The following is a 57,671-nucleotide window of genomic DNA, read 5'->3' on the forward strand; positions in this document are numbered from 1 at the left end:
AGTTGCTGTTGTTTTTTCAACGCCTGCTGCATCAAGACCGGATAAAGTAGCCGTGTACGTACCTTCGCTTACTTTCACATCAGTCAAAGTCAGTACAGCGGATTTTTTATCATCAGCAAATTTCATAGTAGTTGCGATGTTAGCCGTTCCTTTTGTCAAAGCTACTGTTGCTTTAGCTGTATCTACTGGTTTATTGAAGCTTACAGTTACTTGTTGCACGCCAGTTGCTTTCGCGCCAGTTACAGATACTTTACCAGCTGGTACGTATTGTTGTTTCGCTTCGTATGCACCCGTCAACAGCAGGTCGCGAGTTGCGTTAGCCATACCGCCGAATGTGTTGTCTGTTCCGTTGGAAAGAAGTTTAAGTTCAAGTGCAAGAGCTACATAACCTTGTGCCCAACCAGAAACTGTTGTGTCTGTACCTGTTTTACCTTTTGCTGCTTCATCTTGACCAAGAACACGAACCAAGAAAGTAGCCAGTTGTTCTTTTGTTACTTTACCAGCTGGGTTATACTGACCTTCAGCATAGCCGTCAGTTACGCCTGCAGTTTTCAAAGCTTCGATGTAAGGAAGTGCATAACCATTTGCTGCGTCGGTTACACTAACGTCAGTGAATGTGGATGTGTTCAAATCTTTGTTAACTTCAAGACCCATGATCAATGCCGCTACTTTCGCAAATTGTGCACGGTTCATTTCGTCTTTCAGACCGAAAGTTGTTTCTGTCACGCCGTCAAAAATACCAGCAGTGATCATCGCATCGAATTTCACTTTTGTTGCTGCATCCAGGTCTTTCAAGTCTGTAAAGTCAGCAGATGTTTTACCAAATGCGACGGATGAGAACATGGAAAGAGCCATAGCGGATGTAAGAACTACGGATAGTGTTTTCTTCATAAAGGTTTGTTTCCTCCTAATATTATGAAAGTTTTTTGTTATAAAAACTTATAACCAACGGGGCGACTAATGAATCATGACATGACTCTATGTAGCTTCGCGTCTATCACCTTGGCTACATTAGTTAGTATACGTGACTGTATGCATAATTTCATTGATAAGTATTTTCCAATTAATTCGATCTGCTAGTAAAGAACCTATCACCTTTTGCACACATTTTGCCTACTTGATAAACTTACATTTTAGTTGTGAAGTAAATAAGTAGAGAAGCTGAGCGCCAGCTAAAAATTAGCTTAAAAAAACCTGAATAGTTTTTTACTTAATTCCCATCGCCATAGCAAAAAAAGACTGCATCCGATAAATCGGACACAGTCTTTTTTTATTATTTACTTAGGTAACTTACCACTTTGTTGCATTACACGGTATACAATTGCTGCCGCTTGAGCTCTGGTCATATTTCCTCTTGGATCAAAGCTGAACGTATCTTTCTTTTGACCTGCAACAGGAACGTTTTTTATCCCATCCATGTAGCCTGATTTCACAACTGCTTCAATAGAAGGCATAGCGTAAGTACTCATAATGGTATCATCTGCATCAGTGAACTGCTTTTTCAAGTTTACCATTGATTTGTTTACATCAGCAGCTAATTTCATATTTGCAGCACGAGCAATCATAACAGCAGCATCTTCTCGAGTAATTGTGTTATTAGGCAAAAATAGGCCGTTAGAGTTTCCTCTGACAATACCGGTTCTAGCCCCAGCTTCAATATGCATGAAATCGAACAAACTACTGCTGTTTGGTAGACCAAGACCTCTGCGAACATCCGCAAATGTCCCTTGGAAATTAGGGTTTGTAGGATCGTTAGTATGGTAACTCGAATCTTCATTTATTAACGGTACATCAAAACCTTTGACAAGTAACGTTACAAACTCACCACGAGTAATTGCATCATTAGGTAGGTATTGTCCAGTTGTCTTATTGTTCATTACACCTTTAGAATATAGCACATCCAAGTAATCACGAGCCCAATCATGTGAGGTAACATCATTAAAGCTGTTATCCATATACATGACTTGGAAATAGCCAAAGCTTTCTACAGGGACTTTAATAGAATGAGCTTTCGCGTCTACTACCCCGCCAATGTTCTTCCAACCTACATATTGATTACCACTACCGCTTGGGTCTAAGAAAGTACCGTATTGATATACTGTGATATATTTCCATGAGTCAGTTCTAATCTCTGGATCATATTCCATAGTTAATGTACCAGACTGCGTAGGTATCACTAGATTTTTAATGTATCTGGAATAGAAACTGGTTTCTCCCGGTCCCGGTAAGGATGGAGATGGGAGATTTCCACTGCCTTGTAGCGCAGCTTTCAATGAATCATTTGTATCCGCAGCTGAAAGATCAATAGTTCCTCCATCTACCCAGAAAAGTTTGCTTGCTGGTCTAAAACGTCCTGTAGGCTCCTGTAAGAATCGCATTCCAGCTTGTGTTTCAGAAGCTTTGTCTACGCGGCCATCGTCTTGATTGGCGATACCAAATACCAGCTTACGATCTGATGTAATGAATTGCTCTTTAGCAGTTCTGTCGTTACGCATCAATTTTGTGTCTTTAGGGAACGCCAACTGAAGATCGCCGTTAAATACGCTCATCTTGGAGGCAATGTTTGTTCTGTATTGTGCTCCTTCAATAGGCGTGTTTTGATTCATTAGGATGAAACTACCCTTGACTTTATTGGGGCCGCGTGTAATTTCAAAGGTGACCGCGTTTTTACCTGCTTTTAAATTTGCTACATCGTATCTAAAAATTCCAGGAGAAGTTTGTGTAGCTGCAACTTTGCCAAACATGACAGTGTCAGCACCATCAGCTTGAATGATTACGGTCTGGAAGTTAGTATTAACGTTTGCTTGATCTATTTTGTCTACATTCTTTACGAAGTTGCTTGGTTGAACAAGAATGTAACTAACTGGCTGTTTAGTAATTGTAATCATTTTGCTTGTTGTGCGTCCTGAAGCATTCTTGGCTACAATTTCAAATACATAATCTCCATACTTGTCCATCGTGTAAGAGGTCGTAGTAAAATCATATTTATACGATTTCCCATCAACTGAAACTTCTTGCTTGGCCCCATTTGCGACCAATGTCGGCGGTGTCGCACTTGCACCTGATGGAGTTTTTCTTAGATACAATATGGCTTCTGTGTTTAATTCAGCATTTCTAAGCGTTCCTGCTAGCTGAAGTGTGCTTGAAGACGTCAGATATGCACCTGTAGTATCTCCATCGGAGTAAGGAGTTAAGTTGATATTAGGAATCAATTTCTCGATGATCGGCGCGTAGTCACTAAGAACAAAAATGTCATAGTTTGTTTGCGTGACAAGAACTTTTGTGCCACCTGGCTTTAGGTAAAGTGAGAACTTAATCGTTTTTTTGCCATCTTCATTGAATAATGCGCTGAATTTAGCTCCCTCTGCCGCGCCAAACAATGTATTTATAGCAGTCTCAGTTACCGTAAAGTTCCCATTAGCATCAATTAGCGAACCAGTAGCAGGTGCTGGTTGAGTCAAAGGGATATTTACATCATTTACGGATAATTCCACTAGCGGATAGTTTGCTGCAGGAAGATTAACAATCTTACCTGTGATACAAGGTCCACCTACTCCACCGCAAACTAATTCACCTTTACTCTTAACCACTTTCCCATTGTATAAATTGTTAACAATCACATAGGGTGCCCCAGAAATATTCAAACTGTATACCTTTGTGCCTGATGAATTAATACCAGTTCCATCTGTAGGTACGATTTTCATTGTTGTGAGCCCATCGGTAAGATCATGTAAATCAATCGTTGCTCTATATATCCCACTAGTCGCTGAAGTTTGAGAAACAGTATAGTCCCCATTCCCCACGAAACCTGGGATATTAACATTTACAGACGCAGTGTTGGCATTCGTATAAATATTAAGCTTGGCCGGGAATTCATTAATTTGACTTGTACCTAGCTCACTTAATTTAACCTCAAATGCCTCCGGGCTACCTACGTTAAACTCCTGTTTTACTTCTTTCAAATAACCCTTATTTGGGTTCGTGTAATTAAAATTATATACCGTAGGAATATTCGGGTTTCCAGATGCGGTAACAAGTCTAACTTCAATCTGCTGAGCAGTTGCACTTTGAGATAATGGTAAATCTACAGTTAATTTGTACGTGTTGTAAGCTGTTGTGTCAGCTGTTTTTGTAACAACTGGATTAATAGCAGACCCATCTGATAAAGTGCCATTAACGTTACTCACTGGAGTAGTACTACCAAATGTATAACGGAAACTCGCTCCGCCCGCGATACTAATGTCCGCGTACACATAATCTGTAACACCTGCAGTAATATTACCTTTACTATTTTTAATTTCAGTTGTAAATGTAATGTCTTTTTTCGTACTACTCGCTAAGCTTGGTTCAGTGATGAGCTTTTGGTCGGTTGAAGCAAGATCGCCCCAAAACCTTATGTTCCCGTTATAAGCAAAGCCTAAGCCATTATCATACTTAAACATTCTACTTGTAGTGTAGTAGTTCGTAGGGTTTTTGGAAATAAATTGAATCTGATTATCCCCTGGCTTCAAAGCTATATCTGTTACTCTTCCCGTATTCGTTAAGAAGGTAAATATACCGTTGGAAAAATTGGAAGCCTCAAAAGTCGAGCCGTTCACGATCGCATTTACTTGAAAAGCATTGTTAGCATTACCTGTAATATTAACATTGGTATAAGGTCCAGAGGTCGGAAACATGCCACCTTCGGCAAACACATCATCGTTAATCTTCAAATTTGTAATGTTCGAAACCGGCGTAAAATAGGCCCATCCAGGTAATGATGGGATGCTGGAAGAACTCTCAAATTTTACGACAATTCTATTTAAGCCTTCTGTGAGTTCTACATTTTGAAAAGTAATTTGGTTATTATTATTTGCATTTAAAATTGGGCGATTAGTTCGATTGGGAGTCGTGATCCCCGTAGTAACATTCGAAATTTCATAGTATATCTGTGAAATTTGATCTTGCGGGATTCCATTAATATCTACGCTCAATGTAACAGGGTTCGTTGTAAATCGTTGAACTGAGGAATCCTTAAACGCAGTAGCCGGTGGATCAGCTGGGTTAGGATCCGTATGTACATATAAATTAGTAATATTCAAAACCGGCGCAGCCGAAGCTGTCATTGGGGGCAGCAGAGCGAGTAGCATAGTGATCAACAAGCTTATGCTAATCCACTTATTTCTTAATAGCTTGGTTTTCAAAACTAGTTCCTCCTTATGTAATCTAAATGTTGTTAGTTTCGCCATAGTATAAGTATTAACTTTCAATTTACTTGCTAGGTTTCGACAATCCCTCCCATATTCTTCTATCATTCCTCATGATTAGACGCGGCAAATAGCCAAAAGTTCTTGTACTTTACTTATCGGTCGAAACAAAGGAAATGTTTAGAGAAAGAAGAAAATTCATAAAATGCAAAAAAAATCCAACCCGAAGGTTGGATTCCGATTTTATAGCTTATTTGCCCATTCGATCGCTCTGAACTTGCTTGCCTACAAGCCTTTGAAGGAAGTTCAGCACCGGCTTACGGCTCTTACTGATGATACCAATAGCTTCTGCTCCGACTAGCATAACTAGGAAGAGAGCCACGATGATCATGATTAGACCCCAAGTGGAATCTTGGGAGATAAAGACTGAACAAATGACCGCGCTGCCGCCAAAGATGGAGGCAATTCCGTAGATGATCAGTACGCTTGTACGATGACTGAATCCGAGCTGCAGCAAACAGTGATGCAGATGGCTTTTGTCCGGTGCAGAGATTGGCAATTTATTAACGTAGCGACGCATGATCGCAAAGAAGGTATCGGATAATGGCACGCCTAGAATCATAATAGGAATTAAAAGTGAAACAACGGCTGCTTGCTTAAAGCCGAGAATGGATAGAGTTGCTAGGGCGAAGCCTAGGAACAAGGCGCCGGAGTCGCCCATGAAGATTTTGGCCGGATGGAAGTTATAGAACATGAAGCCTATGATACTACCTAGTAAAATGACGCAAAGTAAAATAACGGTAACATTGCCCATCATAAGAGCAAGAATTAGAATAGTAGTTGTAGCAATACCCGACACACCCGCTGACAAGCCGTCTAGGCCGTCAATCAAGTTAATCGCATTGGAAACACCGACGATCCACAATATTGTAATCGGAATACTTAACCAGCCAATTGGCAGGTTGGTCGTTCCGAAAGGAATGTTAACGAGGTCGATCTTAAGTCCAAAGGAAACAACGATGCAAGCGGCAATAAGTTGCCCGAGCAGCTTCCATTTGGGAGATAGTTGAAAACGATCATCCAAGGCACCCGTGACGACAATCACAAAGCCTCCGATTAGCAACCCAAATGCGGCATTGGAGTTAACGGCATCAAGTGCTGGAGAGACGACAAAATAAGCTCCGACGAATGCAAGGAATATCGCTAATCCTCCGAGACGCGGCATTATTCGGGTATGTACCTTACGATGGTTAGGGGCATCAACGGCACCAACCCAGAAGGCAAATTTTTTGACTAGGGGTGTCAGCAGCAGCGCCATTAAGCACGCAGCGATAAACCCAATCGCATATAATCCATACATGTCTTCTTCACAGCTCCTCTTGTCTTGGGTGGCAAGTAATCCGCCGAAATGAATTATACTCCCATTTGCCCACAAATACCACTGCTAAATTCATCTGAAATGACCGTTTTCAGCCAATTTTCATAAATATTCTCATGGTTTGGTGACTTTCTCTTTATCACGCATCACTTTCAATGCAAATTTCGGGAGTAGAAGCATTCGTTTGTAACGCCAAGGCTCCTGCATCAGGCGATAGAACCACTCAAGACGTAGTTTTTGAAATAAAACCGGTGCTCGTTTTAGCTTGCCCGAAAGAACATCAAAACTTCCCCCAACACCCATCATGACGGGGACACCAATTTGTTGTTTGTATTTCCCAATCCATGGCTCTTGATTCGCAGCAGATCTTCCTACGAGAAGAATATCCGGAGCTGCATCCACGATATCTTGAATCACTTCAGCATCCTGCTCGTCTTTAAAATATCCATCACGTACGCCTACAAGCTTTATACTCGGATAGGCAGTACGAAGCTTCTCAGCTGCCGCATGGATAACCTCATTGGAAGCTCCAAGTAAGTATACTTTCCAGCTTTTCGACTCTCCGACTTTCATCAGCTCATGGATCAAATCATAGCCGGGAACCCGTTCTACAACAGGCTCGCCTACATATTTAGCCGCCCAGACGACACCCGTTCCATCAGGAACGATGAGTTCAGCGCGCTGCATCATGCTCAGATAAGCAGGATCATCTTGCGCGGCCATAACCATAATGGGATTTGCGGTAATGACTTGATGGGGCTGTCTTTGTTCAATAACGTTCGTAAGGTAAGCTACGGTTTGGTCCATACTCATTTTGGAGATGGGCACTCCGTAGATGCGAACTTTTGGTATTGCATTCGCAGATGCGACCTTAGACTGGATCGTTGTTGATGTTGAACTCATAGATATCTCTTCCTTTAATTGACGTTGGAAATCGGATTTTGGTTGCTTTTTTATTCTTTCCTATTTGTTAGTTCTTTGTTTATAAAAAGAAATGATGCGCTGCGCAGGAAGCTGAGCCTGCGCTTTGAGCTCTTCGATGGCGGCGCGGCTGGACGCCGCCCAAGCCTCTCGGCCGCCGAGAAGGCGCTGCGCCTCGGCCGCAAAGGCATCCGCATCGAAGCGAGCTGTCGATGCGGCGGCTTTCATGCCAAGCCTATGGAGGAACTGGTCGATCTTCGGATCGTACGAGATGCCTACCATAGGCACGAACTGCGAGGCTGCATAAATCAAAGAATGCAGCCTCATCCCGATCAGCAGGTCGCATTCCGCGACCTGTGCGAGCATATCCTGCGGATGGGCGATGCCTCGCACCATCTCCACCCGGGTCCCGTGATCGCCGAGTCGATCGATCACGAATTGCGACGCCACCTCGTCCGAGGGGAGGTGGAAGGGCAAGAACCGCAGCCGCACGTTCGCATCGGCTGCGAGCAGCACTTGCAGGGACTGCGAGAGAGCCTCTAGCTCTGAGCGGTCCTCATTCCAGAAGCGGACGGACATGCCGATCGTCCGCACTAAACCATCCGGCGCGAGGTCCGGCGCGCCGCCACTAGACCCGGTCCCGCGCAGCGGCAGCCCCATGACCGGGTCAGGCACTACCGTGATGCGCTCCCGCGGGAGCCGCATCTTCCCCAGCAGCTCCGCGGACTCCGTATCGCGGACCGACACATACGCGCAGCGCTGGAACACGCTGCGGATCCAGCCATAAAACATAGGGCGGCTAACCGGCCCGATGCCTTGCGAGTAAATAAACGTAGGCTTGCCCAGCCACTGCGCTATTTTCAAGACTGCCAAGTAATACGGGATCGTCTTCGAGCTTGTAGCATCCTGCAATAAACTGCCACCGCCACTAATCAAACCATCACTTTCACGCAATGCTCGGAACAGTGAACCAGGTTTCATTCGATGATAAGCCTTCACACCGTACATCGCTGACGTTTTCTCGGGATTAGCAGAAAGAACGATAGGCTCAATTTGTAATCCTTGCTCTCGACCTTGCTCCTGCAAAGCAAACAAAATCGACTGCAGCACAGCTTCATCTCCGCTATTATCGAAGCCATAGTAGCCGGATAGCGCTATTTTGACAACTGTGGCACCCATCGTTTCCAACTCCTAATGATTATTTCCCAAGCTGCAATCAGAACGAGGCCAATCAAAGCGCCAAACACAAGGCCGTAGCTTATACGAATCAGAGATATATGAAGCGGCGTATGCAAGTGAGCGAATGTATCTACAATAGAAAGCTGCCCAATTACTCCGATGAATATCAAATAGACAGCATGTCTATATCGAACTGACAAATAGGCGCCTAACAGGAATAAAGGATGTGCGACCAAAAACTCTTTGGTACGCGGACGTACGCCAAGTGTATTTTCCAAGAAGGAACGGAATAATTTCTCCACGGTAGAAGCTTGTCCTTCATTTCCAGTACGTGATAAGTAGTAGAACACAGCCGCTAAAGCTACCCCCGCAATTACAATCCATAGCACGCTAATAAAGGAAGAAAGAATACGGCGAATGTTCGCAATCTTATCCCTGTACGTGTTATTTTCGCTAAAGAATAGTAAATACACACCTGCGATAGCAATAGGAAGCAAATGCAGCACGCCAACGCCGCGGAACTGCTGCAGCACGAGTAAATACGTAACGTGATTGAGAAGTGCCACTTCGTAAACGACACCAATCAGCGAAATTGCAGATGTTTTGATTAGTGTCCATAAGGCGTAAGCAAGACCTGACTTCCATTTCGCTGCGGCTCCTGAACGAACGGAACGAATGGCCAGCATGATTGCTATGCTCGGAGCACTAATGGCTGTACTTAAGGCAAGACCTTGCGCGTATAGATTAGCCGAAAGTGTATGCAAAGCAGCAAGTCCAAGTATACCTAAGACAAAGAGGAGCAGCGTGGCTTCCGGTACGAAGAAGGACACCATCAGCACGATTAAACTAACACCGCCAAGCAGCATGAAGATACGGGCGATTTTCTGCCATCCTGTCGTTTTTACATCAAATGGCTCTGCTGGTCCAAGCTTAAACCCGACTTCTTGGATGCGTGGAATAGCACCGTCTTTTCCTTGCAAACTTTCATAGTAAGCTGCTAGCGGATCGACTAATTTTCCTTTATCCAAGCTTTTCACTGGCCTTGCATTCAAGAAAACCATGCGGATATTGCGGTCTTTCACTGCAAGGACTAAACGATCCGCAACGCCTTGAATACGATCCTGCAGTTCCGATTTTTTGAGTGGCTCTGTTAACTTTTCCCCGTCTTTCTCTGTGAACGAATGCAATCGAACAACGTTATAATTCGTTTGCTTTGCTAACGTACTGAACCCTTTTTGCGGCTCTTTTAATAACTCAATAGCAGCTAGGCCAATGCCGTTCTTATTAAGAAGATCTGCCATTTTATTTAGGTTAATTTCCGTATTTTCTTCTGTGTAACCAGGAACTTCATTGCCATCGACAATGATGCGCTTCACGCCGATATCATGGAGCTGTTTCAGCAAGCGATCCATTTCATTGGTTACAAAGGGTCTACGATTCGATAGACGAACCACGATTTGGAACCCTTGATCTTTGAGCATTTGTAATGTCATCGGGTCTGGGTCCATACCCTTGATCGATGCATCGTCCATACTCATTTGGATGATGAGTCCGTTTCTATTTTTGAAACTCCACGGCTTCGTGCCAACCTTCAGATCCGCGAACGTTTTCTGAATTAAAGGCTCCAGCTTCTGCTGTGTAGCACTATCTGCGAACAGCACGTAGGTAAAATTCTCATTAGGACTACCCAAGGTTTGGGTAAGTGCGGCAGCGTCTCGAGAGTTATATACCTCGATGCGACGGCTCTCTTTAAGCTCCGCTAGTGTACTCTCATACACGGCCATTGAGCTGATGCCCGCTGCTTTCATATTCTTCAGCTGCTCAGCGACAAAAGTCTGCGGATTCGTCTGAATATCCGAAATATCCAACAAATCACGATAATCGAAAACAAACTCGACTTGATTGGCCGAAGTTTCCGTTTGGTGACGCGTGTAGGCAAGCGGCAGGGAGACTACCATTCCAATAATGACGAGCCACCATAGGATATTTTTGAGAGGTTTATTCCATGTTTGATACCATTGTGCCAAGTTGTCCACTCCTTAGAGCTTTCCGATAGAAAGCTTTCTTCGTAAAGCATGTACTTACATTGGAAAACCCCTTCAGGTCCTACCTCGGGTAATAGGCCAAATGAATGCGGATTTAATTTCCATCTATTCATTAGACGACCTATCCCTGACTTAGGTTCTGAAGAGGTTCAGTTTTCCTATTTCATTATCCGTCTACACGGTTAAGCACATATTGAATGATGCCATCCAATTGCTGTGCGGCTGCTGGACCTGTAGATCCTTGTACCGCAAAATAAAACTTAATTTTCGGTTCCGTTCCAGAAGGACGCAAGCAGAACCATGAACCATCCTCTAGCTTAAATTTCAGCACATTTTCACGAGGAAGGCCATTAATGCCCTCTGCGTAATCTTCCACTTGGCTTACACGAGTGCCACTGATCTCGGTTGGCGGATTCGTTCTCCAAGCTTCCATGATGCGCCCAATTTGTTCTACGCCGTCTTTCCCTTTCAGCGTCCTTGATTCAAGCTTTTCCAAAAAGTAGCCAAAGGATTCGTATAGTTCCTGAAGGACTTCATATAAAGTCTTGCCTTGCTTCTTATAATAGGCTGCCGCTTCAGCGATCAGCATCGCTGCAATAACTGCATCCTTATCTCTTGCATAGTCACCGGCCAAGTAGCCATAGCTTTCTTCGTATCCGAATAAGAACGTATACTCACCATTTTGTTCGAACTGGGACATTTTCTCCCCGATATATTTAAAGCCGGTTAATGTATTTAATGTAGGAATACCATAATGATTGGCGATAACTGCGCCCATTTCACTTGTAACGACCGTTTTGACGACAACGCCGTTCGCAGGCAGTGTTCCACGCTCTTTCAAGCTTGATAATAAATAATTTACAATGATGGCACCAGACTGATTACCTGATAAAACGACATACTCGCCGTTCGGATCCTTCACAACTGCCCCCATGCGATCAGCATCAGGGTCGGTTCCGATGATGATATCGGCATCCCAATCTTTCGCTTGTGCAATGGCGAGTGTAAATGCTTCCCGTTCCTCCGGATTCGGAGACTTTACTGTCGAGAACTGTGCATCCGGCAGCTCTTGCTCGGCTACAACATGTACTTGTCCGAAGCCAACTGCTTTCAGCACTTCGCGTACCGGCACATTACCCGCTCCATGCAAAGGAGTAAAGATAATGCGGAAATCGCCTTCGATCTGCTTAATCACATCTGGATTCTGGCTAATCGCAGTTACTGCCTCGATGTACGCTTGATCAACCTCTTCACCTAACCAAGAAAGCAACCCTTGCGCTTCCGCTTCTTGCTGGGTTATTTTCTTGACCTTGTTGAAGGAATCGATGCTCTGTACTTGCGCAATGACTTGCTCCGCAAACTCAGGAACGAGCTGTCCCCCGTCTGCTCCATATACTTTATATCCATTATATTCAGGTGGGTTGTGACTAGCTGTAACGACAACCCCTGCGGACGCACCTAAGTATCTCACAGCAAAAGATAACTGTGGTGTCGCATGCAGTGTTTTAAAGAGATAAGCCTTAATTCCATTCCCTGCGAACACGAGAGCAGATTCTAAAGCGAACTCGGGCGACATATGACGTGAATCATAAGCTAGAACAATGGAAGGACTTGTAGCGCCTGTCCCATTCACATATTGTGCCAAGCCTTGGCTTGCGCGTCCAACGGTATACACGTTGATTCGATTCGTTCCAGCGCCAATCACGCCGCGAAGTCCTCCTGTGCCAAATTCAAGATCTTTATAAAAGCGATCCTCAATTTCTCTTTCATCTTCCCGAATAGCACGCAGTTCTTTCTTCGTTTCGGCATCCACTGCTGGATCCTCTAACCATAATTGATACTCTGTTTGTACACGCGTCATAGTAGTCAGGTTCATCTCCTTTTTATCTATGGGTTATTTATTAGCAAGGGCGAACATAAGCTCGCCTTCGACTACCACTTTGTCGCCTACCTTAGCCACAGCTTGGCCTTTGACAATGGTTCCTTTTACACGTGTTATCGTCATTTCTAAAGTTAGTGTATCGCCAGGTACGACCTGCCTACGCCAACGAATGCCATCCGCGCCAGCAAATAAACCAATTTTACCTTTGTATTCAGGCATCGACAGAACAGCCACAGCACCTACTTGTGCCAAAGCTTCCACAATCAGCACACCGGGCATAACCGGATAGCCAGGAAAGTGTCCTGCGAAGAACGGTTCATTGATCGTAACATTCTTTATACCTACAGCTCTAACACCTTCTTCGACCTCCAAAATACGGTCAATAAGCAAGAAGGGAGGGCGATGAGGAATGATCTCTTGAATCTGGTTAATATCTAGCATAGCGGTTTAAAAACTCCTTTCAAAATGCTTGTATAAAATACAAGGTAATCACTTACAATAGGGATGTCCCTTCATTAACTGCAGAAGTGAAGGTTCATATAGGGGAGCTTATGTACAGGGCTGTGTTGCAGTCTTATACATAGGCTCTTTTTTCGTAGTATACATTATTTCAATTTGGCTCCTCGATTTAATACAAGGAACTGAATAATATAAATGAAGGAAGTTAAGAATGAGACCCCAATTACAAACCATAAATAGGTGATGGCAAAGTTTAAATGAAAAACGATGAAGAGGATAGCAAAATAGTACAGAACCGTCGTTAACTTTCCCATCACATTGGCGGGAACCGTTAACTTGCCCCTGAAGTGAAAGAAAGCAGAGCCCATAATCATACCTAAATCACGAATGAACATCGCCGCAGCTGCCTGCCAAGGAATCAACCCCGAAATGAGCAGGGATAAGATCACCGTAATCATCATACTCTTATCAGCGAGTGGGTCCAGCATGACACCAACGGGTGTGATAAGCCCGCGAGTTCTTGCGATATAGCCATCTAGGATATCCGTAAGTCCGGCTACCAGTAAAATAAAAAAGGCAACTTGGATATGGCCATTAAAAAAAATCACGAGGTACACAGGGATTAGAACAAACCTGCTGATGGTGAGCATGTTCGGTATATTCAAAGTACCCCTCCTGCGTGTTAGTATCCGATATCTGGTACATTTAACCTTCATTCATTATACCGCTGCTTACACAAAAATAAAACTCCCATGCGGGAGTTAGAGTTAATTCGCAAATACCAGATCGTATAAATGCCGCCAAGTACTCATATGAAAGATTTCCCCCGCTGGCTGATGACCAAGCTTGGTGTAACCTACCCATAGGCCGATAAAAACAGCCAGCACGCATAGCACAGGAATACGAATGATTTTGAAAATAAGCCATATAATATTGAGCCATTTCGGCCTTGATTTCTTCTTTGGTGGAGCAGGCTTGTCTGACATCGAGCCCTATCCCTCCCTTTCTAAGATCAGGCGCGCAAATTATTAGCGATATTCATCATCTGATCCGAAGATGTAATAGCTCGGGAATTGAGTTGAAGCGCTCTTTGCACGATAACCAGATCTGTCATTTCATCCGAAAGCGTAACGTTAGATTGCTCCAGAAAACCCTGCATAAGACTAACACGGTTAGCCGGGTTATCAACCAAGGGGTTCACATCTTGTAAGATATTTGCCTTCTCAGCAACCGTTATGCCATTAGGAATAGTATAAAGGTTATCTCCAACGTCTTGGAGCAGCTGTGGACGTACAACGCGAACTAGCTTGATCTGTCCCAAATTAATGGGTGCTGCACTTGGGTCCTGCTCATTGTATCCTTTGATCGTACCGTTCGCTTCAACGACAGGTCGAAAACCAGCCGGCACACGAATCGGATTTCCATCCACACCAGTGATGAAATGGCCTTCTTTGGTCGTAAGCACGGTTCCGCCAGTCGCATCCGGACTTAAACTGAAAGCACCATTACGAGTCCAAGCAGACTGGAACACGGGGTTGCCGTTCTCATCTGCCTTACTCACGGATACTTCAAATAATCCGTCACCTTGAATAGCAAAATCCGTCACATTCCCCGTGGATTGAATAGGTCCTTGAGACAAATTCGTCTGGATTTGCACCAACTTCGAGCCCCAGCCTTGGTTGAAACCAAGGGGTGAGAATCGCCCTTGCTGACGGAACCCTTCTGGTTGCGATTGGACATTCGTCAGAACATCCTCGAAGGAGGCTTCCTTCTTCTTAAAACCGTTCGTATTCACATTCGCGATATTATTGGAGAGAATATCCAGCTTTTGCTGTAAGCTATGCATGGATACCGATGAGTTAATCATGGAGTTGTTCATGGTCCTGCCCCTTCGCAAGCTAGATTAGACGCGCCCAACTTCATTCGCGGCTTTTTCCATACTTTTATCATAAGATTGGATGACTTTTTGGTTTGCTTCATAAGCGCGAAGCGCTGACATCATATCGACCATCGATTGCGCGGAATCCACATTAGAGCGTTCTATGAAGCCTTGACGAACCTCTACTTGATCACCTGCAGCAACCTGCGTTACAGTCGCTTCATCACCTGGATTAATGCGCAGCAGCCCGTTACCTTCACGCAGCAATAGATTCGGATTCTCTGCACGCGAGAGCATCAATCCTACGGGTTGGCCAGTCGGCCCCAGAAGGGGAAGACCATTCCCATCAAGGAACTCACCCTTGTCTGTCACCTTGAAGGAGTGAATCGGTTGACCCGCTCCATCAACCAACAACAGGGGTTGTCCATCTCGGCCTAGCACAAGGTTCCCGTTGGCATTAACTAGCTGGCCTGCAGTATCAACGGTGAACTTCCCGTTCAAGGAATACCGCTGCTCACCTTCAGCGTTCAAAACCGTAAACAGTGCCTGCGGCTGAAACGTTCGTTCTCCGTCCGCATTCACGAACTTACCTGAAGCATCAAAGTTCATACCAGGCACTTGTATTCTCGAAACAAGGGCAAAATCAAAAGGGTTTTGCGTTTCCTGCAAATCACCCTGTGCATGAATGGAGATACTCTCCTCGGAGAATACGCCTAAACTCATCTTCCCAAGGGGAGCTGCCGAGGCACCTTGTCCACCGCGAATCGTCGATATCAGCATCTCCGGGAACGATCGAGACAAAGCATTGCCTTGTTTAAATCCTGGAGAATTAATGTTGGCAATATTATTCGTAATAGTGTCGTGTCTGCGCTGCTCGGAGATCATGCCTGCCGCCGCGGTATACAGTCCTCTTAACATCTCTTCACCTCTTGGGTTGTATGTCTAATTAAAATTTACGTTTGGTAACCTTATCTAAGTTATCGAGCATAATGCCCGTTCCTTTAACGACACAGGACATCGGATCTTCCGCAATTAATACTGGTACTTTCAGTTCGTCTGCCAGTAGTTGATCAAGCCCATGCAGCAAAGCTCCGCCACCTGTCAAAATAACGCCACGGTCAATAATGTCTGCCGATAGCTCTGGAGGTGTTCGCTCCAATACACTCTTCGCCGCAGTCACGATGGAGGATACTGGATCCCACAGTGCTTCCTGAACTTCACTGGAGTGAATCGTGATCGTAAGTGGTAAACCGGATACCATATCTCTACCGCGAATATCCATCTCTTGATCTCTACCGTGTGGATATACCGTTCCGATTTTCAGCTTAATATCTTCGCTTGTCCGCTCACCAATCAGCAGCTTGTACTTATTTTTGATATATTTCGTGATGGCAATATCGAATTTGTCGCCTGCAATCTTAATGGAGGAGGAGGTGACGATGTCACCCATGGATAACACGGCTACATCCGTCGTCCCTCCGCCGATATCTACAACCATATTGCCGCTAGGTTGGAAGATGTCCATACCGGCACCAATTGCTGCTGCCTTCGGTTCTTCTTCCATGAATACTTCTCGGGCACCGCTGCGCTCAGCTGCTTCGCGGATCGCCTTCTGCTCAACCGAGGTGATGTTGGTAGGGGCGCAGATCAGTATTCTCGGATGAGAATACCAATTCTTGCCCCCTACTTTCGCGATAAAATGCTTCAACATCATTTCCGTAATATCAAAGTCCGCAATAACGCCATCTTTCAATGGACGAATCGCGATAATGTTGCCTGGAGTTCTACCCACCATGCGGAAAGCTTCTTCTCCTACAGCCAGCACGCGTTTCGTATCGCTTTCAATCGCTACTACGGAAGGCTCATCGAGCACAACACCGCGTCCTTTTACATGAATAAGCACATTCGCCGTGCCGAGATCTATTCCAATATCCTTGCTTAACATTTCTAGTTAATCCTCCCTAAACCTACCGTCCATCCCGTGAAGAATCGGCGCTCTTATATATAGTTCTAATTATAAGCTAAATTCGCTATAAATGCATTAATTCCTCTTTTTGCGTGAAATTTCGACACGGGAAGTATGAAGGAAACCTTTCGGGATGAAGGATACTTTTAGGACTTGACCGTGACCAGGTTTTCGGAAAGCTTCGGATTTCGAGTTTTTCGGTACTTAATTTTCGTCGCTTCTCCTCCTCTAAGGTGCCTGATGGACTTATGATACTCCAGAATGTGCTTCACCTGATTGGCCAGGTCCGGGTTGATTTCCGGTAGTCTTTCCGTCAAATCCTTGTGCACCGTGCTTTTGGAAACGCCGAATTCCTTAGCAATGGTGCGAACCGTATTCTTGGTCTCGACGATACAGGTACCAATCTTAATGGTTCGCTCTTTGATGTAATCGTGCACTCCCCTCGCCTCCCTACTCGAGATAGTTTGGTAAAGTATATGAGGGGCATGACTAGATATTCTACGTAGCCAAGCCTGACAAGCCCATTTCCCATATTTATTTTCAAAATAATCAAGAATAATCGATTCTGGCGTCCTTCGGACAAGCATTTTTGGTAAAAGTGAAACGAAGCAAAGTAAAAACAACTCCTTGTATCCATGCAAAAAAGCAGCAGGATGTACCCGCTGCCCTTATTTTATGTAGGCGGTAGCCTATACGTGGAAACTGATTACTGCTTAGCGTTTAAAAGCGTTTCTGGATTAACCGCTGCATTATCACTAACTTGGCGGACTTCAAAGTGCAGATGCACGCCATCCTCTTTCTCGAACTCGTTGCGGCCCGCTTTCGCGATGATGTCGCCTTTTTTCACTTCAGCGCCTTTGGCAACTTTCACCTCAGACAAGCTTTGGTAAACACTGATCAAACCATTGCTGTGTGTAATTTCGACGAGACTGCCAACAACCGGATTCTGTTCAACCGCAGTCACCTTGCCACTCAGAGCAGCTAATACTTCGAAGGCTGCGCCATCTTTGGCTTTCAAGTCAATAGCAGTATGCGGCGTCAATTGATCGTTATATTGGATCATTGCCGTCTGCTTCACTTCATTCGTTGCATTCGTGTCATAGAAAGGGATGGAGACATCGACCAATGTTCTGTCTTTAACAGGCCACTGTATCGTTTCGGTTTGTGCGTTGACCGCGACCGCCCCGTCCGGTGCTTTGGTAGAGTCTGTCGCTTTGTCACTGCTGCTAACCTTAATGCCCAGATCTTCTTGGCTGACTGTCTTCGTCCCGGCGTCCTGGTACACCCACATTAAGGTTAAGATAATTGCTGCTGCTGCCATATACGTTGCTGGGAATACCCACTTCTTAGCAAGCAACCTCTTCCATGTGGATGTCGTACTTTGCGCTCCTTGTGCAGTTTTAGGAGCTTCTTCTTTTTGAAAACCTTTGTTTTGATCATTCATGGTTATCACCTCATCAACCATTCTTGACACATTTAAAGGTTTTATACTTGAAGAAAGATATTTTTATAGAAACGTTAAAGGATTACGATTTTTGGATAAAAGGTGTCGCTTTTTCGATAGAGATACCTGTGTAATAGTAGGTTACGATTTGCTCCGCGGTTTTACCTTCCTTCGCCATACCATTGGCGCCCCATTGACTTAAGCCAACACCGTGGCCATATCCGTAGGTGGTAATCGTGATTTTGGAGCCTGACCATTTCCACGTAAATTGAGAGGATGCTAGTCCTAGCTTCTCTCGTACTTCACGACCTGAAAATATTTTGCCTCCAATGGTTATAGTTTTAATCCGGTGACCGGTCGACCACGCTAGTACTTTCATATTTTTGGTGCTTGTACCTGTTGTTGCTATACTCGTAACGCCTAGTTTCTGAAGCATACTCTTGTAACTAAGATCAACGGTTTCTTGATAGCGAGAAGATAGCTTTATATCCCAGGGGCTTGGCACACTGCGCAGGTAGGGACTCTTGAATGGCCAGTAATCTTCCGAGTTTTCGGTGTATCCATTACTTGTCGAGAAAAAGGTGGCGTTGATAGGTTTATGCTCATAAGTGAGGATTAGATCTTTGGTTTCATTCACGGCTCTATCGATTTTGGCCATATTCGTTTCGTAACGCTTGTCCCATCTGTCTCTTAGCTCTTGTTCCGTGATATAAGCTTGATGCGCAGTTGTGTCTGTCACAAGTGCATCGCTAACCGGCATATTGCTATAATCCTTCTCTAGCACTCTACGCACGACATAAGTCCTAGCCGCCATAGCCTGCGCTTTGAGCGCCTCCAGTTCGAATTCGACCGGCATTTCGGCGGCGAGCACACCTTTCACATACTGTTCCAGCGGCACCGTCTCAATCGTCGCTTTCTTGGTCAGATACACGGGAATCATTAGGCCTTGTTCGGTGATTGTTTCCTCGGTCAATCCGTTTTTCGCAATTTGGATGGGAGGTGGCGCGCCGCTATCCGGAATCTTTTTAACTAGCAAACCTGGAACGATAATAGTCACACATAGCATGGAAGATAAGCAAACAGCCATCCAAAGGATGACCCTGTGGTTAATCACGCGTTTCTTCTTCAACATCATCTAAGCAGCCTCCATAAGCGCGTTTACTAGTAGGTAGTTGATATGACTTAGCTTATGAGAGGGATTGCTAGAATAGAACAATGGACTATCTGTTAAAAATCTCGTGAGATTGTGTATGCTAGAGCATCCGGGGAACCTCAACTGTTGCTTGTAACTGTGCAGCCACTGCTTTTCCATTATTACGGAATGCTGGTAAGCATCGTTGTACTTCATCACATTAATGCACAAGCTCCCATGACAGATCAAACCGCCACTAGCAAGAATAAAAATGCATGTACTATGATTTAGCCGACTACCAGTCATCTTCATCTAACCGCAGCACTCTTAAGGAACTGTTCAAGTTACATTAGTTGTAAAACATGCAGTTAAATTAGACTCAGCAACCCTATTTTTATGAATTACCTGTATTTCCTACATTAAATGCACCCGAAATGCTCCTATTGAATCCTTTGAGGTAATATTTGCTGCACATTTTGCAGGTAATTACCTCCAAATGGCATACAAAGCATATTTTTGATGCACTAAATGCATCTTTTTTTCGCACTTACTCTCACAAAACGAGGGGGCATAAGGACGGACAACAAAAAAGAACCATCGGGGTAACCCCCAATGGTTCTTCAAACACAATCCTAAGCAAGCGTCGGCTGGATGTTGAAAAAACCCAACTCCGCAGCTTCCTGCTCCACTTCTTGCGGAACCGATCTGTGAATATCGGCACCTAACTCACGCAGTACGTCAGTAATATCGACATACCCGCGATCTATATGGTGAACGCCTGTAATCTCGGTTTCACCTTCTGCAGCTAACGCCGCTAGAATGAGGGCTGCCCCTGCCCGCAGGTCTGTTGCGCATACTTTCGCGCCCTGCAGCTTGGCATTGCCGCTCACGATAGCTGTACGGCCATCGACTTTGATATGAGCATTCATGTTCGAGAACTCCTCGACATGCATGAACCGATTCTCGAACACAGTCTCGGTTACGAGGCTCGTGCCGTCCGCCACCATCAGCAGCGCCATCATTTGCGACTGCATATCGGTTGGGAAGCCCGGATACGGCAGCGTCTTCACATCAACCGCACGAAGCGGCCCCGAAGCGCAGACACGAATACCGTTCTCATCTTCTTCGATGATAACGCCCATTTCCTGCATTTTAGAAATTACAGGTCGGAGATGGTCACCAATGGCGCCCTCCATATACAGTTCACTACCAGTAATAGCTGCGGCAATCATATATGTACCCGCTTCTACGCGATCCGGAATAACCGTATGTACAACACCACGAAGTTTCTCTACGCCTTCTATGCGAATAACACCTGTTCCTGCCCCGCGAATCGTCGCGCCCATGGCATTCAAGTAATTCGCCAAATCGACAATTTCCGGCTCTTTAGCAGCATTCTCAATGATGGTTGTGCCCTCAGCGAGCGTAGCTGCCATCATAATGTTCTCGGTTGCGCCTACACTGGCTACATCGAGATAAATTTTGGCACCCTTCAGGCGCCCTTTCACTTTTGCTTCGATATACCCTTGACCCAGTTCAATATCGGCACCCATCGCTTCAAAGCCTTTGAGATGCTGATCAATTGGCCTTGTGCCAATCGCACAGCCGCCTGGGAGCGAAATTCTCGCTTGACCAAGCCTTGCTAACAAAGGACCCATCACGAGGAAAGAGGCTCTCATTTTACGGACTAGATCATAAGATGCTTCACATGTGTTAATGTTATGAGCACGAACACGAATAACCTGACGGTCATATTCCACTTCAATACCTAAGCTTTGCAATACTTTATTAATGACTAGTACATCGTCAAGGGGAGGCGCATCATGGATGACGCTTTCACCTTCCGAACCCAGAATGGAAGCTGCAATAATCGGTAGAACCGCATTCTTTGCTCCGTTGATTTTCACATTGCCAGCTAACTTTCGGCCACCGCGGACGATAATTTTGCTCATCATGGTCCCTCCGCGCACTTATTTTAAATTACAAGGTTTTGCACATTTCTTAAGTTTATCATTTCAACCCATGCAGTTACAACTGTGTTCTTTTGGTATTCCGACTGACCTACATAGAGTTCGGAGAAGGTTTCATTTTTCGATCCGTTCTATTATCCATTGTTGACAACAAACTTGCGCATTATTCGAAAAATGTGATTAAAACATCTTACCGAAGCCCATAGAAAGTCCTAAATACTGGATAAAAAAACTGGCAACCAAGTGTCCGAGGGCAATAGAAAGCAAAATTTGTAGCATAATCGCTTGAGCAGCTTTAGGCCTTTTGAGCAGGACATCGAAGCGGAACGCTTGCAGCGCCCACCACGATAGGCCAATACACATGATGTAGACAGCAATATCCACCATATTCATCATCGAAGCATATTTCGCCGCTTCATTCCATTTGTCTGTATCTGCCATAAGTCACTCCTCTTCGGTTTTACCGATTCATTACTTTAGCGAGCAGTGTTACGAATTCAGCTCGTGTTGCTTGCTCATCAGGCCGGAAGGTGCCATCCGAATAGCCGCTTATCCAACCATCCGCCGACATTTGTTTCAGGATCCCCACACCCCAATACGTATCATTCACATCGCTAAAAGGGGAGTTGCCCCGTTTTTTCCCTGTCATATTCATGCTGCGGGCAAGCATCTGTGTCATCTCCATACGTGTAAGCGTACGATCAGGCCCGAATGTTCCATCCGGGTAACCGTCCACAATATTTGCTTGAACCGCTTTAGCTACGTAATCGTAAGCCCAATGCGAAGCATCCATATCGCTGAAACGCAGCCCCTGACGTTTAGACAGCTTCAAAGCTCGCGTCAATACCGTTGCTGCCTCCGCACGTGTAATAGGTTGATTGGGAGCAAAACGGTAGTTTCCGTAACCACTAATCACACCTTGCTCCGTAAGTTGGCTAATGGCATCCTTTGCCCAGTGTCCATCAATATCAGCAAATCCGCTCACCAGCGCGTAGCTGCCAACTTTTAACCGATACATTTGACTCATAAACCATTGGTTGGCTTGAAGCTTGATATAATAGGTGCCTGCAGGCAGGGTTTTCTCGATAAAGAATTGATCCGTACCATAATCATTTCGATATAAGCCTTGTTCCTTCAAAGAACTATCATATAGCGTCGCATATAAAATTCGTGATGTCGGTATGTTCGTTAACCTCACTTGGGCGAGACCGTCTTTGCTCATGCGGAATTCGAACCAATCCACATCATCACTTTTGTTAAATACACCCTCATACACGGAATTCATCGCAGCAAAAGTAGCTTGGTACGATTTATCATTCGGCTCATTCGGATCGATCAGCTTCGGCGTGTATTCAATTTCTAACGTATACTCACCCGTAATCGGTTCTGAGTAATCCTTCATATTGCTGACACGAATGTAATACTGACCTGGGAGCAGATCCATTTGGGAGCTGACCTCAATGCCTCCATCTCCGGCTTGGTCGATCGTAATCGACTTCTCCCCTTCCTTCTGAAAAAGGATCATCGGATCTATGCGTCCTGTATCTACGGATAGCCTGATTCGCATTGTGCCTGAGTCTTTTAGGGATATTGCAAACCAATCCAGATCTCCTTTTTGATGAAAAGTACCTCGGATAGATTGACTCCGATCAGGTAAAACGAATGCTTTATACTGCTTATCATTATCCTCAAATGGATCCTTATAGATAGCAAAATCCGTCCGCATCGAGTAATTTAACGCCGTCTTGCGGGAGCGATCCACCGTCTGCAGCTGTACATACGTGCGTCCTTTGGTCACAGAAACCATGAAAGGCTGACTTCCGTCCGATGTACTATTCGCAATAAACGTTTCTCCAGAGTCGAAACGAACTCGGACACCCGAGCTGTCTGCGCTATTCAGCCATAATTTAATAAACCCATCATAGTTCGCATCAATGGCGTACCAATCTTGGTCTTGCGCCGAACTAAGTACAGCTTTAACAGCCGTATGAACCGGCAATATGGCAGCCTGATTCATATTTTCATTAGGCTCAAAGTAATCCTCACTGTACGGCTTCGTCAGTGCCAAATCCACTCTTAACAACCCATAGCCCGTTCTGGAATCCCATCCCCCTGACGCCAAGTCTTCTGCCGTCTGCTCGAGCTGTGCACGAACTTGATACACGTTCATACTCGGGTATTTGCCCCATACCAAAGCTGCAGCTGCAGCAACCTGGGGTGCAGACATGGAACTTCCATCTTGGTACTGATAGCCGCCACCTAGTGCTGTTGTGTATACATCCCAAGGCGCCACAAGATCCAGCTCCGGCCCAAAGTTCGAACGAGGGTCAGCAAGCCTTTCCGAGTTAACGCCCCCTACAGCTAGAACAGTTGGATATGCCGCAGGGTATTTCACACTTGTACTTTCATTACCAACAGCGGCAACGAGCAGTACATTATGCTCCTCTGCATACTGCACAATGCCTTCCATGTAATCGGAATATTTGTTTAGGCCTAGGGAAAGCACTACGATTTTCGCGCCGTGATCCACTGCGTACTTAATGCCTTCGCCAAGCTTTGCTTCGCCGCCTGTACCGTCGGCCTCCAATGCTTTGATTGGCATAATTTTGGCATTAGGAGCTATGCCTGCAATCCCTTTATCGTTATTGAACGTGGCCGCAATGATACCTGCTACGTTCGTTCCATGTCCATTATCATCTTGAGGCTTTTTCGAAGGCTGAAGCAGATTCACACCATCAACCAAACTACCTACTAAATCAGGATGTGCAAGATCAACGCCCGTATCGACGACCGCTACGACAATGGGTGTCCGGGAATCTCCAGCCGCAGCCCATGCTTGATCGATGTGGATCATGTCCAAATAGGTTTGTTTCACCCTCATAGGATCCGTTGATACCGGGTAGGCTGCTTCTACTTTCGTTATCATCCCTGTAAGTCCCACAACAAGCATCATTAGTACAATGAGCCAAAGGTGTCGAGTACATTTCATGAAATCACAAGTCCTTTTTGTTGTATGATCTTTTTTCCTTCTCTATCTATACCACATTACTCGTCTTCTCGATATATATAACGGTTTTTCGTCGCAAAAAGTTCAGAACTTGAGCAAATATTTTTGCATGTATGTATGGGATGGCAGTCAATCATTCTCCTGTATATTGTACATCGAAATGACAGGCCGTGAAGCCTTTGGAATAATTTGCTGTAAAAGCGATAAATGACTTATTCATCTGGAATCAGCCGAACGCGTAAACCAACACAAAAAAGCCTTCCCCCGCACTTACGCAGGGAAAGGCTTATTCATAAATTTACATAATCAGAAAATCCTTCGTCAAGGAGAAAATGGCTTCGATGCCTTTCAGCACAAGGTGTGGAACAACACCCAACGCCACGCTGATGAGGGCACATGACCAAACCGTTATCCCTAACGGAATCGACACCTTAATCTCGGCAGGCTCGTAATCGCTGCGCATAAACATTTGGCGTACGATACCGAAATAGTAGTAAAAGGATACCACGCTGGTAGCGATCATAAGTGACCCTAGCCAATAGTGCTGGGTCTGCATCGTTCCCAGGATGATGTAGAGCTTCCCGAAAAACCCGCCAGACAAAGGAATACCGGCCAATGAAAGCACGATGAGTACCATAGCTACGGCTGTTATTGGGGCCCTGTAATAGAGACCAGCGAAACCTTTCGCCTCGGTATGGCCTTCTGCCTGCTCAATAATCATCAGCACAGCGAAAGCCCCGATGTTCATAAACAAGTACGCGATCAAGTAGAAAATAAATTCAGAGAAGTTCGCGTAATGGGTACCGGAAAAGTAAGTTCCGATCGGAACGAGTAAGTAACCTGCATTGGCAATTCCTGAGTAGGCCAAAAGCCTTTTCATATTCGTTTGCTTCAGCGCAATAAAATTACCGGTTACCATCGCGATGGCAGCCATCACCGATATGGCCAGGAACACATCCGATTGAAAGCTGCTGTCTTCAAAGCTGCTAAATCCAAACAACACGTAGAATACGCGGAATAGGATGGCGAAGCCGGCGCCCTTGGACACGACAGCCAAAAATGCCGTCACAGGCGTCGGTGCGCCTTGGTACACATCCGGTGCCCAGCTGTGGAATGGGGCAGCGGCGATTTTGAAGCCGAAGCCAGCTAGCAGCATGAAGAATGCTACATAAAGCAGCGGCTCGTAAGCAGTTACGAGTGATGGAAGAGCAGCACCAATTTGGGACAAATTGCTGGAACCGACCATCCCGTATAGGAAGGACATGCCATACAAGATGATCGCGGATGAAATACCGCCCATGACCAAATACTTGAAGGCACCCTCGTTAGATTTGTTATCTTTCTTCTTCATAGCTACGAGCAAGTACGAAGTAATACTCAACAGCTCCAACCCAACGTACAGCGTGATAAGGTCACCCGAGGATGACATAATCATGGCGCCGAGCGCTGCGGGCAGATAGAAGTAGTAATACTCCCCAACATGTGGGATGGCATCTTCTTTGATGAAGCCTAAGCTCATCAAGACAACGAAGCCAGTACCTAATAAAGTAAACAATTTGAGCAGATTCGAGAAATCATCCACTCTGTAGCTATTATTGAGCAGCCCAATAGCCTCTTCTGGATTCAACTGCAAAACAACGAATATCGCAGAAATAGCGATGCCAACCAACGTCAGCCATCCAATTATTGAACGACTAAGTCTGTTTGGGAGGACCAAATCCAAGAGAGATAGGATGATCGCGGTGGCAACCAGCGAAAGCTCAGGGAGCAGATGCACTAAATCAGCAACATGGAGTCTTATCTGTTCCACCGGTCTAACCTCCTATCTTCCCGGCTACGCTGTGGATCAATTGATCCAAGCTGCCTATCGTTTGCTGAAGCGGCTGACTCAGCACGCTTGGGTATACACCGAGCAAGAGAATGAACGCCACCAATGTAATCATCGGCACGGCCTCGATTAATCTGGCGTCGCGCATGCCTTGCAGCTGTAGGTTCGGCTGTTTAGGGCCGAACGTGATGTTCAGAACCCCGCGCAGCACGTAAACCGCGGTAAAAATGATCCCAAGTGTACCGACAATCGCGTACACTCGGTGCGTTTCGAAGAGTCCGAGAAACGCAAGGAATTCACTGATGAAGCCGGATAAGCCCGGCAATCCGAGCGATGCCATACCAGCGACCAGCAGAATGCCGCTGATGAAAGGTATGGACGACGCGAGACCACCTAATTGGTCGAGCTGCGTCGTTTGGGTCCGCTCGTAGATGCTGCCTACGAGTAAGAACATCAGGGCCGAGATGAGGCCGTGTGAGATCAGTTGGAACACGGCGCCCTGCAGGCCCGATACGTTGAACGCGGCGAGACCGAGCAGGACGATGCCCATGTGGCTAATACTCGAGTAGGCCAGCACGAGCTTGAAGTCCTTTTGTACCATGGCGAGAATCGCGCCGTACACGATGTTGATGACGCCGAGGAGCGCCAGCATCCAGGCCCACTGCTTAGCTTCCCCCGGGAAGAACAGAATGCCGAATCGTATGAGGCCGTAGGCCCCCATTTTCAGCAAAATCCCCGAGTGAATCATAACAACAGCAGGCGGAGCCTCTGTATGTACTTTGAGCATCCATGTATGGAACGGGAAGATCGGCAGCTTAATGCCGAAGGCGACCAGCAGCATAATGAACACGGTCCACTTCATGGTCGGACTAAGGAAGAACGGCGTTCCTTCTTGATTGACATAAGCGGCGGGATCTTGCAGCAAATTATGTGCAATCGTATGGATGTCACCGCTGTAGAAAATGACAGCTTCTGTCTGCGAAGGCACCTGGTTGAATCCAGCCGTACTGACGAGAATTAAGAACGCGATCAACATGATAGCCGAGCCAAGTCCATTGTAAAGCAGGAAGCGATTGGCAGCTTGCTCCCGATTCATATACCCCCAAATACCAATCAAGAAGAACATCGGTACGAGCGTAATTTCGAAGAACAAGAAGAACAAGAAAAGATCCTGTGATAAGAAAACGCCGAACATGCCGGTTTCGAGCAACAAGAAAAGAATGTAGTACGTTTTCCAGCGTTTCTTAATATACACCGAAGCTAAAGCAGCCATTGACGATACAAGTGCGGTTAGAAACACAAGCGGCAAGGAGATGCCGTCAACCGCCAACGAATACTTAAACTCGAAGAAATACGAAGTGATTTGCTGAATTCCCTCATGGTTAAGCGGAACTTTGATCCAGTCCAGCTGTTCTTTGTATTGAATTGGATCACCCTGATAATTGTAGTCACTATACAACCACGCCGCCAAAATAAGCGGGATCAGTGTCGTGATAATACCAATTGTTTTAATCAAACGGCCTTGATCACCACGGATGAAGAGCAAAACCAGAACGCCAAGCAGCGGCGAGAAGGCGATCATACTTAGGATTGGTATACTAGCCAGCATGGATGAACCTCCTTCCTGCGATGGCGAGTACCAGAATCAGCATCCCCAAAATCATGATGACACCATAGGTTTGTAGTTGACCATTTTGGAGACGAGAGCCTAATCGCCCTAGTCCGACCACAGTAAAGGCGACCAAACGCACAATACCGTCAACGATATACACATCAAACAGTTCGAGTATCCAGCCTAAACCGCGAAGCGGTTTTACAATGACACCTTCATAAATTTCATCAATGAAATATTTACGATTCAGCAGTGTATACAGCCACGGCATTTTACTGGAAACCACATCGCGAGGAAGCGTACGTTTGAGGTAGATCAAGTAACCGAGACCAATACCAAGCACACCAGCTAGTGTGGACAAAATAATGACGGTCCAATTGGCTTTCTCATCATGATCATGTCCTGTCAACCACTGACTGAGCCATTCGTTAAACGGTGTATTCACAAAGCCCGCAACAACAGCAAGCACAGCAAGAATAATCAGTGGCGTGGTCATTGTTGCCGGAGATTCATGGGGTTCATGAGCGATATGCGCTGCATGACCATGATCATCGTGAAGGTCATCAGTAGTCTTTGCCTTGCCTCTAGGTGATCCCATAAACACGAGGAAGAAAAGACGCGACATATAGAACGCTGTGAAGAAGGCAGCAATGACACCGACCCAGAACAAGAGCTGGTTATGCTCGTATGCTTCCGTCAGGATCATATCCTTCGACCAGAACCCCGCGAATGGGAAAATACCTGACAGTGCCAGCGTGCCTATCGCGAATGTCCAGGTCGTGATTTTCATTTTGCGGGATAAACCGCCCATTTCGTTAATGTCTTGCGTATGTACAGCGTGAATCACACTGCCTGCGCCCAAGAAGAGCAGCGCTTTGAAGAAGGCGTGCGTGAACAAATGGAACATACCAGACGTGTAGGAAACACCAATCCCGAGCGCCATCATCATATAGCCGAGTTGACTCACGGTCGAGTAGGCGAGAATGCGTTTGATATCGTTCTGAGCAATACCAATCGTTGCCGCAAAGATCGCTGTGAAACCACCCACATAAGCTACAACAAGCAAAGCATCCGGTGATGCGTGGAAAATATCAAAGGTACGCGCAACGAGATACACCCCAGCAGCAACCATCGTTGCAGCGTGGATTAGCGCACTGATCGGCGTTGGACCTTCCATGGCATCTGGCAGCCACGTATGCAGCGGAAATTGACCAGACTTACCCATCGCCCCGATGAAGATCAGAATAGCAATCCATGTGATGATCGTTGGGTCGATTTTGCCCGTAGTAAAAGCATTATGAATAGATGTGAAATCAAGTGCATGCCCTGGCATATACCAGAACAGCAGCAGAATGGCAATAAACAGGCCCACGTCCCCTATGCGGGTAACGATGAATGCCTTTTTCGCAGCAGCCTTCGCCTCTGGCTTGAAGTACCAGAATCCGACGAGCAGGAAGGAACATACCCCTACAAGCTCCCAGAAGATGTACAGCTCCAGCATATTTTCTGAGATCACAAGGCCAAGCATGGAGAAGGAGAACAAAGCGATGTAGCCAAAAAACACATGAATTCGCTCGTCGCCTTTCATATAACCTTTGGAATAAATATTCACCAGCAAAGACACCAGTGTTACAATCACGAGCATCAAGGCGTTCAGATTGTTAACCTCAAAGCCCATATTCAGCGTGAAATCGCCAACTTGCAGCCAATGCAGCTTATTCCACGTGTAATCTTCCACTTTACCGCCAATTCGTTCAACGAAAATCAGCAAAGCCACGATAAATGATGCCAGCATCGCGAAAATACTGATGTAAATACCTATATCTTTTAATTGACGTCCCATAGCCGTAAGCGCTAGAAAAGCAAGCAGCGGAAACAACGGAATGAGCCAGGCGTACTGTGAATAGTCCGATACCATATCCTTGTTAGCCTCCTAGCGCTTCATAGAATCCAAATCCGTAACTTCTACTGTCCCTTTATTTCTGTAAATGGTAATTAGGATCGCGATCCCGACAGCCGCCTCAGCAGCTGCTATGGTGATGTTGAAAAGCGAGAAAATCTGTCCGGTAAGAGCCGGATGGTCACCAAGCTTCGAAAAGGCAATCAAATTCAAGTTTACCGCATTCAGCATAAGCTCAATCGAAAGCAGGACGATAACCCCGTTCTTCTTCGTTAACGCACCGTATAAACCGATGCAGAACAGGATTGCCGCCAGCGTGAGATAGGGAGTAATAATATTGCCCACAGCTAATCCTCCTCTCTCTTCGCGACCACGATGGCACCGATAAAGGCTACCGTCAGCAGCACCGACATAATTTCGAAAGGAATAACGTGCTCGTTATAGAGCAGCTTTCCGATTTCTAGTGTGTTATCCTTGCCAGCATCCAGGGTACCCGAAGCGACGAAGGTCGTTTTTTGAATGGCATAAAATAACACTCCGAACAATCCCAAAGCACCAATAATCGCTAGGCCTTCATGCCAAGGACGCTTAGGCTCCTCTTCTTCCCCTTGTCTGTGCCTCGTCATCATAATGCCGAAAATCATCAGAATCGAGATTGCACCTGCGTAGATCAAGACCTGCACGAAAGCTACAAACTCAGCCTCCAAAATGACATATAGCCCTGCCAAACTTATAAACGTAAGGGCAACGGCAACGACCATGTGAACGACTTTGGTAAAAGAAATCATGAAGATGGCTCCGCCAATTGCAAGAAGAGCGAAGACGAAGAAAGCCCAGCTTGAACCGTTGGATAAGAAATCACCAATTCCGCTAAACATCTTTCTTGGCCCCCCCTTTTGGCAAGGCTGAGTTGTTCTCTTGACGGATATTTTGCGTGTTCTCGCTTAACCATTGCATATTTTTGAACAGATCATCACGACTGTAGGTACTCAGCTCAAAATTGTTCGTCATGACGATTGCTTCTGTCGGACAAACCTCAGTGCAGAGATCGCACAGAATACAAATCTCAAAGTTAATATCGTACGTATCGATAACCTTACCCTTTTTCTCGGGGTCGGGATTCGCTTTACCTGTTAGAGTGATACACTCCGTCGGACAAACGCGTGCACATTGATTACACACAATGCATTTCTCTGGATCAAAATATTGAATACCGCGAAAGCGGTCCGGCATTTTAATCGGGACGTCAGGGTATGCGTACGTTATTTTTTTCTGCGTCATACTTTTAAACGTTACGCCTAAACCTTTCATTATGCCCTTCATTCGTTTCCCTCCTTAGAGTTTTGCTTTAGCAAAACTGACTTCGAAAGCATGGGCCTTAGAGTTTCCGTAGGAAACTTGATTCGTAAGCTATGTGATGGTCATTATGATCGCCGTTAGCAGCATATTAACCAGTGCCAGTGGAAGCAGCACTTTCCAGCCGAATCCCATGAGTTGGTCCACCCGTACCCGAGGCAGCGTCGCGCGCAGCCAGAATAGGAAGAACACAACCGAAGAGAATTTCAGTAGGAACCAGATAATACCCGGAATGAAATCAAGGAATGGAAACGGCGAATGCCATCCACCCAGGAAAATCAAGCTCGTAAGGGAAGCAATGACGAACACGTAAACATACTCCGATAGCATGAAAAAAGCGAAGCGGAAACCACTGTATTCCACATGATAACCAGCAACTAGCTCAGACTCCGCTTCCGGTAAGTCAAACGGCGTTCGATTGAGCTCCGAGACCCCGGCTATAACGAAAATGATAAAGCCTAGAATCTGGGGAATGAAATTCCAATGCCAGAAACCACCTGTCTGATGATCAACAATCGTATGTAGATTTAGACTGCCTGTCATCATGATGACACCGATAACGGAGATGACGAGCGGTACCTCATAACTAATCATTTGAGCCGCGGAACGCATACCGCCTAGCAGCGCATATTTGTTATTCGATGCCCAACCGCCGAGGATAATACCAATCGTAGAAATCCCCGTTAGGGCTACATAAAAGAGCAGACCGACATTCAAATTCGCATTAAACATCCGATCCGAAAATGGAATCGTCGCAATAATCGTGAACGAAGGAATAAACGTAATGATAGGCGCCAGAATGAAAAGCTCGCGCTCTGCTTTTTTAGGAATCGTATCCTCTTTGATTAGAAGCTTGAATACGTCCGCAACACTTTGCAGAAGCCCGAAAGGCCCCGTTCGGTTTGGACCGATCCGCATCTGCATCCAGCCGATAACCTTACGCTCGAAGTAGATCGCATAGGTTACAAAGCCTAGGACCAGCATCAGCATGACGATCCCCCAGAACAGGAAAACGAAGAAGTTCGTCCAAGTTAGACTCTCCTCCAATAAATTCACCATTAGGCATCCACCTCCCCAACGACAATATCGATGCCGCCTAGAATCGTAATCAAGTTGGTCATCGACTCACCGACCAGCAGCTTGGGCAAAATTTGCAGATTCACGAAGGAAGGTCTGCGGAATTTCAGACGGAAAGGCTCTTGTTTACCTCGGGAAATAATATAGCAGCCAATTTCCCCGCGCGGAGACTCAATTGCCGAATACACTTCCCCTTCTGGAGGACGAATGACTCTAGGCACTTTGCCCATGGTTTCGCCTTGCTCAGGAAACTGTTCCACGGCTTGCTCTAGGATACGTAGCGATTGCTTGACTTCCTCCATACGAAGCAAGTATCGATCATAGCAGTCACCGCCGGTGCGAACAGGTACGTCGAACTGGAAGCGGCTGTACAGGCTGTACGGCTGCGTTTTGCGGATATCCCAGTCTACACCCGTACATCTCAAGTTAGCGCCGCTAAGGCCATACGCAATGGCTGTCTCTGCATCATACTTGCCTACACCCTTGATACGGGATAGAAAGATTTCATTCCCCGTTACTAACGTGTGATACTCCTCCAATTTACCGTACATATAAGGAATAAATTTCTTAACTTTATCGATCCAACCCTCTGGAGCGTCCCACTTCACCCCGCCTACACGCATGTAGTTGTAGGTTAGACGAGCGCCGCATAATTCATTGAACAGATCAATGATAATTTCCCGATCACGGAACGCATATAAGAACGGGCTCATGGCACCAATGTCCAGCAAATAGGTTCCCCACCACACCATGTGAGAGGCGATACGTTGAAGCTCCATCACGATTAAGCGAAGGAATTCCGCTCGTTCTGGTACTTCAAGCTGCATCATTTTCTCTACGGCATTCACAAGCACGTAGTTGGTTGTCATCGCCGATACGTAATCCATACGGTCCGTGTAAGGAATAATTTGTGTATAGCTAAGGTTCTCAGCTAATTTCTCTGTTCCTCTATGTAGATAGCCCATCACGGGTATTGCTTCTTTAATAACTTCTCCATCCAGCTTCACGATCACGCGGAAAACCCCGTGCGTACTAGGATGCTGAGGACCAACGTTTAACAGGAGTTCTTCTGTCCGTAACACGAGCTACACCTCCGGGTCAAGCGGTTCGTAATCTTTGCGCAGTGGATGGCCGACCCAATCGTCAGGCATCATGATTCTTACTAAGTTAGGGTGACCTGGGAAATCGATACCCAATAGGTCATACACTTCCCGCTCATTCCAATCCGCGGTAGCCCATACTGGAGCTACAGAAGGAATGCTTGGCTGCTCTCGATCTGTCTTCACTTTCACACAATATTCATGCTTGTGTGTGAGGGAAAGCAGATGATACGCCACCTCTAGGTGTGTCTCTTGGTCCACGCCCGAGAGATTGCGCAAGTAATTGCAACGCAACTCCTCATGATCCCTGAGCGTCAGCGCGGCCTGCAGCCAGCGTGAGCTGTGAATGACTACGTAAGGACGATGCGCGTCCCTTTCGTTGATGAACGCGTCGACGACGGCGTCTTCGCCAACGTCGGCTTTCAAGATCGCGACCAGCCGATCAAGCAGCGGCTGGTTCGGTGAAGGCTCCTTCGGCGCTTCAGGCTCCGCCGACTCGGTCTTCGCCCCGCGTGCGCTTGCTCGCGCAGCGCGTGCTTCTGCGGCGGCCTGGGCTTTGGCTGCCTTCTCTTCGTCTCCAGCGTCCGCAGACGCTGGGGCAACGGTTCCAGCCGACGCGGGATCGCCCGTCGGCTCAGCGGCCGCCCGCGCAGCTTGGCGGGCAGCTCTCGCCGCGGCGCGCTCCGCTGCCGCGTCACTAGCAGCTGGCGCGTTGGCGCTCACAGCTGCATCACTGCCCTTCGCAGCGCCCGCGTCGCCGCTGCCTGCAGCTCGCTCCGCAAGCTCAGCCGCAGGCGCGTCGCTCGGCTCGCTCGTCGTCTGCGCAGCCGGATCAGCGGCCTGCTTCTCCGCCGCGCGATCTACCGCAGCTTGCACGTCCGCGCTAAGCGGCGTCTTACTCGCGCGCGCCTCTGGCGTAAGATCGCCTACTTCTGCGATGGCTTCCTCTAACGGCGACTCATTCACTTTCTTACCATCAGCAGTTGGAGATGGGTCTACCTTCTCCTCCGGCTTCTTCTCATCACTCATCGATTGGTCACCTGCTTCCCAGTCTTCGCTTCATAGCGAATCTTCTCCTGAAGCTTGTTTATCCCATAAATGAGTGCAGCAGGGTTCGGTGGACAACCCGGAATATAAACATCAACCGGAACAATTTGGTCAACTCCCTTAACAACGGAGTATGACTTCACATAAGGTCCACCTGCCGTAGCGCAGGACCCCATCGCAATGACCCATTTCGGTTCAGGCATTTGTTCGTAAAGACGGCGCAGCAAAGGAGCCATTTTCTTCGTTACTGTCCCCGCCACAATCATGACATCAGATTGTCTAGGAGACGTACGGAAGATGACTCCGAAACGGTCTAAATCATAGTGAGATCCGCCGGTACCCATCATTTCGATGGCACAACAAGCCAGACCAAAAGTTAACGGCCAAAGCGAATTACTGCGAGCCCAAGCTTTCACTTGCTCCAGTGTCGTCATAAAGACATTACGGTTTAATTCTTCCCGCTCTTCGGGAGATATCGACTCTAGACTGAAGTCCATTGCAGCACCTTCTTCTTCCAAGCGTATATTAATCCAATGGCAAGCAAGGCTACAAAAATACACATTTCCACTAAGGCAAAAAGTCCGAGCTGATTAAAAGCAACAGCCCACGGATACAGGAACACGGTTTCCACATCAAAGATGACAAACATCAAAGCAAATAAATAATAACGAATGTTAAACCGGATTTGTCCCTCACCTACAGGCTCATTACCACTCTCATACGTCGTATACTTCTCATCGACGGGCTTACTCGGTCTTAACCATTTGCCTACCGTTAGCGCTACCATAGGGAGAAGAATACCTAACCCTAGAAAAATCGCTACGATTACATAGTTATTTGTATACATCATGTGAATGTAACCGCCTCCATTCGTATTTGCTTTTCTTATGCGTGCTACTAGTTTTGGTAATATTCACCTACAATATTATAACAAAAAGCCTTTTGGGCGTCGATGACTAATTCCAAACCACACTTTTCATTCCTAGTGAGTAGATTTTCCATAATTATCTTTTATTAATCTTCCTATTCGAAAAAAAAGCGGAGGAACCAAAGTTCCCCCGCTTTTCATCAAACATCTATCTATTTCCCGGACACACCGATACGATTCAATGCTCTTTGTAAAGAAGCTTCAGCACGTTTGAAATCCACGTTATCTTGCTTTGTTTCAGCAAGACGTTTCTCCGCACGTTCCTTCGCTGCTTTCGCACGATCAATATCAATTTGTTCAGGTAGCTCGGCGCTTTCCGCCAAAATAACCACCTTATCCTTGCGCACTTCCATGAAACCGCCGTTCACTGCGATGACTTCGTCTTTAGAGCCCGTTTTCTTCACAGTAATCGGTGCAATTCTAAGTGGAGTGACCAATGGAATGTGATTAGGCAGAATTCCAAGCTCCCCTTCAGCACCCTTCACGCTAACCATGTTCACTTGTTCAGCGTACACTTTGCGCTCCGGTGTAACAATTTCCAGTAGGAATGTACTCACTTGGATTCTCCTTCCTTAGAGTTTAGCAAAAACTGTCCTTGGCACGATGCCAAGCTTACAGTGTTTTTGCTTTCTCGATAGCGTCCTCGATCGTTCCCACGTTGTGGAAAGCCACTTCAGGAAGGTTGTCATGCTTACCTTCAAGGATTTCTTTGAAGCTGCGCACAGTTTCTTTCAATGGTACATAAAGACCTGGGAAACCGTTGAACGGCTCAGCAACGTGAAGAGGCTGAGACAAGAACAAGCGGAGACGACGCGCACGGTGTACAGTCAATTTGTCCTCATCGGACAACTCATCCATACCCAAGATCGCGATAATATCCAGAAGCTCTTTGTAACGTTGAAGAATTTGTTTAACGCCTTGTGCTGTTCTATAGTGATCTTCGCCAAGTGTTTCTGGCGTCAAGATACGGGAAGAAGAAGCAAGTGGATCTACCGCAGGGAAGATACCTGCTGCAGCAATACTACGCTCCAAGTTCGTTGTTGCGTCCAAGTGAGCGAAAGCCGTTGCAGGAGCCGGATCCGTATAGTCATCGGCAGGAACGTAAATCGCTTGAATGGAAGTAACGGAACCTTTTTTCGTGGATGTAATACGCTCTTGCAGTTGACCCATCTCTGTTGCCAGAGTCGGTTGGTAACCTACTGCTGATGGCATACGACCCAGCAATGCGGAAACCTCAGAACCTGCTTGTGTAAAGCGGAAAATGTTATCGATGAAAAGAAGAACGTCTTTACCTTCTTCATCACGGAAATACTCAGCCATTGTCAAACCGGACAAAGCTACGCGAAGACGCGCGCCTGGAGGCTCGTTCATTTGACCGAATACCATCGCTGTTTTTGCGATAACGCCGGAGTCTTTCATCTCGTGGTAAAGGTCATTACCTTCACGAGTACGCTCTCCAACGCCTGCGAAAACGGAGATACCGCCATGCTCTTGTGCGATGTTGTGGATCAACTCTTGCATTGTTACGGTTTTACCTACACCCGCGCCGCCGAAGAGACCGATTTTACCACCCTTAACATAAGGAGCCATAAGGTCGATAACTTTAATTCCTGTTTCAAGAATCTCTGCTTTTGTCGACAAGTTGTCGAAAGCTGGAGCTTCTTTGTGAATGCCGCTTGTAAATGTACGGTCAACGCCTTCGATACCATCGATCGGCTCTCCCAATACGTTAAACACGCGACCTAGTGTTGCTGCTCCAACCGGAACGGTAATTGCAGCTTTCGTATCTTCAGCTACTGCTCCACGCACAAGTCCGTCAGTTGAGGACATTGCGATACAACGAACCAAGTTGTCACCAAGGTGAACAGCTGCTTCAACTGTCATTGTGGATAGTACGCCATTATCATTTCTTTCAATCTTGATGGCATTCAAGATTTCAGGGAGTTGTCCGCGTTCGAACTCAATGTCGACGACTGGCCCTGTAATTGTTACAACGCGCCCTTTGCTCATGGTTTCCCTCCTAAGAAAAGCTTTGCTTCCGTAGAAGCTTTATTGTTATGCGTTCGCGTTCGCTCCAGCAACGATTTCCGATATTTCCTGGGTAATCGAGGCTTGACGCGCACGGTTATAGGCTAATGTGTAGCCGCTGATCATTTTCGTTGCATTCTTCGTAGCGGAATTCATTGCTGTCATTCTCGCACCGAACTCACTTGCTTTACCTTCCAATACAGCACTGTAAATAAGCGTTTCCGCATATTTAGGTAGCAATACTTCCAGAACGCCTTCTGGTGATGGCTCATACTCATAACTAGCAGCAGCCACGCCAGTAACTTCTTCCATAGGAAGCAGGCGAATCATGGTTGGAATTTGGGTAATCGCATTTTTGAATTGGTTGTATACCAAGAACAACTGGTCATACGTACCGTTCTCGAAGTTCTTCACTGCTGCAGTAGCTACAGGTTTAATATCCGCGAATTTCGGTGAATCCGGAACCCCTGTCACTTCTTCTACAACTGGCATGTTGCGTTTGCGGAAGAAATTACTACCTTTACGTCCGATTACAAAAATCGAATATTCAGCTGTTGATTTATGGTTTTCACGAATCTCGGTCATGACCTTCCGCAACACGTTAGCGTTGTAGCCTCCAGCCAATCCACGATCCGAGGTGATTACTAAATAGCCCGTCTTCTTCACTTCGCGTGACTGTAACATTGGGTGTTTGATCCCTTTGCTTCCAGCTGCGATGCTTTGAACGACTTCTTTCAACTTATCGGAGTAAGGACGTGCTGCTTCCGCAGAACGTTGTGCTCGTCTCAAATTCGCTGCAGAGACCATTTCCATCGCTCTCGTAATTTGTTTCGTGTTTTGTGTGGACTTGATTTGGCGCTTAATCTCGCGCATTCCTTTTGCCATACCTGCTCACCTCTCTTTTGAGGCTTAGAAAAGCCTTCATTCGAAGACCTGAATTCAGGCGATCAGCCTGCCCAGGATTAACACGGTAGGCAGAGCTTCACTTCAACAGGAAGCTCTGCCATCATGATTTATACAGAAGCTGCGAAGCTCTTTTTGAATTGAACAATTGCTTCTACTAGCGCTTTATCGTTATCCGGAGTGATGTCCTTCGTATCACGAATGCTGTGTAGAATTTCTGGACGGTTCGATTCCAAGAAAGCCAAGAATTGACCTTCAAAACGCGTTACGTCTTGAACAGGAAGATCATCCACATGTCCTTTAACAACTGTGTAAAGGGAAGCAACTTGCTTTTCCAATGACATCGGTTGGTGAACACCTTGTTTCAAAATTTCAAGCGTACGAACACCACGGTCCAAACGCGATTGAGTTGCTTTATCCAAGTCAGATCCGAATGCAGCAAATGCAGCAAGCTCACGATATTGTGCCAAGTCAACACGAAGTGTACCGGCAACTTTTTTCATCGCTTTCGTTTGCGCAGAGCCCCCTACACGGGATACAGAGTTACCAACGTTAACCGCTGGACGCTGACCGGAGTAGAACAAGTCGGATTCTAAGAAGATTTGTCCGTCCGTAATCGAAATTACGTTCGTAGGAATGTAGGCCGAGATATCGCCTGCTTGTGTCTCAATGAAAGGAAGTGCCGTCATGGAACCGCCACCTAGCTCATCATTCAGTTTCGCAGCACGCTCTAGAAGACGGGAGTGCAAGTAGAAAACATCCCCTGGATAAGCTTCACGACCCGGTGGACGACGAAGCAAGAGGGACAACTCACGGTAAGCAGCTGCTTGTTTGGACAAGTCATCATAGACGATCAACACGTGCTCGCCTTTGTACATGAAGTACTCACCCATTGCACAACCTGCGTACGGAGCCAACCAAAGCATTGGTGAAGGCTCAGAAGCAGAAGCTGTTACAACGATTGTGTAGTCCAAAGCGCCAGCGTGACGAAGTGTTTCAACAACACCTACGACAGTGGATTGCTTTTGACCGATAGCAACGTAGATACATTTAACGCCGTTGCCTTTTTGGTTGATGATCGCATCGATCGCGATCGCTGTTTTACCTGTTTGACGGTCACCGATGAGCAACTCACGTTGTCCACGGCCAACTGGTACCATCGCGTCAATCGCTTTGATCCCTGTTTGCATTGGCTCATGTACCGATTTACGGGCCATAACGCCTGGAGCTGGGGATTCGATTGGACGGAATCCAGTTGTTTCGATAGGACCTCTACCATCGACTGGTTGACCCAATGGGTTAACAACACGGCCTAGTAGTGCATCACCTACAGGGATTTCCATGATACGGCCAGTACGTTTAACTTGGTCGCCTTCACGAATATCTTTGTAAGGTCCGAGAATAACGATACCTACGTTGCTTTCTTCCAAGTTAAACGCGTAACCTAGAACGCCACTTGGAAACTCAAGCAGCTCGCCTGCCATTACGCTTTCCAAGCCGTGAGCACGAGCGATACCATCACCAACTTGAATGACTGTACCTACATCAACCACTTGGATATCGGAATTATAGTTTGCTATCTGTTGTTTAATCAATGAGCTGATTTCTTCAGGTTTGATACTCAACGAACTTCACCCCTATTCTTACAGTGCTTGTGTTAAACCAATGCTTTGGACAAGCGATCTAGCTTGCCTGCCAAGCTTCCATCATATAAACGATCACCGATACGTACTTGTACGCCGCCGAGCAGCTTAGGCTCAACCACGGACGAAACACGAATCGTTTTACCTGTTACTTTGCTAAAATGTGAGGCAATTTCCGCTTGCTGTGCATCCGACAATACGAATGCCGAGTAAACGATTGCGCTCGCTTGCCCGAGTGCTTCATTCGCAACCTTGACATAATCACTCACCAAGGCGGAAAGAATGGATTGTCTACCTTTATCGATCAAGACCAGCAGCGTGTTCCACACCGGTTCGGAAACATTGCCCTCGAAAATCTGCTTCAGCAGGTCCGTTTTGACGGTCGTCCCGATATTCGGATGGTTCAGGAACTTCTGCAAGTCTGCATTATCCCTAATCGCACTAGCTACAGATTTAAGCTCTTCTTCAACTTGGGAAATGATATTCTTTTCCTTCGCTACTTCGAATAAAGCTTTGGCATAACGCTTCGCTACGACGATGTCACTCATACGTTGCCTCCTACCTCTTTGAGGTAATGCTCAACAAGTTCTTCTTGTGACTTTTCGTCGATTTGTTTCTCAATAATTTTGGATGCGATCAGAACGGACATCGCGCCAACTTGGCTGCGAAGAGCGGCAACCGCTTTGTTCTTCTCATTTTCGATATCTTTAAGCGCTTCGTCTTTCAGACGATTTGCTTCTGCACTAGCTGCGTGAATAATATCATCAGCTTGCTTGGAGCCTGTGTGCTTCGCTTGCTCAATGATGTCGTAAGCTTCCTTACGAGTTTGTTGCAGCGCTTGCTTTTGTTCCTCCAACAGTTGCTCAGCCTGCTTGCGGCTAGTTTCAGCTGTTTGAATTTGGTCTTTCACCAATTGTCTGCGTTTCTCCATCATGCCGAACAGAGGACCGAACGCAAATTTAGAAAGCAACAAATATAAAATTAAGAACGCGATAAGTTGTATCCAAAATGTGGACCATTCAATATGCAAGTAACGTCACTCCCTTCTGATAACATGGGCAAAACGAAGGCGTGGTGGCGACTACGGCCATCAACGCCAAGCGGTTTCTTAAGCTTTTCCCATAAAGATGAACGCAAGAACCAATGCAACGACCGGCATTGCCTCAACTAGACCTACCCCGATAAACATTGTTGTTTGAAGCGTACCACGAAGTTCTGGTTGACGGGAAATACCTTCCAAAGCGCGACCTACGATCAAACCGTTACCAATACCTGCACCTAGTGCTCCCAAACCGAATACGATACCTGCTGCTACTAATGCTATTGCTCCCATTGATAAAATCCTCCCTTAAACTCTTAGGTTTTTGTTGTTTTATAAGTGACTCGAGACTTCCCGAGGTAAGTCTAGTGCTTAGTGCTTTTCTTCGTGAATCAATGTTTGCGAGATATAAACCATGGTCAGCATCGTAAATACGAAGGCTTGAATCGCGCCAACGAACACACTGAAGCCCTGCCATACGAAGAGAGGCGCAATTCCAAACCAACCTGCTCCAACAATGACAGATATCATGATTTCACCTGCATAAATGTTACCGTAAAGACGGAACGCAAGCGTAAGTGGCTTGGATACAACTTCAATTAAATGAAGGATCAACATTGCCCCTTTGAATTCAAAATAATGCGCGAAGTAATGCTTTGTGTTACGTGTTATCCCTAAGAAGTGACTTAGTACGATAACGATAACAGTTAATGCTCCTGTTACTGCGATATCAGCTGTCGGTGATTTCCACCAAGATACATGATCTTCTGTCACGATCGAGAAAGGAAGGCCAAGCATGTTGCCGATAAAGATGTACATAATTAGCGTAAGACCAAGTGCAATAAACCCTTTGCCATGCTTGGAACCGATCGTGCTTCCAATGATGCCTTCTACAAACTCAATGGTCCATTCCATGAAGTTTTGCAATTTCGAAGGATTTGTTACGGATGCTCGGCTCGCTCCTGCAATTGCAAGAATCAGCACAATAACTGTGGTAATCCCGATCATCATCAGTGCTGATGCATCGAAATGAAAGCCTAACCACTCAAACTCTGGTACCTTATGTTCCATATTTTCCATTTTCACCCCTTTCATCCATTGAAGTTACATCGTGGAATTACTTCTTAGACTTCTTAATAGAAAGAATACCCAGTACGAGTGTTGCCAATTGAGCAAAAAAGTATCCAACAATCGTCGTGGTTAATGCAACATGTTCGGGATACCTGACGGCAACCAAACCAACAAACCCAGCGATTGCTGCCCTTGTCAGAAAGCCAAGGGTTACCTTGCGCCCTGACTGCTCTATCGCAGCTGCTGCCAGCTTGTTAATCTTCCAGGCCAAAAACCTTGCATTAATCATACTTGCAATGGAACCAAGCATAATGCCGGCAAAGTAAATGCGGTAATCGACAAGAAGCGCCCATGCAGCCAAACAAAAGGATAAAAAGAAAAGAAATACATTTTGAACCGTTTTCAGAGTGGCCGAAAAGTCGTCCATCATAGCCCTCCGTACTGCTTTATCATGAAGTAAATGCTAATGATGCCGGTTACAAGCCCCAGTAAAAATCCACCTAGCAACCAGAACTGTCCACCTAGTGTGCCACTTAACCAATCACCGAAGAAATATCCGGCTGCCAAACATACGACAAGGTCTATGCCAATTGCACTAGTTAACGCTACTGCCCGCCAAGGATTATCATTGGAATTTGGCCGTTTCATCGCATCCTCCTGAGAGTTTTCCACATGGGAAAACCCGTCTCGTAGACATAGTGCTACGAATCCTCATTCATTGTATCGAAGCCATGCAAGGTTTGTCAATTGACGGAACTTCATTTGTGACTTCCTACAAAACCCCTCAGAGCCTTGCGGCTCTAGGGTTTGCGAGTTTCCAAACCAAACAGTCGAACTGTACGCTGTAGCGTTTGTCATGATTTTGTCACGGTTAGAATGCTTCCGGACGCTCAGAGGTCTTGCCGAAGTGATAAAGTATCGCTTGCACGATGCGTTCAGACGATTTTCCATCCCCATAAGGGTTAGCGGCTTGACTCATTTTGTTGTATAAATCTGGATCTGTTAGAAGCGCGCGAGCACGCTCATAGACCACTTCCTCATCCGTTCCAACGAGTTCAAGCGTACCTGCCTGGATACCCTCTGGACGTTCTGTCGTATCGCGCAGAACTAGAACCGGCACACCAAAAGACGGCGCTTCTTCTTGAAGACCACCAGAGTCTGTCAGGATCATATGGGCATGCGGATAGAAGTTGTGGAACTCGAATACGTCAAATGGGTCTACCAGCTTGATGCGTGGATGATTACCCAGGATCTCATGTGCAGGTTCCTTGACTGCAGGACTTAGATGCACGGGATAAACGATCGCAATATCTTCGAACTCATCGGCAATACGTTTCACAGCACGGAAGATTTGACGGTGAGGCTCGCCTTGCGATTCACGGCGATGCGCCGTCATCAAGATCAGCTTACGGCCCGCTGCCCATTCCAATACAGGGTGTTCAAATTTCTCTTGTACCGTGTATTTAAACACATCCGTAACCGTATTCCCCGTCACATAAATCTGGGATTCCGATTTATTTTCTTTGCGCAGATTGTCAGCCGATTGCTGCGTTGGCGCAAAGTGCAGATCCGCTATTACACCCGTTAATTGACGGTTCATTTCCTCCGGGTAAGGGGACATTTTGTTCCACGTACGAAGACCTGCCTCGACATGTCCCACTTGAATTTGCTGCATGAATGCCGCATAGCTTGCAAGGAATGTTGTCAATGTGTCGCCGTGGACGAGAATCAGGTCAGGCTTAGCTTCTTGGAAGACAGGCTCCAAACCTTGCAGTACACGCATCGTAATTTCATTCAGCGTTTGACGATCTTTCATGACATTCAAGTCGAAATCTGGTTTAATCTTGAAAATATCCAGCACTTGGTCGAGCATTTGTCGATGCTGAGCTGTCACACAGACAAGAGACTCAATATGTTCAGGATGCTTCTCCAGCTCCAAAATAAGCGGAGCCATCTTAATCGCTTCGGGTCTTGTTCCGAAGATCGTAATGACTTTTAAACGTTTCATCGGTTTCTTCTCCCCTTAGAGCTTTCTGTAAGAAAGCTGACTTCGTAAGCAAATTATTTAGTGCCGAACAGACGATCTCCTGCATCGCCGAGTCCCGGTACGATATAGCCATGATCGTTCAGGTAGTCGTCAACGGCAGCAACGTAAATATCAACGTCAGGATGCTCTTGTTGAACTGCTTTGATCCCTTCTGGTGCTGCAATTAAGCACATCAGCTTCATTTGCGTACAGCCTCTGCGTTTTAGCACTTCAATCGCCATATTCGCGGATCCGCCAGTAGCCAGCATCGGGTCAATAACAATTAACTCCCGCTCCAGGACATCTGTCGGCAGCTTCACATAATACTCGACAGGTTGAAGCGTGTCAGGATCACGGTACAAGCCAACATGTCCAACTTTGGCAGCCGGAATCAGCTTAAGTATCCCATCTACCATACCTAGACCTGCACGCAGGATCGGAATGAGTCCCAGCATTCTGCCAGAAATAATACGGCAATCTGCTGTAGTCACAGGCGTTTTCACCTGTACATGCTCAAGCGGAATATCTCTCGTAATCTCATAGGCCATTAAAGTCGCAACCTCGTCTACGAGATCTCGAAAATCCTTCGTTTTCGTATTCTCATCCCGAATATAAGTTAGCTTATGTTGAATTAGCGGATGATCACAAATAAATAACTTCCCCATAATTTCCTCCTAAAAAGCTGCGTTTTATATGTATTTCACAAAAAAATATCGTCATGGTACGACAAACCTCGTCCATTATATCATATGTTATCCAACTTATCCTCTGTAAAACCAAAGCTTCCGTGAATATCCATTTTACACGAAAAAACCACTAGGATTTTTCATCCGAGCGGTTTTGGTATAACAGGATCAGCTCAATCTACGATTTCGGGGCAGAACCAGATACTCTTGAAGTCGAACCAACCGAGCGTATTGAAAGAAATGCCTTGAAGGTGCGGGCTATAAACTAATTGTTGGGTCGTATGAAGAAGAAATAAGACCGATTGGTTTTGCGATAATAATTCTTGCATGGCGCGGATTCGTTGCAAACGCACCTGACCATCAGGCTCAGCTTCGATTGAGGCAATGGTTTCATCGAACATTCTTCGCTGCTCATCGGTCGCGTATACACGCAGCGCCAAGTTGCCTATCTTATACATCTCAATCAGACAACGGGCCTCATCGTCATCTGCGACAACCCCGCCGACAATGATATCTGCACATTGCATCCTATGCACCTTGGACATTTCCTCAAAAGAATATTCCTGTAGAGCAACCTGAATTCCGATTTCGAGGCAGCGAGCATGAACCCATTCAGCTAGGGCACGGTTTTTTGGGGTGAAAATCATCGTTATCGGCTGGCCTTCATATCCGCATTGACTTAGTAATTCTCTAGCTCGTTCAGGCTGGTCATCTTCCGGTAGTTCGACTGGCGAATCGGTCGGCAAGAAATCCGCGGCAGGTATCGCATTATATAGCCCCAGTTCCTTAATCATGCCGCTACGATTAAGTACTAGCTGAAGCGCTTGCCGAAAATGGATATCCTGCTGAGGCCCTTCCTTTCGTAAATTAAAGACTAACATGCTAGAACCCAGCATCATGATTTCTTTTTTACACCAATGCGCCGGTGCCGGCTGTTTAGAATGACTGAGCTTGCCCATTTGGAAGTTCAGCTGCTGCCACCTTCGCTCACTCACCATTTCCGGGACGCAAAGCAGTTCGATACGATCCAGGTGGGCGGACTCCCGGTAATAATCCTCGAACGCTTCGAATGTTACGCCTCCTTCATCATACCTCGTAATTCGGAACGGACCCGTCCCTACGGGCAGCATGCCTGGATCGCTCACTTTCTGAGCGCTGTACACATCAGCCGGTACGATCGCAGCCTGATAGGAACTTACGTAGTGAGGAAACATATAATTCGGCGCATTCAACTCGACTCTAACGGTCAGCCGATCCACTGCGCGGATGTCTCTAACGGATTCCAACAGCCATCGGTTTGGAGAATCTTCCGTGCCAAGTGTACGCACCCGATTAAGCGAAAAGACCGCATCTGCCGATGTCATCTCACGACCATGATGGAATCGCACCCGCTTACGCAAATAAAACGTCCAGATCGTTGCATTCTCGTTACATTCCCAGGCATGCGCCAAACCTGGCTCTAAGCTGCCGCAAGCAGGATCAAAATAGAGCAGCGTATCGAAAGCCTGCTTCACGAGATGGAGATCGCCAGAGAAGAGCACATCCACAGGGTCTAGGGTCAAAACTCTCATCTGCATCGGCAATCGAAGGGTTTCAGGATCGCCGGACTCAAGGGTCCCTCTATATCCAAAGTAACTTCCTAACCAAGCTAAGAATCGATCCATGACTCCTGGATCCAATCCTTCTATTTGAAACAAACTCATCGCACTGTTCAAATTCCCCTGTTCAACATGCAATTTTGCTTCAGTAAACAAAAGATCTTCGACGGAAGCCAGAAACCGGATCATAGAACGGTTACCGCGCCCACGACCCGGTGTCCAGGAAATCCATGCCATCTCAATCATCTTGCGAATCAATATCTTCACATTACGTTCCGTACAATACAGGTAACCGGCTATTTCTTCAACGGACACGGGCACATCCATATCGGTTTGTTGAAAATTGTGAACCCGCATTAATGTTGTTTTCAACTGCACGTACTGTAAAACAAGCTGCATGGATGCAACCTCCTTTTACACGAATTACCAAGAAGTATAGGTCTGCCCCCATACTTTCGTCAACAGCCTCTGGACGGATAAAAGGGTAAAAAAAAGCCGACTCCTGAGAGCCGACCTGAACATATTTTTAAATTAGAATTAATAAGTTAAACCTGGGTAAAGCGGATACTGCGCTGTCAGGTCTTTCACTAAACCGCGTGCTTTCTCCAAAACAGCTTCGTCTTTCGGGTTTTTCAGGGTAAGTCCAATCACTTTCGCGATTGTTTTCATTGCTTCTTCATTCATACCACGGGATGTTACAGCCGGTGTACCTAGACGGATACCGCTAGTGATGAACGGACTTGTTGGGTCAAAAGGAATCGCGTTTTTGTTTGCTGTAATACCAATTTCGTCTAGAACGTGTTCAGCGTCTTTACCCGAAATGTTCAAGTTGCGCAAATCGATCAGCATCAAGTGGTTATCCGTACCGCCGGAAACAAGGTTAATACCTTCAGCCGTTAAAGCTGTCGCCAATGCTTGCGCATTGTTGATCACGTTTTGTCCGTATGTTTTGAAATCTGGTTGCAGAGCTTCACCGAAGGAAACAGCTTTTGCTGCAATTGTGTGCATCAAAGGACCACCTTGGGTACCAGGGAAAACGGCTTTATCGATCGCTGCTGCCCAAGCTTTGCGCGTAAGAATCATACCGCCGCGAGGACCTCGAAGCGTTTTGTGCGTTGTTGTCGTTACGAAATGTGCGTGCGGCACTGGGTTCGGATGCAAACCAGCAGCAACAAGACCCGCGATATGAGCCATATCGACGAAGAACAGCGCGCCTACATCATTAGCAATGGAAGCCAAAGCTTCGAAATCAATCGTGCGCGGGTAAGCACTTGCGCCAGCTACGAGCATGCGAGGCTTGTGTTTGAATGCAGCTTTACGAACATCGTCGTAATCAATGCGGAAATCTTTCTCGCTTACACCGTAAGCTACGAAGTTGTAGAGAATACCGGATGCATTCACTGGGCTACCGTGTGTTAAGTGACCACCGTGTGCCAGGTTCATACCCAGAACAGTATCACCAGGATTTAGAGCTGCCAAGTAAACAGCCATGTTGGCTTGTGCGCCGGAATGCGGTTGAACGTTCGCGTGCTCAGCACCGAAAAGCTCTTTTGCGCGATCGCGAGCGATATCTTCTACGATGTCTACGTGCTCGCAGCCGCCATAGTATCTTTTGCCTGGGTAGCCTTCTGCATATTTGTTCGTTAGCACTGTACCCATAGCTTCAAGAACAGCTTGGCTAACGATGTTTTCGGATGCAATAAGCTCAATTTTGTCACGTTGGCGGGCAAGCTCAAGGTTCATGGCTGCTACAATTTTAGGATCTTGTTTGCTCAAAAAGTTTGTCATATTAAATTCCTCCTACAGGGTAGTTTTATCTGTTAAGTCTTAATTCCTTTTGATAGTTAAAAAGTTTAACAATCCGCATCGGGTGCGGCTGTATGATAAAGTTGTTCCGCTTCATCAGGTAGGTATACAGCTCTTGTACCGCCAATCAGCTTAGGCCGTGTAAAAGCCATCGTGACATAGGCATGGCCAATGTTGCGCACTGGCGGCCTTGCTGGCACAGCAACTGGGCGCAGATGCATCCCGATGAGCGTGCTGCCAATATCGATTCCGGCATGTGCCTGAATCGTTTCGACAACAACCGGCTTCGCGAAATGGCGATACGCATAGGAGGCCATCGAACCTCCGGCCCTTGGCACCGGAATGACAGAGACAGGCTCAAGCTGAGGCATATGCGATAGCAGCTCTTCCTCTATAACGATTGCACGGTTCAAATGCTCGCAGCATTGAAAAGCTAAGTGCAGCCCGAACTCGCGGCTTATGCGCTGCGCCGTTTCAAAAATCGGCTTGGCTGCATCCAGCGTACCCGATGTACCGATCCTATGCCCGAGAATTTCACTTGTGCTCGTTCCAATAATCAGAATGTGACCTGATCTTAGATTGCCGACTTTGACCAATTCCCGAAGATTCGTTTCCAAAGCCTCGGCAATATTAGAAAGAATGGAATCTGTCATCGTGATCCCTCGCTTCTGGAATTTTCCGTTAGGAAATATTCTATGGATGCAATGTGAAACGGTCTTCGATACTTTGCACTTTGTTAATGCGATTCTGGTGGCGAACACCTTGGGAAAACTCGGTTTCAAGCCAGATTTTCACGATTTCCTCAGCTACACCCGGTCCAATAACACGTTCCCCTAAGGCTAGTACGTTCGTATCATTGTGCTCACGCGTCGCTTTCGCTGAAAATAGATCATGTACGAGTGCACAGCGGATGCCCGGAACCTTATTCGCGGCAATTGACATCCCGATACCCGTTCCGCAAATCAGAATACCTTTGTCAGCTTCGCCTGATACCACTTGCTCACAAACTTTAAGCGCATAGTCGGGATAATCGACCGAATCTGCACAGCTGCAGCCGTAATCGACGACTTGGTGACCTAATGACTCAATAAAAGGAATGATAACATCTTTCAAACGATAGCCTGCATGATCCGCACCTAAAGCAATTTTCATGAATAGAACGCTCCTTTGCTTGTTCAAAATTCGACCATCCTATTATATCCCAAAGCTCACCAGAAAACGAAAAAAAGAGCGGACACGCTAGAAAACGCGCGTTGCTCTTTTGCCCAGGCGACCGGCCGTATAGCTCAATGCTCCATTGTGGTTACTCCCACTCGTCGCCAGTTACATTGAGTCTTGATTGATAGCTCTATTTTATCGCATTCTACCCCATGTGTAAAGATGTATCCGCAATTCGTATATCTAGAACCTGAGTTATTTGGAGCTTTCATTTCTTATACGTATTTTCTGAACCAATTTATCTAAACTCCCGCTGATTTCCTTAGCCGTTTGTCGGTAAATCTCTATGGAGCCTCCGAACGGGTCAGAAATGTCAAAGTCAGGAATCGCATGTTCAAGTTTAAAAATCCGGCTTCTTTCTTCTATAGACACTGCTTGCGAAAGAGCCTGTTTGAGCTGAAGCTCCGTAACGAGCTGCTCCCTTTCCTCAATCGCCTGTAAAATATGAGCATCATCCTCGACGTACTCTTTAAGCGTAAATGTTTTCTCAATCGCACCCGGAAAGCGCTGGATGACCGTACGCTTATGACCCGTCGTCATCGTCAAAATGAGATCAGCCCAATTCACTTCAGACTCTTGGATCGCCAAAGAACTAATGGAATCCTTAAACCCCGCTTCCTGTAAAAGCGATGCACTATTTCGGGAAATTGGACCGCCCGTCACCGCGGATACCCCTGCTGAACGAACCTCCGCCGCAAGCCCTTCTTGGTGCACCCTAATACGCAGCAAACCTTCTGCTAATGGACTGCGGCACGTATTTCCTGTACAGACAAATAGAATTCGCAACATGATTCCCTCCTAATCGTAAGCATAAGCTAAGATGAAAACTTTCTATACCCCTATTGTATCATAGTAAAAACTTGATCCCAAACGTGAGCAAAATTAGCCCGCCAAACGCCTCGCCATACTCGCCTACCCAGCCGCTTACCCGCCTACCAACCATTAAACCGGCGATGGAAAGCAAGCCCCCAAACAGACCAAATATCAGCACCGTCAACACAATATCCGTAGCAAACATACCAAGAGATACACCCACAGAGAATGAATCAATACTAACGCTAAGTGAGAAGATCGTCAGGCCCAAAATTGACCTATGATCAAAAGAAGTCGCTTCTTCTCCACGAATCGAACTATACACCATATGCGAACCCAGCAGAATGAGCAAACATCCCCCAGCGGCTGTAGCGACATTACCAAGCAGCGAAGAAACATATTGCCCCATAAACATACCCATTAAAGGCATGAGGACGTGGAAAACAGCAATTACGACGCTTATTTTCATAATATCAATTAAACGAATACCCTTCATCCCTATGCCAATCCCTAAGGAAAAAGCATCCAGGCCCAAAGCAATCGCCATAATAATAATTGTTACCAGCTGCCCAAATTCCATCCCAGATGCGAGCATAGCGCTATCCCCCTTGTCCACGTTTCTCTCTCAAGATATGCGGACAAACAGGGAATCATGCTAGCTAAACACGTACAAGCTGATGACCGGCTGCCTTACGAAGTCGATTCATAATCGCATGGCCAATCCCCGTTTCTGGACAGCCCTCTGCAGCAATATATTGAATGCCTTCCTGATCAAATTGCCTTAACGCAGCATAAAGATCCTGAGCGATTGTTTCCGGTTGCGATAACGATCCACAGGCAATAACCAAATCAGCATGGTAACGAGAAGCTCTCTCCTCAAAAGTAAGAATACCCGTTGACTCACCTCGTGCCTTGGCGGCATCAATATCTTTTTGGATCCATTCAGTAACAGTTTCTAAATCTGCACCTTGAACGATATGCATAAATCCTTTTGGTGCGTAATGTGTATACTTCATCCCTGGAGCACGCGGTGTTTCGGAATCTTGTACCTCTTCCCGCTCTGGCTCATGAATCCGAATAGCAGGCAGAGCCGATTGCAGCTGCTCTGCCGTAACGCCGCCTGGACGTAAAATGTATAGCTCACCGCCTACAAGCTCGATCACAGTCGACTCAACACCAACCCCAGTTGCACCACCATCCACAATCCCGCCAATCCGACCATCCAAATCATCTCTGACATGAGATGCGAGTGTTGGACTAGGTCTGCCTGAGCTATTGGCACTCGGCGCGGCTATGGGAAGTCCCGCTTCACGAAGAAGCTGCAAAGCTACGGGATGATCCGGAATTCGTACACCTACAGTCTTAAGACCAGCGGTTACTGACGGCGAAATGCCACCTGTTTTCACAGGCAGCACAATAGTAAGAGGACCCGGCCAGAAAACCTCCATAAGCTGGCGATGATCCGCTGTTATACGATCAAATAGAATTAAACTTGAGAGCTGTTCGACATCAGCAATGTGAACAATCAGCGGGTTATCTGAAGGCCGACCTTTCGCAGAGAAAATCCTTTCGACCGCTGCAGTATTCGTAGCATCTGCCCCAAGACCATATACAGTCTCTGTAGGAAAGGCTACAGTTTCACCACTTCGGAGAAGCAGGGCAGCTTCAGCTAAATCCCCACCTATCTCGGTTCCTATACCCTGATCCACTTTCCAGTATTTTGTCACGATCATCTATCATCCTAACTTCAAAATAAAATTCTGATCCTAAATGGCAACTGGTGACTTTTCTTAGCTGAACCACGATACGATCTTCTTCACCATTTCCCAAATAAAAAACTTAACTTGTGGCTGCTTAGCATCAACGGATTCCGTTTTTTCTTCTATTTGTGCATCCTTAACGTCTTTAACGGCAGGCTTAGATTTGTCGGGTTTAACCGTTGGAGCAACTTTACTGTCTTTCGTTGCAGGTGTAGGAGTTGATTGTACCTTCCCATCACCCTCTGTTTTCGCTACAACCGCAGCCGATGCTACCGCTTCTCCGGATAAGGAATCCACGAAACATAATGGCGGAAACAACACACACCACCAGTTCTGACCTTCCCCCGTTCCAATCGTCACGCGCAGCGCTTCATATTCTCCCGCCGGATACACTTCATTACCGTACATTTTTGTTGGAAAAGGAACTTTACCGAGCTCAACTGTATGTGAATAGCTATAGCCACGCGCTTTAATCATTTGTCCAACTAGTATATCAAACTCGGGCAAGTGGGCTTTTACTACTTCTCTTGCGTCATCCAGCGTTTGAGGTCCAACGACCCACTCCTGCATACGAGCAATAATAGCATCACGAATCTCGCGTTTCAACGCTTGATCCTGCGCCGAATCGGAGTTTGCTAGAATACGTAAGCGAATAGATTCTTCCGGTATCGTAGGCGAAATAACTGCCGCATTTGAACGATTCGATTCCCAACAAGTTATCATAACAATAAGTGCAAAAGCTACTAATAATAAAGATTTATAAGAATGACGATTAGATCTCTTAACCATGAGGAAAAGCCCCTTTCCCTTCGCTTCTACTAGCCAGTATGGGCAATAAGAGGAGGAGCTAAACCTAGTAATCTATTTAAATTTGTGAAAAATGATAGAGTTGGGTTGGGTGGGATCGTTAGGTAGTGGGAAGAGGTGGCTTTTGGTTGAAAGAGGTGGGATTAACGGTGAAAAACATCGTTATCAGGCCCCTGATTACTCGGAACCCACTGGTAAGGATGAAAAACACTCTTATCTGACACCAATTCCTTCGAATCAACCTGGTAGCTTGTCTGTAAGAGTGAAAAACATCACTAAAGAGACTCTTCTGCTCATATAAACAGCTTTAGTGATGAAATACACTTATCAGACACCAAAACCTCGGTGCCATCCAAAAATTATCGCGTTGTTTCCCAACGCTACGAATTCCCTCTAGTCTCGCGGTCGGATCGCGATCACATGGCGATCAATGCCCTGGAGATCCGGCACGAATCGGATCTCGTCCCAGTCAGCGGCGGCGCGCAGCATCGCCGCAACAGCCTCCGCCTGCCGTATGCCCACCTCGAACCCGACCACAGTCGGGATTCGCGGCAGCTGCGGCAGCTGCGAGATCATCCGGCGGTAAAGGTCGAGTCCCTCGACACCGCCGAACAAAGCCGTGTGCGGCTCAAACAGCCGCACCTCCGGCTGAAGCGCCGGCAGGTCGCCATCAGGGATATACGGTGGGTTAGACACCAGTATATCTGGCGCGATCCGGCGCGCAATAAAGGGCTCGAGAAGATCGCCCTCGAGCCACTCCACCCGCGCAGCCACGCCGTGGCGCTGCGCATTCACGCGAGCCATCTCCAGCGCTGCCGCGGAGATGTCGCTAGCCGCCACGCGCCACGCAGGGCGCGCGTGTGCCACAGTCACCGGGATCGCTCCGCTCCCGGTGCCCACATCCGCAAGCAGCGGAGCGCCTTGCGGGAACAGACGCGAGCCCTCGTGAAGCAAAGCTTCCACGAGCAGCTCCGTCTCCGGCCGCGGAATCAGCACGGCCGGGCTAACCGCAAAAGGAAGGCCGAAGAAATCCTGCTCGCCGATAATATACTGCACCGGCTCACCCGCGGCCTTCCGCTCCACTAGCTGGCGCCACGTCTCCGCCAGCTCCACAGGAAACTGTTCCGGAAAACGGAACAGCAGCTCCGTCCGACTGCAGCCCAGCAAGTGCTGCAGCAGCAGTTCCACACAGGAAGCAGCCTCGGCCACACCGAGCTTCCCTAAAAAAGAAGAAGCCTCAACAAAGGCTTCTCTTAAACTCTTAGCAGCAGTCGACATCACATTGCCTGCTCCCCGTTATCCAAAGCATCGGACTGCGCTGCAATCGTGAGCGCCGAAACGATCTCTGCCATGTCACCATTAAGCACAGTTTCTAAACGATGCAAAGTCAAACCAATACGATGATCGGTAATCCGGCTTTGCGGGAAGTTATACGTGCGAATACGTTCGGAACGGTCACCCGTACCTACCTTGCTTTTACGCTCGCCCGCATATTTCGCTTCCTCTTCCTCACGCATTTTATCGGAAATACGTGTACGAAGCACGCGCAGCGCTGACTCTTTATTCGAGTTCTGCGATTTACCATCCTGACAAGTCGCTACGATACCCGTAGGTACGTGCGTCACACGCACAGCGGATTTCGTCGTATTAACTGACTGACCGCCCGCTCCACTTGAACAGAACGTATCAACGCGAATATCCGCATCATGGATGACAATCTCAACATCTTCCGCTTCCGGCATAACCACTACCGTCGACGTTGAGGTATGGATACGTCCACCTGATTCCGTTACAGGAATTCGTTGTACACGGTGCGCCCCACTCTCATACTTCAACTTACTATAAGCGCCTTTACCGGTGATCATGAAAATAATCTCTTTAAACCCGCCCAAATCGTTCACAGAAGCATCGAGAATCTCCGTTCTCCATCCTTGTGCGTCCGCATAACGCGTATACATGCGATACAAATCGCCCGCGAACAAAGCAGCTTCGTCGCCGCCTGCCGCACCGCGAATTTCGACGATTACGTTCTTATCATCATTAGGGTCTTTAGGCATCATGAGCATTCTAAGTTGTTCTTCCAACTTGGCAGATTGTTCGCTAAGCTCATCGATCTCCATTTTGACCATTTCACGCATTTCATCGTCCAGCTTTTCGTTTTGCATCACTTTAGCATCGGCCAGCTGTTCGCTCACACTCTTATATTCGTTATAAGCATCATATGCTTCTTGAAGATCAGATTGCTCTTTCGAGTATTCTCTAAGCTTCTTCGTGTCACTTGTTACATCCGGGTCACACAACAGTTCGCTTAATTTATCATAGCGGTCCACAATGGACTGAAGTCGATCCAACATATAGGATCACTCCTTTCTTTACTTTTTTATTAATTACACATTAAATCTGAAATGCATGACGTCCCCGTCATTTACCACATACTCTTTACCTTCGAGACGAACTTGGCCTTTTTCTTTCGCACCATTCATCGACCCTGCAGCTGCCAAATCATTATAAGAGACGACTTCAGCACGAATAAAACCACGTTCGAAATCGGTATGAATAACACCAGCCGCCTGAGGAGCCTTCGTTCCCTTGCGGATTGTCCATGCTCTTACTTCTTGCACCCCAGCTGTGAAATACGTGTACAAGCCAAGTTTTCTATAAGCTGCTTTAATCAATCTATTCAAGCCGGACTCTTGAAGTCCCAACTCTTCGAGGAACATCGCTTTTTCTTCATCTTCCAACTCAGCGATTTCGGACTCAACCTTCGCACTGATCGACACCACTTCGTTGTTTTCGCTCTCAGCAAATTCTTTCACAATTTTCACAAAAGGATTTTCATCTGCTGTTGCTACTTCATCTTCACTCACGTTTGCCGCATAAAGCACGGGTTTCATGGTTAATAAATGAAGGTCGCGCACGAGAAGTTTCTCATCTTCGCTGAGATCTAGACTGCGTGCCGGCTTATCTGCATAAAGCGCTTCTTTAATACGCTCTAAACACTCCACTTCAGCAACAACTTTTTTGTCGCCGCCCTTGAGGTTTTTGCGCGAACGCTCAATCTTCTTCTCTACCGACTCTATATCTGCCAAAATTAATTCAAGATTAATCGTTTCGATATCGCCGATCGGATCCACTTTACCGGAAACGTGGGTAATATTATCATCTTCAAAACAACGAACAACATGCACAATGGCATCCACTTCACGAATGTGTGCCAAAAATTTATTTCCAAGCCCTTCGCCTTTGCTCGCACCCTTTACCAAACCCGCAATATCAACGAATTCAAAGGCTGTCGGGACAATGCTCTTAGGCACAACGATCTCTACCAGCTTCTGCAATCTCTCGTCTGGTACTTCTACTACCCCAACATTCGGATCGATCGTACAGAACGGATAATTCGCAGATTCTGCCCCCGCCTGTGTAATTGCATTAAACAATGTCGATTTTCCTACGTTCGGTAGACCGACGATACCTGCTTTCAAAGCCATTGTAGTTACAACTCCTTAATTTTCGAAAATCATCCTTCTTATTATATAGCACTTGGAACTCAAAAAAAAGCCTGAAGGCTATTGATTCGCCGCAGACTTTTTTTCCGTTGCTTTTTTAAATTGCGCTTCCCGCTTCTGTACGAAGTACGTTTCGATCTGATTCGTAAGGATAAAACCCCTTAGCGCATTGGTTTTTTCCTGCGGAATGTCGATATAACTAGCCCCATAATAGAAACCATTTTCAACCTTTTCTTTTCTTACAATTTCCATCGAACAAGTCATCGTAAAGCCCAAATCCAGCTCAACTTCGAGGTGTGAATGCTTTTGAACGATCTTATCAACCATAGAATTATCATTAATGGAAAATCCTAAGCCGTTGATAGATATATTTTTGATTGAAATACCAAGTGGGTTTTCAAAGTGATGTTTATTCCTTTTATTCATATCCTGAAGTCCGAATACGAGACCTGTATGTTTCACATCCACACGTGGGAATTCCCGTTTTTCTGCGAATTTCTTACGATTTTCAGGTGGATTAATGACAATGACGGAGCCGAATTCTTTGGCAACAACGGTTGTATTCATCACAAACAAACCGGATTTGGTATAAACCGTCATTTTCGCTTTATCACCAAGTTGAAAGACATCATATTCCGGTAATTCTACCTCAATAATGTCTCCGAGTGCATAGGTTAGTACGCCAGTGGCTACGAAATCGTCCTTTCCCAACACCGCCTTACTATCGATTAGTACATCAGCGTCATATCCCTCCTTGCTTCCGTAATATTTCATGACGTTATACCCGTTGGCCATTATAATTAACACCTCTCCCTTTACCCAAGTTATTCCACTATATAAAAATAAACTGCCCCTGTATGCAGGAGCAGCCTATTACCTTAATCAAGAAAGCATCGATTTTCGGTAACCAGGCTGCCATAGTTCCAAAGGAACCGTAGACCCTTAGCTTTGCGTCCTTGCTTTTCAACAAGTTTGCCATTTTCGAACCTTGCTATTTTATTTCTACCTATCACGTTCTATATGGTCTAAAAGACCTACTAATATCTATCATTATACCTAGCAAAGTTGCTATTATCAACAAAATTCCTTGCATAGCTGATCATTTTGTTGTATGTAATGTAGAAAGATTAAATATCCACAGCTTTTTAAGTTATCCACAAAGCTATCCACAGGTTGTTAACAACGGAATGAATGTTCGATTGTTATGCACATGTGGATAAAAATATATTAGCGAGGTGTCCCCCTGTGGATGAACATATCCCCTGGATGAAAGAAGCGATTCAAGAGGCTCTCAAAGCCGAAGCCATCCGCGAAGTACCGATTGGCGCCGTCGTCGTCCATCAAGGACAAATCATCGGCCGCGGCTATAATTTACGTGAAACCACCCTAGATCCTCTCGCTCATGCCGAAATGATCGCCATCAAACAAGCGAGCGAACATCTGGGGGCCTGGCGGCTTTTGGATTGCCAGC

Annotated in this window: 56 protein-coding genes and 2 riboswitches (1 of these 58 running past the window's edge); of the genes, 2 read left to right on the top strand and 54 right to left on the bottom strand. The window is 46.4% G+C overall.

Translation table 11 applies throughout. From position 1 onward, the window contains the following. The 28 genes from GC098_RS08505 to GC098_RS39910 all read right to left on the bottom strand — a co-directional run. Positions 1 to 891, bottom strand: an 891-nt coding sequence (locus tag GC098_RS08505; RefSeq protein ID WP_171642812.1) for an S-layer homology domain-containing protein, incomplete at its 3' end; no start/stop codon positions are given. 386 nt (positions 892 to 1,277) lie between these two features. Further along, entirely contained in the window at positions 1,278 to 5,183 is a 3,906-nt protein-coding gene (locus GC098_RS08510) for an S-layer homology domain-containing protein (RefSeq protein ID WP_171642813.1), read from the bottom strand. Between the two features lie 253 nt (positions 5,184 to 5,436). After that, a complete protein-coding gene (locus GC098_RS08515; RefSeq protein ID WP_057303754.1) occupies positions 5,437 to 6,546 on the bottom strand; it encodes a glycosyltransferase family 4 protein in 1,110 nt (369 codons plus the stop codon). A 132-nt stretch (positions 6,547 to 6,678) separates the two neighbouring features. Next, on the bottom strand, positions 6,679 to 7,467 hold the full coding sequence (locus tag GC098_RS08520; RefSeq protein ID WP_171642814.1) for a WecB/TagA/CpsF family glycosyltransferase: 789 nt from the start codon (positions 7,465 to 7,467) through the stop codon (positions 6,679 to 6,681). Between the two features lie 60 nt (positions 7,468 to 7,527). Further along, entirely contained in the window at positions 7,528 to 8,664 is a 1,137-nt protein-coding gene (gene csaB / locus GC098_RS08525) for a polysaccharide pyruvyl transferase CsaB (protein WP_171642815.1), read from the bottom strand. Beyond that, positions 8,640 to 10,691, bottom strand: coding sequence for a DUF5693 family protein (locus GC098_RS08530; protein ID WP_171642816.1), 2,052 nt, complete (start codon positions 10,689 to 10,691; stop codon positions 8,640 to 8,642). Before GC098_RS08530 ends, csaB begins: the two co-directional genes overlap by 25 nt. Before the next feature lie 184 nt (positions 10,692 to 10,875). Continuing rightward, entirely contained in the window at positions 10,876 to 12,579 is a 1,704-nt protein-coding gene (locus GC098_RS08535) for a phospho-sugar mutase (RefSeq protein WP_376773850.1), read from the bottom strand. A 24-nt stretch (positions 12,580 to 12,603) separates the two neighbouring features. Then, a complete protein-coding gene (fabZ, locus tag GC098_RS08540) occupies positions 12,604 to 13,032 on the bottom strand; it encodes a 3-hydroxyacyl-ACP dehydratase FabZ (RefSeq protein ID WP_171642818.1) in 429 nt (142 codons plus the stop codon). 164 nt (positions 13,033 to 13,196) lie between these two features. After that, positions 13,197 to 13,715, bottom strand: coding sequence for a CDP-alcohol phosphatidyltransferase family protein (locus tag GC098_RS08545; RefSeq protein ID WP_246358510.1), 519 nt, complete (start codon positions 13,713 to 13,715; stop codon positions 13,197 to 13,199). Between the two features lie 102 nt (positions 13,716 to 13,817). Further along, on the bottom strand, positions 13,818 to 14,036 hold the full coding sequence (locus tag GC098_RS08550; RefSeq protein ID WP_171642820.1) for a DNA-directed RNA polymerase subunit beta: 219 nt from the start codon (positions 14,034 to 14,036) through the stop codon (positions 13,818 to 13,820). Positions 14,037 to 14,062: 26 nt separating this feature from the next. Then, positions 14,063 to 14,929 carry a flagellar hook-basal body protein gene (locus GC098_RS08555; RefSeq protein ID WP_171642821.1) on the bottom strand — a complete coding sequence of 289 codons (867 nt, stop codon included), beginning with the start codon at positions 14,927 to 14,929 and terminating at the stop codon, positions 14,063 to 14,065. Between the two features lie 24 nt (positions 14,930 to 14,953). Continuing rightward, positions 14,954 to 15,847, bottom strand: coding sequence for a flagellar hook-basal body protein (locus tag GC098_RS08560; protein WP_171642822.1), 894 nt, complete (start codon positions 15,845 to 15,847; stop codon positions 14,954 to 14,956). A 28-nt stretch (positions 15,848 to 15,875) separates the two neighbouring features. Further along, entirely contained in the window at positions 15,876 to 16,874 is a 999-nt protein-coding gene (locus GC098_RS08565) for a rod shape-determining protein (protein ID WP_029195639.1), read from the bottom strand. Positions 16,875 to 17,041: 167 nt separating this feature from the next. Then, positions 17,042 to 17,332 carry a sporulation transcriptional regulator SpoIIID gene (spoIIID, locus tag GC098_RS08570; RefSeq protein WP_047682268.1) on the bottom strand — a complete coding sequence of 97 codons (291 nt, stop codon included), beginning with the start codon at positions 17,330 to 17,332 and terminating at the stop codon, positions 17,042 to 17,044. Positions 17,333 to 17,601: 269 nt separating this feature from the next. Further along, on the bottom strand, positions 17,602 to 18,339 hold the full coding sequence (locus GC098_RS08575) for a M23 family metallopeptidase (RefSeq protein ID WP_171642823.1): 738 nt from the start codon (positions 18,337 to 18,339) through the stop codon (positions 17,602 to 17,604). An 82-nt stretch (positions 18,340 to 18,421) separates the two neighbouring features. Beyond that, complete coding sequence (spoIID, locus tag GC098_RS08580) at positions 18,422 to 19,474, bottom strand: stage II sporulation protein D (protein WP_246358511.1); 1,053 nt, start codon at positions 19,472 to 19,474, stop codon at positions 18,422 to 18,424. 629 nt (positions 19,475 to 20,103) lie between these two features. After that, positions 20,104 to 21,423: a UDP-N-acetylglucosamine 1-carboxyvinyltransferase gene (gene murA / locus GC098_RS08585; RefSeq protein WP_171642824.1), complete on the bottom strand. Its 1,320-nt coding sequence runs from the start codon at positions 21,421 to 21,423 to the stop codon at positions 20,104 to 20,106. Positions 21,424 to 21,621: 198 nt separating this feature from the next. Further along, positions 21,622 to 21,882, bottom strand: coding sequence for a DUF1146 family protein (locus GC098_RS08590; protein ID WP_246321231.1), 261 nt, complete (start codon positions 21,880 to 21,882; stop codon positions 21,622 to 21,624). Positions 21,883 to 21,901: 19 nt separating this feature from the next. After that, on the bottom strand, positions 21,902 to 24,394 hold the full coding sequence (locus GC098_RS08595; protein ID WP_246358512.1) for a S8 family peptidase: 2,493 nt from the start codon (positions 24,392 to 24,394) through the stop codon (positions 21,902 to 21,904). Between the two features lie 352 nt (positions 24,395 to 24,746). Then, positions 24,747 to 26,258 (bottom strand): NADH-quinone oxidoreductase subunit N, encoded by a 1,512-nt coding sequence (locus GC098_RS08600; protein ID WP_171642826.1) that lies wholly within the window; start codon positions 26,256 to 26,258, stop codon positions 24,747 to 24,749. Between the two features lie 4 nt (positions 26,259 to 26,262). After that, positions 26,263 to 27,885: a complex I subunit 4 family protein gene (locus GC098_RS08605; RefSeq protein ID WP_171642827.1), complete on the bottom strand. Its 1,623-nt coding sequence runs from the start codon at positions 27,883 to 27,885 to the stop codon at positions 26,263 to 26,265. Continuing rightward, the gene (nuoL, locus tag GC098_RS08610) at positions 27,875 to 29,806 is read right to left on the bottom strand and encodes an NADH-quinone oxidoreductase subunit L (protein ID WP_171642828.1); all 1,932 of its coding nucleotides are present in this window, start codon (positions 29,804 to 29,806) and stop codon (positions 27,875 to 27,877) included. The genes GC098_RS08605 and nuoL overlap by 11 nt, the downstream gene beginning before the upstream one ends. Positions 29,807 to 29,821: 15 nt before the next feature. Next, entirely contained in the window at positions 29,822 to 30,133 is a 312-nt protein-coding gene (gene nuoK, locus GC098_RS08615) for an NADH-quinone oxidoreductase subunit NuoK (protein ID WP_029195649.1), read from the bottom strand. 2 nt (positions 30,134 to 30,135) lie between these two features. After that, entirely contained in the window at positions 30,136 to 30,666 is a 531-nt protein-coding gene (locus tag GC098_RS08620; protein ID WP_029195650.1) for an NADH-quinone oxidoreductase subunit J, read from the bottom strand. Continuing rightward, positions 30,659 to 31,111 carry an NADH-quinone oxidoreductase subunit NuoI gene (nuoI, locus tag GC098_RS08625; protein ID WP_029195651.1) on the bottom strand — a complete coding sequence of 151 codons (453 nt, stop codon included), beginning with the start codon at positions 31,109 to 31,111 and terminating at the stop codon, positions 30,659 to 30,661. The genes GC098_RS08620 and nuoI overlap by 8 nt, the downstream gene beginning before the upstream one ends. 87 nt (positions 31,112 to 31,198) lie before the next feature. Further along, on the bottom strand, positions 31,199 to 32,203 hold the full coding sequence (nuoH, locus tag GC098_RS08630) for an NADH-quinone oxidoreductase subunit NuoH (RefSeq protein WP_171642829.1): 1,005 nt from the start codon (positions 32,201 to 32,203) through the stop codon (positions 31,199 to 31,201). Further along, on the bottom strand, positions 32,203 to 33,303 hold the full coding sequence (locus tag GC098_RS08635) for an NADH-quinone oxidoreductase subunit D (RefSeq protein WP_171642830.1): 1,101 nt from the start codon (positions 33,301 to 33,303) through the stop codon (positions 32,203 to 32,205). Before GC098_RS08635 ends, nuoH begins: the two co-directional genes overlap by 1 nt. A gap of 3 nt (positions 33,304 to 33,306) precedes the next feature. Further along, positions 33,307 to 33,747 carry an NADH-quinone oxidoreductase subunit C gene (locus GC098_RS39910; protein ID WP_246358513.1) on the bottom strand — a complete coding sequence of 147 codons (441 nt, stop codon included), beginning with the start codon at positions 33,745 to 33,747 and terminating at the stop codon, positions 33,307 to 33,309. Positions 33,748 to 33,877: 130 nt separating this feature from the next. Between GC098_RS39910 and GC098_RS39915 the strand changes: the two genes are divergently transcribed. Continuing rightward, positions 33,878 to 34,423: a hypothetical protein gene (locus GC098_RS39915; RefSeq protein WP_246358514.1), complete on the top strand. Its 546-nt coding sequence runs from the start codon at positions 33,878 to 33,880 to the stop codon at positions 34,421 to 34,423. Here the strand turns inward: GC098_RS39915 and GC098_RS08645 are convergent. The 26 genes from GC098_RS08645 to GC098_RS08770 all read right to left on the bottom strand — a co-directional run bounded on the left by GC098_RS08645 (position 34,347) and on the right by GC098_RS08770 (position 56,995). After that, the gene (locus GC098_RS08645; RefSeq protein ID WP_029195655.1) at positions 34,347 to 34,865 is read right to left on the bottom strand and encodes a NuoB/complex I 20 kDa subunit family protein; all 519 of its coding nucleotides are present in this window, start codon (positions 34,863 to 34,865) and stop codon (positions 34,347 to 34,349) included. The genes GC098_RS39915 and GC098_RS08645 overlap by 77 nt on opposite strands. Then, complete coding sequence (locus tag GC098_RS08650) at positions 34,850 to 35,215, bottom strand: NADH-quinone oxidoreductase subunit A (protein WP_171642858.1); 366 nt, start codon at positions 35,213 to 35,215, stop codon at positions 34,850 to 34,852. Before GC098_RS08650 ends, GC098_RS08645 begins: the two co-directional genes overlap by 16 nt. Before the next feature lie 233 nt (positions 35,216 to 35,448). Beyond that, complete coding sequence (locus GC098_RS08655; protein WP_171642832.1) at positions 35,449 to 35,853, bottom strand: F0F1 ATP synthase subunit epsilon; 405 nt, start codon at positions 35,851 to 35,853, stop codon at positions 35,449 to 35,451. A gap of 55 nt (positions 35,854 to 35,908) precedes the next feature. Further along, positions 35,909 to 37,306, bottom strand: coding sequence for a F0F1 ATP synthase subunit beta (gene atpD / locus GC098_RS08660; RefSeq protein WP_028556935.1), 1,398 nt, complete (start codon positions 37,304 to 37,306; stop codon positions 35,909 to 35,911). A 45-nt stretch (positions 37,307 to 37,351) separates the two neighbouring features. Continuing rightward, positions 37,352 to 38,209, bottom strand: a complete 858-nt coding sequence (gene atpG / locus GC098_RS08665) for an ATP synthase F1 subunit gamma (protein ID WP_047682245.1) — start codon at positions 38,207 to 38,209, stop codon at positions 37,352 to 37,354. A gap of 128 nt (positions 38,210 to 38,337) precedes the next feature. Next, positions 38,338 to 39,852, bottom strand: coding sequence for a F0F1 ATP synthase subunit alpha (gene atpA, locus GC098_RS08670; protein ID WP_065854482.1), 1,515 nt, complete (start codon positions 39,850 to 39,852; stop codon positions 38,338 to 38,340). A gap of 32 nt (positions 39,853 to 39,884) precedes the next feature. Beyond that, a complete protein-coding gene (locus tag GC098_RS08675) occupies positions 39,885 to 40,418 on the bottom strand; it encodes a F0F1 ATP synthase subunit delta (RefSeq protein WP_171642833.1) in 534 nt (177 codons plus the stop codon). Then, a complete protein-coding gene (gene atpF, locus GC098_RS08680) occupies positions 40,415 to 40,900 on the bottom strand; it encodes a F0F1 ATP synthase subunit B (RefSeq protein ID WP_090825058.1) in 486 nt (161 codons plus the stop codon). Before atpF ends, GC098_RS08675 begins: the two co-directional genes overlap by 4 nt. A gap of 78 nt (positions 40,901 to 40,978) precedes the next feature. Next, the gene (atpE, locus tag GC098_RS08685; RefSeq protein ID WP_028556930.1) at positions 40,979 to 41,203 is read right to left on the bottom strand and encodes a F0F1 ATP synthase subunit C; all 225 of its coding nucleotides are present in this window, start codon (positions 41,201 to 41,203) and stop codon (positions 40,979 to 40,981) included. Positions 41,204 to 41,281: 78 nt separating this feature from the next. Then, on the bottom strand, positions 41,282 to 41,980 hold the full coding sequence (atpB, locus tag GC098_RS08690; RefSeq protein WP_171642834.1) for a F0F1 ATP synthase subunit A: 699 nt from the start codon (positions 41,978 to 41,980) through the stop codon (positions 41,282 to 41,284). Between the two features lie 46 nt (positions 41,981 to 42,026). After that, complete coding sequence (locus GC098_RS08695) at positions 42,027 to 42,407, bottom strand: ATP synthase subunit I (protein WP_171642835.1); 381 nt, start codon at positions 42,405 to 42,407, stop codon at positions 42,027 to 42,029. Next, positions 42,407 to 42,628, bottom strand: coding sequence for an AtpZ/AtpI family protein (locus tag GC098_RS08700; RefSeq protein WP_171642836.1), 222 nt, complete (start codon positions 42,626 to 42,628; stop codon positions 42,407 to 42,409). The genes GC098_RS08695 and GC098_RS08700 overlap by 1 nt, the downstream gene beginning before the upstream one ends. 223 nt (positions 42,629 to 42,851) lie before the next feature. Continuing rightward, complete coding sequence (gene wecB, locus GC098_RS08705; RefSeq protein WP_171642837.1) at positions 42,852 to 43,988, bottom strand: non-hydrolyzing UDP-N-acetylglucosamine 2-epimerase; 1,137 nt, start codon at positions 43,986 to 43,988, stop codon at positions 42,852 to 42,854. 53 nt (positions 43,989 to 44,041) lie between these two features. Further along, complete coding sequence (upp, locus tag GC098_RS08710) at positions 44,042 to 44,671, bottom strand: uracil phosphoribosyltransferase (protein ID WP_029195667.1); 630 nt, start codon at positions 44,669 to 44,671, stop codon at positions 44,042 to 44,044. Between the two features lie 194 nt (positions 44,672 to 44,865). Continuing rightward, a complete protein-coding gene (locus GC098_RS08715; protein ID WP_171642838.1) occupies positions 44,866 to 46,689 on the bottom strand; it encodes an ABC transporter substrate-binding protein in 1,824 nt (607 codons plus the stop codon). 138 nt (positions 46,690 to 46,827) lie between these two features. Further along, positions 46,828 to 48,078, bottom strand: coding sequence for a serine hydroxymethyltransferase (glyA, locus tag GC098_RS08720; protein WP_171642839.1), 1,251 nt, complete (start codon positions 48,076 to 48,078; stop codon positions 46,828 to 46,830). A 65-nt stretch (positions 48,079 to 48,143) separates the two neighbouring features. Then, positions 48,144 to 48,749 (bottom strand): TIGR01440 family protein, encoded by a 606-nt coding sequence (locus GC098_RS08725; RefSeq protein ID WP_171642840.1) that lies wholly within the window; start codon positions 48,747 to 48,749, stop codon positions 48,144 to 48,146. A 40-nt stretch (positions 48,750 to 48,789) separates the two neighbouring features. After that, entirely contained in the window at positions 48,790 to 49,248 is a 459-nt protein-coding gene (gene rpiB, locus GC098_RS08730) for a ribose 5-phosphate isomerase B (RefSeq protein WP_057303723.1), read from the bottom strand. A 104-nt stretch (positions 49,249 to 49,352) separates the two neighbouring features. Beyond that, a riboswitch (ZMP/ZTP riboswitch) is annotated at positions 49,353 to 49,433 on the bottom strand. Between the two features lie 76 nt (positions 49,434 to 49,509). Continuing rightward, positions 49,510 to 50,103: a low molecular weight protein arginine phosphatase gene (locus GC098_RS08735; RefSeq protein WP_171642841.1), complete on the bottom strand. Its 594-nt coding sequence runs from the start codon at positions 50,101 to 50,103 to the stop codon at positions 49,510 to 49,512. A gap of 58 nt (positions 50,104 to 50,161) precedes the next feature. Next, the gene (locus GC098_RS08740) at positions 50,162 to 50,722 is read right to left on the bottom strand and encodes a manganese efflux pump MntP (RefSeq protein ID WP_171642842.1); all 561 of its coding nucleotides are present in this window, start codon (positions 50,720 to 50,722) and stop codon (positions 50,162 to 50,164) included. A gap of 64 nt (positions 50,723 to 50,786) precedes the next feature. Further along, complete coding sequence (locus tag GC098_RS08745; RefSeq protein ID WP_171642843.1) at positions 50,787 to 51,860, bottom strand: L-threonylcarbamoyladenylate synthase; 1,074 nt, start codon at positions 51,858 to 51,860, stop codon at positions 50,787 to 50,789. Positions 51,861 to 51,917: 57 nt separating this feature from the next. After that, entirely contained in the window at positions 51,918 to 52,676 is a 759-nt protein-coding gene (gene spoIIR / locus GC098_RS08750; protein WP_171642844.1) for a stage II sporulation protein R, read from the bottom strand. A gap of 411 nt (positions 52,677 to 53,087) precedes the next feature. Then, complete coding sequence (gene prmC, locus GC098_RS08755) at positions 53,088 to 53,972, bottom strand: peptide chain release factor N(5)-glutamine methyltransferase (protein ID WP_171642845.1); 885 nt, start codon at positions 53,970 to 53,972, stop codon at positions 53,088 to 53,090. Then, complete coding sequence (gene prfA / locus GC098_RS08760) at positions 53,972 to 55,048, bottom strand: peptide chain release factor 1 (protein WP_047682215.1); 1,077 nt, start codon at positions 55,046 to 55,048, stop codon at positions 53,972 to 53,974. The genes prmC and prfA overlap by 1 nt, the downstream gene beginning before the upstream one ends. 33 nt (positions 55,049 to 55,081) lie before the next feature. Next, positions 55,082 to 56,182, bottom strand: coding sequence for a redox-regulated ATPase YchF (ychF, locus tag GC098_RS08765; RefSeq protein WP_057303716.1), 1,101 nt, complete (start codon positions 56,180 to 56,182; stop codon positions 55,082 to 55,084). Between the two features lie 78 nt (positions 56,183 to 56,260). Beyond that, complete coding sequence (locus tag GC098_RS08770; RefSeq protein ID WP_171642846.1) at positions 56,261 to 56,995, bottom strand: PilZ domain-containing protein; 735 nt, start codon at positions 56,993 to 56,995, stop codon at positions 56,261 to 56,263. 104 nt (positions 56,996 to 57,099) lie between these two features. Then, a riboswitch (cyclic di-GMP riboswitch) is annotated at positions 57,100 to 57,187 on the bottom strand. Positions 57,188 to 57,466: 279 nt separating this feature from the next. Here GC098_RS08770 and tadA point away from each other — a divergent pair. Next, positions 57,467 to 57,671, top strand: the beginning of a protein-coding gene (tadA, locus tag GC098_RS08775) for a tRNA adenosine(34) deaminase TadA (protein ID WP_246358518.1). 233 nt of this gene lie beyond the right edge of the window; 205 of the gene's 438 nt are visible here — the first part of the coding sequence; it begins with the start codon at positions 57,467 to 57,469; its stop codon lies beyond the right edge, outside the window.

This window comes from Paenibacillus phytorum (assembly GCF_013141715.1).
GTDB classification, from domain to species: domain Bacteria; phylum Bacillota; class Bacilli; order Paenibacillales; family NBRC-103111; genus Paenibacillus_E; species Paenibacillus_E phytorum.

Bases quoted from the DNA above. Each gene is read 5' to 3' on its own strand.
- nuoI (WP_029195651.1), bottom strand. From the start codon at position 31,111: ATGAAGGGCATAATGAAAGGTTTAGGCGTAACGTTTAAAAGTATGACG.
- GC098_RS08675 (WP_171642833.1), bottom strand. From the start codon at position 40,418: ATGAGTGACATCGTCGTAGCGAAGCGTTATGCCAAAGCTTTATTCGAA.
- GC098_RS08745 (WP_171642843.1), bottom strand. From the start codon at position 51,860: ATGATCGTGACAAAATACTGGAAAGTGGATCAGGGTATAGGAACCGAG.
- GC098_RS08740 (WP_171642842.1), bottom strand. From the start codon at position 50,722: ATGCTCGCATCTGGGATGGAATTTGGGCAGCTGGTAACAATTATTATT.
- GC098_RS08575 (WP_171642823.1), bottom strand. From the start codon at position 18,339: ATGAATGATCAAAACAAAGGTTTTCAAAAAGAAGAAGCTCCTAAAACT.
- GC098_RS08650 (WP_171642858.1), bottom strand. From the start codon at position 35,215: ATGTATACAAATAACTATGTAATCGTAGCGATTTTTCTAGGGTTAGGT.
- GC098_RS08595 (WP_246358512.1), bottom strand. From the start codon at position 24,394: ATGATGCTTGTTGTGGGACTTACAGGGATGATAACGAAAGTAGAAGCA.
- fabZ (WP_171642818.1), bottom strand. From the start codon at position 13,032: ATGCTAGATATTAACCAGATTCAAGAGATCATTCCTCATCGCCCTCCC.
- glyA (WP_171642839.1), bottom strand. From the start codon at position 48,078: ATGACAAACTTTTTGAGCAAACAAGATCCTAAAATTGTAGCAGCCATG.
- murA (WP_171642824.1), bottom strand. From the start codon at position 21,423: ATGAGCAAAATTATCGTCCGCGGTGGCCGAAAGTTAGCTGGCAATGTG.
- GC098_RS08770 (WP_171642846.1), bottom strand. From the start codon at position 56,995: ATGGCCAACGGGTATAACGTCATGAAATATTACGGAAGCAAGGAGGGA.
- GC098_RS08560 (WP_171642822.1), bottom strand. From the start codon at position 15,847: ATGTTAAGAGGACTGTATACCGCGGCGGCAGGCATGATCTCCGAGCAG.
- atpB (WP_171642834.1), bottom strand. From the start codon at position 41,980: ATGGAACATAAGGTACCAGAGTTTGAGTGGTTAGGCTTTCATTTCGAT.
- GC098_RS08590 (WP_246321231.1), bottom strand. From the start codon at position 21,882: ATGGCAGATACAGACAAATGGAATGAAGCGGCGAAATATGCTTCGATG.
- GC098_RS08700 (WP_171642836.1), bottom strand. From the start codon at position 42,628: ATGAAACGGCCAAATTCCAATGATAATCCTTGGCGGGCAGTAGCGTTA.
- ychF (WP_057303716.1), bottom strand. From the start codon at position 56,182: ATGGCTTTGAAAGCAGGTATCGTCGGTCTACCGAACGTAGGAAAATCG.
- GC098_RS08620 (WP_029195650.1), bottom strand. From the start codon at position 30,666: ATGTTTAGCGGAATTGGTGATTTCTTATCCAACGGTTCAAGCTGGGCT.
- GC098_RS08515 (WP_057303754.1), bottom strand. From the start codon at position 6,546: ATGTATGGATTATATGCGATTGGGTTTATCGCTGCGTGCTTAATGGCG.
- GC098_RS08605 (WP_171642827.1), bottom strand. From the start codon at position 27,885: ATGCTGGCTAGTATACCAATCCTAAGTATGATCGCCTTCTCGCCGCTG.
- GC098_RS08715 (WP_171642838.1), bottom strand. From the start codon at position 46,689: ATGCAGCTTGTTTTACAGTACGTGCAGTTGAAAACAACATTAATGCGG.
- atpE (WP_028556930.1), bottom strand. From the start codon at position 41,203: ATGGGAGCAATAGCATTAGTAGCAGCAGGTATCGTATTCGGTTTGGGA.
- atpG (WP_047682245.1), bottom strand. From the start codon at position 38,209: ATGGCAAAAGGAATGCGCGAGATTAAGCGCCAAATCAAGTCCACACAA.
- atpD (WP_028556935.1), bottom strand. From the start codon at position 37,306: ATGAGCAAAGGGCGCGTTGTAACAATTACAGGGCCAGTCGTCGACATT.
- GC098_RS08555 (WP_171642821.1), bottom strand. From the start codon at position 14,929: ATGAACAACTCCATGATTAACTCATCGGTATCCATGCATAGCTTACAG.
- GC098_RS08735 (WP_171642841.1), bottom strand. From the start codon at position 50,103: ATGTTGCGAATTCTATTTGTCTGTACAGGAAATACGTGCCGCAGTCCA.
- wecB (WP_171642837.1), bottom strand. From the start codon at position 43,988: ATGAAACGTTTAAAAGTCATTACGATCTTCGGAACAAGACCCGAAGCG.
- upp (WP_029195667.1), bottom strand. From the start codon at position 44,671: ATGGGGAAGTTATTTATTTGTGATCATCCGCTAATTCAACATAAGCTA.
- GC098_RS08520 (WP_171642814.1), bottom strand. From the start codon at position 7,467: ATGAGTTCAACATCAACAACGATCCAGTCTAAGGTCGCATCTGCGAAT.
- nuoH (WP_171642829.1), bottom strand. From the start codon at position 32,203: ATGGTGAATTTATTGGAGGAGAGTCTAACTTGGACGAACTTCTTCGTT.
- GC098_RS08645 (WP_029195655.1), bottom strand. From the start codon at position 34,865: ATGGACTTCAGTCTAGAGTCGATATCTCCCGAAGAGCGGGAAGAATTA.
- GC098_RS08565 (WP_029195639.1), bottom strand. From the start codon at position 16,874: ATGTTAAGCAAGGATATTGGAATAGATCTCGGCACGGCGAATGTGCTT.
- GC098_RS08550 (WP_171642820.1), bottom strand. From the start codon at position 14,036: ATGTCAGACAAGCCTGCTCCACCAAAGAAGAAATCAAGGCCGAAATGG.
- GC098_RS08725 (WP_171642840.1), bottom strand. From the start codon at position 48,749: ATGACAGATTCCATTCTTTCTAATATTGCCGAGGCTTTGGAAACGAAT.
- csaB (WP_171642815.1), bottom strand. From the start codon at position 8,664: ATGGGTGCCACAGTTGTCAAAATAGCGCTATCCGGCTACTATGGCTTC.
- spoIID (WP_246358511.1), bottom strand. From the start codon at position 19,474: ATGATGTTGAAGAAGAAACGCGTGATTAACCACAGGGTCATCCTTTGG.
- GC098_RS08695 (WP_171642835.1), bottom strand. From the start codon at position 42,407: ATGGACGACTTTTCGGCCACTCTGAAAACGGTTCAAAATGTATTTCTT.
- spoIIR (WP_171642844.1), bottom strand. From the start codon at position 52,676: ATGGTTAAGAGATCTAATCGTCATTCTTATAAATCTTTATTATTAGTA.
- prfA (WP_047682215.1), bottom strand. From the start codon at position 55,048: ATGTTGGATCGACTTCAGTCCATTGTGGACCGCTATGATAAATTAAGC.
- prmC (WP_171642845.1), bottom strand. From the start codon at position 53,972: ATGTCGACTGCTGCTAAGAGTTTAAGAGAAGCCTTTGTTGAGGCTTCT.
- nuoL (WP_171642828.1), bottom strand. From the start codon at position 29,806: ATGGTATCGGACTATTCACAGTACGCCTGGCTCATTCCGTTGTTTCCG.
- rpiB (WP_057303723.1), bottom strand. From the start codon at position 49,248: ATGAAAATTGCTTTAGGTGCGGATCATGCAGGCTATCGTTTGAAAGAT.